Source organism: Salinimonas profundi (assembly GCF_014750655.1).
Classification (GTDB): domain Bacteria; phylum Pseudomonadota; class Gammaproteobacteria; order Enterobacterales; family Alteromonadaceae; genus Alteromonas; species Alteromonas profundi_A.
On record NZ_JABBXD010000012.1, the window covers coordinates 1 to 57671 of the forward strand.

The window sequence follows — 57671 nt, forward strand, 5'->3', positions numbered from 1 at the left end:
TGCGGTGCTATTTTCCCGGGCAGATTGGCACTGCTGTCTTGCGATGGGTTCCGCAGGGAGTGCAGAGGGCGTTGCGCCACGCCCTCTGCTTGCTGGCCGTCAACACGGCCAGGGCTTTTAAGTCATGAAAGGTAGCATTCAAGTATGAGCCTTAATAAAGACTGTCCGACAAAATATCCTTCTGATTGAAGGTCATCAGTGAAAAATGTAGCCGAGGGGCCTTCGCTTAAATACGCCGTGTTCCTATCACCTGACTAACAATTTCACCATCAGTGACCCGTGTTGTAAGCGTCTCATCCCGATGCACCTGCTCTACAGATGTAACCGGGGCCTTGTCGCGAAAGGTAATGCTATATCCCCGCGCCAGGGTCGATAAAGGACTGACTGACTGCAGTAATTGCGCTGTGCTGGCCAACCGTTGTCTTTCGTTACGCAATTGCTTTTGCATCGCGCTGGTCAGCCGGTAATGCAGATTTTCTCGTTTATCGGTCAGCCTATTGAGAATGGTACTTGGATCGTTAAGGTACAGACGGCTGGTTAACTGGTCATGTTGTCTGCGTTTGCCGCTTATGATTGTATCCATGCGATGCGCCAGCGACAGATGCAGGCGGTCGACATGCTGAGATTGTGTCTGTAAACGATTGGACGGGTGGCAGGCTTTTAGCCGCTGCTGGAGCACACTGAGTTTGTTATGTTGCTGTCGGAAATTTGCCAGCCATGCACGATTAAGTGCATTTATTCTCTGGCCAATCGTATCCAGTATCGTGGTGCTGTCCATGCTGAGTAGCTCAGCCCCGGCTGAGGGGGTAGGCGCGCGCAGGTCGGCAACAAAATCAGCAATGGTCACGTCTATTTCATGGCCAACCGCACTCACGACAGGAAGCTTGCTTTGCCAGATTGCATACGCCAGGCGCTCATCGTTAAAACACCACAAATCTTCCAGCGATCCACCGCCGCGGGTTAAGAGTATGACATCAACCTCTTGTCGTGCGTTAGCTTTATCAAGTGCAGTGATCAACTGTGATGCTGCGGTTTCTCCCTGCACCATACTGGGATAAACAATAATCTGTGTCGCTGGACTGCGTCGCTTAAGCACCGTAAGTGCATCGTGCAGGGCCGCGCCGGTTGATGAGGTAATAATACCGATGCGGCGAATAAATGGCGGCAGGGCTTGTTTGGTATCACTGCTGAAGAGCCCTTCTGCACTAAGCTTTTGCTTCAGTGCCTCAAATTGTTGTTTAAGCTGGCCCTCACCATCACTTTCCAGGTGCTCTACGATGAGCTGATAGTCGCCACGAGGTTCGTACAATCCAACTGAGGCGCGAACCAGAACCTTGTCTCCCTCTTTAGGACGTTGGCGAACCGTGCGATTTGTATTTTTAAACATGGCAGCGCGCACCTGCGCTTTATTGTCTTTGAGGGTAAAGTACCAGTGACCGGATGCTGCGCAGACAAAATTTGACACTTCCGCCGAGAGCCATATCAGACCTATTTCGCCTTCCAGGATGGTTCTTGCCAGACGATTGAGCTTCGTCACAGAGAGAATTTGACGGCTTGTAGATGGGGTGGTGAATAGCATGAAAAAAATTTCTTATTGATTGAAGGCAAATACAGTTTACCTGAAAGTGAAAAAACACTACAATTGCGCCGCAATTAACCCTCGACTAAAAGGTGTTGTTGCATGCTCCGAATCGTTCAAGAAGCCCTGACTTTCGATGATGTGTTGCTGGTTCCCGGCCACTCAGAGGTTCTTCCACACACTGCGAACCTGCAGACTAAACTTACGCGCGATATCTCGCTCAATATCCCGATGATTTCTGCTGCCATGGATACGGTAACTGAAGCGCGTCTGGCTATAGCGCTGGCGCAAGAGGGTGGTATGGGGTTCATCCATAAAAATATGCAGGCTGAAGAGCAGGCCCGTCACGTTCGTGAAGTTAAAAAATACGAAAGTGGTGTGGTTTCTGACCCTGTAACTGTTTCTAAAGATACGCCCCTTGGCGAAGTTATTGGCCTGAGTAAGCAACTCGGGTATTCCGGCTTCCCCGTTACAGATGATCAGAACAACCTTATCGGCATCGTTACCGGCCGTGACATTCGTTTTGAAAACCGTCTGGAGCTGCCTGTTCATAAAGTGATGACCGGTAAAGACAAACTCGTCACTGTAAAAGAAGGCGCAAGCTCTGAGCAGGTACTGGAGCTGATGCATCACAACCGCATTGAGAAAATACTGGTCGTCGATGATGCATTTAAACTGACGGGCCTGATCACAGTAAAAGATTTCCAGAAAGCTGAAAGCAAGCCGAACGCCTGTAAAGATTCTTTGGGGCGTTTGCGCGTCGGTGCGGCTGTTGGTGTTGGCCCGGGTACCGATGAGCGTATTTCGCTATTGGTCGAGGCCGGTGTTGACGTGCTGTTGATTGATACCTCTCATGGTCATTCACAGGGCGTTATCGACCAGGTTAAAAAGGTGCGCCAGACCTATCCTGAGCTGCAGATTATTGCTGGTAACGTCGCCACGGCTGCCGGTGCCAAGGCCCTGGTCGAAGCGGGCGTTGATGGTGTGAAAGTGGGTATCGGTCCGGGCTCAATTTGTACCACTCGCATCGTTACCGGTGTGGGCGTGCCACAGATCAGTGCAGTATCTGATGCGGTAGACGCCTTAGAAGGTACAGGTGTTCCTATTATCGCCGATGGCGGTATTCGTTTTTCCGGTGATATTGCCAAAGCACTGGCTGCCGGCGCCAGCTGCGTTATGGTGGGCAGCATGTTGGCGGGGACTGAAGAGGCACCCGGTGAAGTTGAACTTTATCAGGGCCGTTATTTCAAATCCTATCGAGGCATGGGCTCGCTGGGCGCGATGAACCAGAAAAATGGCTCTTCAGATCGTTATTTCCAGGACCCGGCTAACGCTGAAAAATTGGTGCCTGAGGGTATTGAAGGCCGTGTGGCATATAAGGGTCCTATCGCTAACATCATCCATCAGCAAATGGGTGGCTTGCGCTCAGCAATGGGCCTGACTGGTTGTGCAACGATTGATATTTTGCGCAATGAAGCCAAATTCGTGAAAGTCACCTCTGCCGGTATGGGTGAATCACACGTGCATGATGTCAGCATCACTAAAGAAGCGCCTAACTACCGGTTAGGCTAACACTCTCTCGCTGTTTCTCAGGCTGGTTTCACCAGCCTGATTCATTTCTATTACGGGTAAAAATATGAGCAAAAATATTCATGACCAACGCATTCTAATACTGGATTTCGGTTCTCAGTATACGCAGCTGATAGCGCGCAGGGTGCGGGAGATTGGTGTTTATTGTGAGCTCTGGGCGTGGGACGTTACTGAAGAGCAAATTCGTGAATTTAATCCGCAGGGGATCATCCTGTCTGGCGGGCCTGAATCCGTTACCGAACTGGATTCACCCCGCGCACCAGATTATGTGTTTAATGCCGGTGTACCAGTACTTGGCGTATGCTACGGCATGCAGACAATGGCTGCTCAGTTAGGTGGCAGCGTGTTTGGCTCTAACAAACGCGAATTTGGTTACGCCCAGGTAGAAGTGCTTAAACCGTGCCCGCTGCTGGACAAAATTGAAGATCATATTGGTGCAAATGGTAATGCGCTGATGGATGTCTGGATGAGTCACGGCGATAAGGTAGAGTCTATTCCGCCAGGTTTCATCACGACTGCACATACACCTTCGTGTCCGCATGCAGCGATGTATAACGAAGAAAAGCAGTTCTACGGTGTGCAATTCCACCCTGAGGTCACACATACTCGTCAGGGCATGCGTTTGCTGACGCATTTCATCACAGACATCTGTCAGTGCGAAAAATTGTGGACCGCCGAGGCCATTATTGAAGATGCGGTGAGCCGCATCAAAGAAACAGTAGGCAAAGATCGGGTGATCCTGGGTCTGTCAGGTGGCGTTGACTCGTCGGTTGTGGCCATGCTGGTACACCGTGCTGTGGGTGAACAGCTTACCTGTGTATTTGTCGATAATGGTTTACTGCGCCTGAATGAAGGTCAACAGGTTATGGACATGTTTGGTGACCACTTCGGCCTGAATATCATCAAAGTGGATGCCGAAGATCGCTTTTTAGACGCACTGGAAGGCGTTGATGATCCGGAAGCAAAACGTAAGATTATCGGTAACCAGTTTGTTTACGTTTTTGATGAGGAAGCCAGCAAACAGGTAGACGCCAAATGGCTGGCACAGGGAACGATTTATCCGGATGTGATTGAGTCAGCCGGCTCGGCAACCGGTAAAGCGCATGTGATCAAGTCTCATCACAATGTGGGAGGACTGCCAGAAGACATGAAGATGGGGCTGGTTGAGCCGTTGCGTGAACTGTTCAAAGATGAAGTACGCAAAATTGGTCTTGAGCTGGGCTTGCCCTACGATATGCTTTATCGCCACCCGTTCCCTGGTCCGGGTCTGGGCGTGCGTGTTCTGGGTGAAGTGAAAAAGGAATATTGCGATCTGCTGCGTAAAGCAGATGCAATCTTTATTGAGGAGCTTCATGCCGCTGACTTGTATCATAAGGTCAGTCAGGCGTTTACCGTATTTCTACCGGTACGTTCTGTCGGGGTAATGGGCGATGCGCGTAAGTATGACTGGGTGGTATCACTGCGCGCGGTTGAGACCATCGACTTTATGACGGCGCACTGGGCGAACCTGCCTTACGACTTTTTAGGCCGGGTTTCGAACCGTATTATCAACGAGATAGATGGTATTTCACGTGTGGTTTACGATATTTCCGGTAAGCCGCCTGCGACGATTGAGTGGGAATAATCCGCTAACCCAAAGATTAGTAAATTCGGTCAATATGATGTGACCATGAAAAAAAAGCGCCTTATCGGCGCTTTTTTTATGCGATCAAACGTAACTGCACTGCGTAGAACATAGAGTATGTCATGATATTTACGCGTTGTTTTCATCATCTGAATTCCTCTATATCAACAAAGGACCCTATTTATGCTGGCTATTGGATACAAACAGGCTTCTCCTGAACTTCACGACAATGCACTGTCACTGATTAATATCGCTAAACCGACACCCGCCGGGCGCGACTTGCTGGTCAGGGTCTCAGCCGTGTCCGTTAATCCGGTGGATACCAAGATACGCAGTACGGCAGAACCTGAGGCCGATGAGTTTAAAATTCTTGGCTGGGATGCCGTGGGTATCGTAGAGGAAGTGGGGAGCGACTGTGATTTATTTAAACCCGGTGACCGCGTCTATTATGCCGGAGATATATCGCGTCCCGGTAGTAATGCTGAATATCAGTTGGTCGACGAGAGAATTGTTGGCCATGCCCCTTCCACGCTCACTGATGCACAGGCCGCAGCAATCCCCCTTACGGCACTTACCGCATGGGAGCTGTTGTTTAGCCGACTGGAGGTGCCAGCCAAAACCACTGATAAGGTGTTACTCATCGTAGGGGGCGCCGGCGGCGTGGGCTCGATGATGACCCAACTGGCCAAACAGCTGACGTCGCTGACTATTGTCAGTACCGCCTCAAGAGAAGAAACCATCGAGTGGGCGCAAAAAATGGGCGCCGATCATGTCATCAACCACCACAAACCACTTGCTGATGAGCTTAAGCGGATAGGGATTGCGCAGGTGGATTACGTAGCGAGTCTTACCCATACCGATTCACACTTTTCATCGCTCGTCGACATTCTGAAACCGCAAGGCAAGCTTGGATTGATAGATGATCCGCAGAGTCTGGATGTTACGGCGCTGAAGAAAAAAAGCCTCTCTTTGCACTGGGAGTTTATGTACACCCGGTCGTTGTTTAATACTGAGGATATCGCGCAGCAGCATCACATACTTAATCGGGTGGCGCGCCTGCTTGATGATAAAACATTGCAGACCACACTTGGTGAGCACCTGGGAAGTATCAGCGTCGAAAATCTTATTCACGCGCATAAGATACTTGAGTCGCATAAGGCCAGAGGAAAACTGGTACTGGAAGGTTTTGAAGAGGCCAAAGGGTAACAACAAAGCGCACTGGTTGAAGGCGCTCGTTGGCAGCGTCTTCAACATAGAGTGTCATTTTCTCCCACTGTAAAAAAATTGACATAAAAATAGCATTTAATACGGGTCTTGCTGTTTTTTTTACAGGGAAAACGCTGTGCAATATACCAGTATAAGTCGTCTGGTTATGACGCCCGTGTTAATGGCACTGATTATATTGGTGCTGCTAAACGCCGCCTCCATTTATAAATCCTTTTCGCTGCTGTCTCACTTCGACGATTTGGAAAATACGCTGGTCACATCAGAGCGCAGAGTAAATACCGCACTGTCCGCTTTTAAAACACAGGTTCAGGAGTGGAAGAACGTACTTCTGCGTGGTAGTGACGAAAAAGATCGCAAGAAATACTGGATCCGTTTTCAGCAACGTGAAGCGCAAATTACCCAAATACTTAGCGAGCTTCAGCGCAGCGACGCGATCAGTGACAAAGCAAAATCACATATAGCACGCTTTCTTGATGCTCACTCAACCATGGCGCAGAAATATCGCGAAGGGTATGCATTGTTCGTTGAGTCAGACTTCAACCCTCAGATCGGGGACATTGCAGTAAGGGGTATCGACCGTGAGCCGGCCCAGTTATTGGCCGAAATCGCGCAGGATATTGCAGTACAATCCCAATATGCCTACGGCAACCTCAAAACCAGCACCTCGCAAACCCTGTGGATGATTCTCATCGGAACAGTACTACTGAGTCTGGTTTGTGTTTTTTACGTGGTATATCGGTTAAGAAATCAGGTCATAAGGCCGGTTAAAAATATGGCTCAGTGTTTATCAGCCCTGGCCGGAAGTCGCTATGATTATCAGCTTGATTATCACAGTGAACACGAACTGGGCGTACTGGCGGACTCAACGCGCGCGCTGCAACAGAAACTGAGAACTTCCGTAGCCAGCCTTCAGGCTGCAGAGCAACAAATGGATGAGGCATTAGTAACCCTGACTGGCGTTAGTGAAGCGATTAAGCATGGCGCTGATGAGCAGCATGATTCCAGCCGCTCTCTTGAATCCAGCACTGATGCATTGCGCGGTATTGCGCAGAATCTGGTGACCATAACCAGTCAGGTTGCCATAGCCACAGAGCAGTCACAGCAGCTTGTTGGCCAGTGCTATAAAACGTTTGAGAAGGCCAATGAGGGTTTTCATCAACTGGCCCGAACGGTCAGCCACTCTGCCGCTACAGTCAATCAGTTACAAAGCCGCAGTGCTAATATCCTAAAAGTGGTGAATGTGATTAATGAAATCGCTGATCAAACCAACCTGCTAGCGCTCAATGCTGCTATTGAAGCGGCCCGGGCCGGTGAGCATGGCCGGGGGTTTGCCGTTGTGGCTGATGAGGTCCGTGCATTGGCAGCCAAAACGCAACAGTCGACGCGGGAAATTAACGATATTCTTAGCGCATTTGAGAGTGAATCACACAAAGCGGTGAATGTGATGGAGCAGGGTAAGGCGCTTTCAGACGCCAATGCTGAGGAGTCATCTGACGCGCTGCGCACACTCAACGAGGTGGTTGGGCACATCCGCGAAACCGCCAGTGTGGTTGAAGCGCTCAACAGTACTGCTGATGAGCAGGGCAGGGTACTTGCTGATGTCGAACGGGTTATTGCGCAGGTGGTGCGCTCTTCTGAGCATTATCATGCCCTCTCTCAGCGCAATGATATATCGACCAGCATGCAGGCGATGTCAGCGAATGTTGAAAAAGTCGTGGCAGCGTTGACCCGCTAGGCGGTTAGTGTCATCGTGTCAATATTCGTCTGATATGTCATTGGAGAGGATTTGACTGCTACGATCCCACTCATCTTTCATCCGGTTTACAGTCAGCTTTCATTGCCTGCCAGGCACCGGTTTCCTATCGATAAATATCAGGGGATATATGATGCGCTGCGCCTGCGCGGCGTATCGCAACAGGCATTCATTACCCCTGAACCGGTGACACCAGACATCCTCAATGATCATTTTTGTAACGAATACGTTTCGGCCCTCATTCACGGACAGCTTGATGCCAAAGCGATGCGGCGGATTGGCTTTCCCTGGTCACAGCAGCTGATTCGCCGTACGTTGCGAGCTGTGGGAGGCACTTGCGAAACAGCCAGACAAGCACTGCAACATGGCGTTGCGCTGAATTTAACCGGCGGCTATCACCATGCGTTTTTTGATGCAGGCTCGGGGTTTTGTCTATTTAACGATCTGTATGTTGCTGCGCGTCAGATGCAACAAAATCCGCAGGTGGATAATGTGCTTATCATTGATTGCGACGTGCACCAGGGCGATGGCACTGCGGCGCTGGCTGCACACAATCCGTCTATTTTTACCTTATCGCTTCATGGTGAGAAAAACTTTCCTTATCGCAAGCAAATCTCCGATCTGGATATCGGTTTACCCAAACACTGCAAAGACGATGAATATCTGACAACGCTGGAAGAAGCGCTACAGGTCGCTTTTCGCTGCTTTAATCCTGATGCGGTCATTTACGATGCGGGCGTCGATGTGCATATCAATGATGATTTAGGGCTATTGGATATTTCAACCGAAGGGGTGCTGGCCCGCGATTCGTTTGTATTTGAACTGTGTCGCGAAAAGGGGCTACCTGTGGCGGCTGTGATCGGGGGCGGTTATCAGCGCGATATTGCCGCTCTGGTAGATGTTCATCTCCAGTTGTACAAAGCCGCTGGCGTTATCAACCAGCCATCGGCTTACAGGAACATCAGCTGAAAGCCGATACCGACTCTTTCCTGAGAGCGATCGTAATCAATCAGCGAGTCACCGTAGCCGTTAAAGTACTGCACCAGCAATTCGTAGCGATCAGAGAGTGGATAGGTCAGGTTCAGCTCAATACTGCCGCGGTTAGTGTCAAAACTAAGATTATTGCGCAGACGGGCCAGAAGTTTGAAATTGGCAATCTTTGTGCCGTAGCCAAACTCAGCCCGGCCGTAATAGTCTTGGATATTAGGATTGTCATCACCGGAGGGGTCTTCAGGGCTGGCTTTTTCGTCCTCGGGAATTCGATACCAGGTTTTCAGATAATAGATGTCTTCGTAATCGGAAAATAGCATGGTGGCGTAGATGCGATTCCAACTGCGAGAGCGCAGTCCGCTCTGGCCGTTTGACATGTGGTTGAATCCAACCTGAAATGCATTGAAATCATAGCCAAGAAAAGTAATGTCAGCTTCCTGCTGATAAAAAACCTCCGGCTCGTAATTGGTTTCCCTGAACGGTTTAGAGACTTCACTGTTATAAAGTTGCCAAAACGAGGTCAGCGTAAAGCCAACATAAACGCCGTCGACGGATTCTTCCTCCAGATAAACCGGTAACTTAACGCTGACCTGAAATTTCGCTTCCTTATTGTCGACGTTATCAATGGTGAGCTCTTCATTACCCAGCGCGTTTGGATTAGTGACATACGTAAGCGGTAAAACAAAGTTGGGGTGATGCTGTGTTATTACGAACAGGTTATCCAGCGCTTTTCGGTCGGCTTTGAAGCGCGTACTCAGAATGCTGGGCGCATCCTTAGCCACTTCAGTTTCTTCGGTAGTGCCCGAATTTTTTTGTTGGGCGTGAGTCAACGCAGCACTTAAACTCAGTGCAACGCACAACCAGGTGCGCAGAGCAAATTTCACAGTCGTTATCCTTTAGCTTTACAGCGACAGGGCGAGTCCTTCAGCAGAAGCAAAGAGGCGCAGTTCAGATTCGGCCGCTTCAATGTAGGTCTGGCAATGCGAGACGACTTCGTCTATATCATCATCAGTCCGCTCGGGATCATGACTATACAATGCCACACTTTTAGCGTTGCACGCCATAGCAAGCTTCACCGCTTCTTCAGCCACCGAGTGTCCCCACCCCAATTTTCCCGGCATATCGGAAATCATATATTGCGCATCGTGAATGATGAGATCGGCGTTTCGGGAAAACTCCACAAAAGATAAAAAATCCGTCTCTTTTTTGTAAGGGGGATACAGTTCATTATCTGTCATGTAAACCACCTTCGCGCCATCGGCAACGATAGCATAAGCGCTGCCTTTACCTGGGTGATTCATCGGCAGCCGTGAGATAGTGGCTGACCCGATGTTCCAGGTTTCAGTGGTGTCATCCAATATGTTTAGCGAAATACTCGATTTTAGCGCTGCTGCGGGGACCGGAAAAACCGACCCTTCCATCTGACGCAGAATCTGGTCATGTTCAGGCAGGTTAGTTTGTCCGGGCGTAATGATAATCTCACGACCTTCCTGATAAATTGGCGCAAAGAAAGGAAAACCCTGAATGTGGTCCCAGTGATTATGCGTCAGTAAAAGGTGGACCGGTGAGGTTTTGTCAGCAAGCTGATTGCCCAGGGCGCGAATGCCGGTGCCTGCATCCAGCACGATGTCGGTGCCATCAGCCAGTTGCACGTGGACACATGCGGTATTGCCGCCATAGCGAACAAAGTCTTTTCCTGGTGTGGGAATTGAGCCTCGCACACCATAAAAAGTTACCTGCATGTCTCCTCCTGCCTGCGTCAGTGTATGACGCACCTTTGTATTAAGCGCCGGCTATCTGTTACAGCGCCGCAATAAAATCGGCAGCGGCGTCGATATCCAATAGTTGCTTTTCACCGGTACGGCGATGTTTGTATTCGATTTGCTGATTGTCCAGATTTCTCTCACCAATCACAATACTGTGAGGTATGCCAATCAATTCCATGTCATTAAACATCACACCCGGACGCTCCTTACGATCGTCAAACAGCACATCAATACCCATGCCTGTCAGTTTGTCGTAAAGTGCCTCTGCGGTCTCTTTGATGCGCTGAGACTTATGCATATTCATTGGGATAAGAGCAACCTTAAATGGCGCAATAGGATCTGGCCAGATCACACCAAACTTGTCGTGATTCTGTTCAATGGCTGCAGCCACAATACGTGAAACGCCAATGCCGTAACAGCCCATGGTAAGCAACTGATGCTTGCCGCTCTCACTCAGCACACCGCAATTCATCGCCTTTGAATATTTGTCGCCCAATTGGAAAATGTGGCCGACTTCAATGCCTCGTTTAATTTCAAGCACGCCCTGGCCGTCCGGAGAGGGATCGCCGGCTACAACATTTCTGATGTCCGCTTGCTCCGGTACACGTGACCAGTTAGCAAACGTTTTCAGTTTGCCACTTTCGCCCGCGCCGGTAACAAAATCAGCCATGGCCGCAGCGCTGTAATCAACAAATGTAGTGACAGGCAAATTGGTCGCATCAGCAAACTGTGCAGCGCAACCCAGTATTGCTTTCGCTTTTTCATCACTGGCCTTAACCAAAGGCACGGCAACGCCGGGCAGTTTCTCTGCTTTTACATCATTAAGCGCATGATCGGCGCGAAGCACCAAGGCTACCCAGGATTCAGCCGATGATTCTTCTTCCTGATGTCCCTGAACCAATGTCACACGAAGCATCTGTGCTTCTGATAACGCGGCTGAGGCAGCCAGTTCGCTAACTGTTTCTCCCTTCACGGCGAGGGTTTCACCGGTTTCGCCAGACGGGGAAGCTGCTGTTTCGGGTTTTGCAGCAGGCGCCATCTCTACGTTTGCCGCATAATCAGATTCTGTAGAGAACGCGATATCATCTTCACCTGAGGCTGCAAGCACATGGAACTCATGCGATACGCTGCCCCCGATTGCACCGGAGTCCGCGATAACGGCACGAAAATCCAGACCCAGGCGAGTAAAGATCGCAGAGTAAGCGGTATACATTTTCTCATAGGTTGCCGCTAAACTTTCTTCATCCAAATGAAAGCTGTAGGCATCCTTCATCGTAAACTCGCGTCCGCGCATAATGCCGAAGCGGGGGCGAACCTCATCACGGAATTTAGTCTGAATTTGATAAAGGTTGATAGGTAGCTGCTTATAGCTACTGATTTCGTTGCGAACCAGCGCTGTAATAACCTCTTCATGCGTAGGACCAAGCACAAAATCACGGGAGTGACGATCTTTAACCCGCAACAATTCAGGGCCGTACTCTTCCCAGCGGCCTGACTCTTCCCATAAGTCAGCGGGCTGAACGACAGGCATAAGCACTTCCACAGCACCGGCCTTATCCATTTCTTCACGCACAATAGCGGCGACTTTGTTTAATACCTTCAACCCGGACGGCAGCCAGGTATACAGCCCAGAGGCAAGCTTTCTGATCATGCCTGCTCGGATCATAAGCTGGTGGCTGATAACTTCTGCCTCGGCAGGGGTTTCTTTCTGAGTGGAAAGTAGGTATTGGCTTGTGCGCATTGTTAGGCGTTTCATCCTTTGAGATTTTCAAAACGCGCGTAGTTTAGCAGTATAGAAATAAGCAAAAAAGCAAATTCTCCGACGTACCGCCTCAAAGCAGCGACAGAACCTCAATCTGCCCATTTTTCACCTGCCAGGAAACGTCAAAATCGTACAGCTTTACTTTGTAAATTTTATCGTCATTCTCGGTAGATTGCCGGTACGCAGGGCGGGGATCCTGATGCAAGACCGCCTCAATGAGATCAGCGGCATCGGGATGTTTTTTCATTACCGGTATTAACTGGTCGCGTGCAGTAGGGCAAAAACACACCGGTCGACGGGGAATGGGGGCATAGGCATCAAGGTTATCCCGCGCACCGTCAATGCTGTCCGCGTATCGTATATACGGTTTGATATCGATAATCGGGGTACCATCCAGCAAATCTACGCCGCTGACATGTAATTGCAAGTGACCGTCGCTTTGACTAACTCCTCTGTTTTTGACCACAGACATGCCAATTGAATTAGGCCGATGGGTGCTGCGCGACGCAAAAACGCCCAGTGTTGCATTGCCACCCAGACGCGGTGCTTTAACCGCGGGTTTCCAGCCCCGCGCGGCGGTTTCGTGAAAAATAAATAACAGCCACAGGTGACTGTAATTTTCCAACCCCTTGAACGACCGCGGGTCATCAAAGTCGTTGGCAAGTGTAATCTTCCCTTTAGCATCAGCCAGGTTTGGCTGGCGGGGAATTGCGAATTTTTGCTTAAAAGGCGTTGAAATTGTCGCAATCGGAGAGATGCAATAACCGGAATTCATGGCGTACTGTTACTGACTGTCATCAAATTTACATAATTATACAGTACGTTATGCATCGCGGGTGTGCCAGTTAATATCATTGACTGTCCCTGGAATCCCATCACTTGTTTTCGCCTGCCCTGTCCGGGCAGGCATTTTTCCTTTTGAATTCCTCTTTAGCACGTTTGCCTCATCTGTTAATGCACGTAAATAAAATGCTAGGATTGATTTTTTTTGATTAAGCCTTATTAATAGTGCGCCGCATAACTTTGAGGCTGCGCAAAAGTGATGGTAGCAGGACAACCATGATCTCAGTGAAAAATCTCTGTAAGTCGTTTGGCAACTTTGTTGCGGTTAACGATTTATCCTTCGACGTCAATCCGGGTGACATTGTCGGGTTTCTGGGCCCGAATGGTGCGGGTAAGTCGACTACCATGAAGATGCTGACCGGGTTTCTGACACCCACCTCCGGGCACGTTCGCATCGATGGGCGGCGGGTGTCGAAAAATACCACGCAGCTACAAAAACTGATTGGTTATTTGCCAGAAGGAGCGCCGGCATATGATGAAATGACGGTGTATCAGTTTTTGCACTTTATTGCCGATGTGCGCGGCATGACGAAAAAAGAAAAAATGGCGGGGTTAAGCCAGGTCATTGATCAAATTGAATTACATGATGTGCTGGATCAGCCTATAGAAACCTTGTCGAAAGGTTTTAAACGACGGGTAGGTCTGGCGCAGGCAATCATTCATAACCCGCAAATACTGATTCTGGATGAGCCAACAGATGGCTTGGATCCAAACCAGAAACAGCATGTCAGAAACCTGATTACCAGCTTATCGAAAGATAAAATTGTTGTCATTTCCACACATATTCTTGAAGAGGTCAGTGCCGTTTGTAATCGGGTGATGATCATTGCTGCAGGCAGCAAAAGATTCGACGGAACGCCGCTGGAATTGCAGCAGCAGTCACGCTACTACCAGTCGGTCACCATTAAATTCAGTTATGCGGCGGATATTACCGGGTTGCTGGAAATCGACGGTGTTGACGACATGAAGGTCAATAAGCACACCGGTGAAGTGACCCTGTTTCCGGCAAAGGGACAGTTTATTCTGGGACCGGTCACCGAGTATATACATCATTACAAACTGCCGGTTGACAGACTGCACGTTGACCAGGGCCGACTTGATGATGTCTTCATGCAAATAACGTCTTAGGGGGCAGAATGAACGCTATATTCTTTATCGCCCGCCGTGAATTTGCTGCATTTTTTGCAACACCCATTGCATATGTTTTTATTGCAATATTTTTGATTCTCAGCGGTATTTTTACTTTCTTTGTCGGTGACTTTTACGAACGAAGTCAGGCCGACTTAACGCCTTTTTTCAATTACCATCCCTGGTTGTACTTATTTTTAGTACCGGCCATCGCCATGAGAAGCTGGGCCGAAGAGCGTCGCTCCGGCACCATTGAGCTTTTAATGACGTTACCCGTTACTTCTGTGCAAGTCACACTGGGTAAGTTTTTTGCTGCATGGCTGGTGCTCTTACTGGCGCTGTTGCTGACATTTCCAATCTGGTGGACAGTCAATTACCTGGGGGAGCCGGACAACGGCATCATTCTGGCCGCCTACACAGGCAGTTGGTTGATGGCGGGGGCGTTTTTAGCCATCAGCATGTGCATGTCAGCGTTAACAAAGAATCAGGTGATTGCATTTGTACTGGCGATTCTGGTGTGCTTCCTGTTTGTGGTAAGCGGGTCCGGCATCGTGCTGGATGCCTTTGAAAAATGGGCTGCCCCCGGCGTTCTGGATACCATCGCGTCTTTCAGTTTTCTGAATCACTTCGACACCATGGCCAAAGGGGTGCTGGCCTTAAACGATATTCTCTTTTTTATGGTTGTGATTGGTATCTGGCTTTATGCCGGATTACTGATTATTGAGCAAAAAAAGGCGGTGTGAGAATAATGAAAAAAATCACTGCAATATACACATTTGCCTTACTGATGGTTCTGTTTGTCGCGCTGGTTATCATCAATGATAAGCTTTTTGACAGTACCCGCATCGATTTAACTGAACAAAAAGTGTTTACCTTATCTGACGGCAGTCATCAGATTATTGATGAAATAGAGGAGCCGGTAACCCTGTATTATTTCTTCTCAGATGACGCTACGAAGGGGATGACAGCGCTGAGAAATTACGCCGACAGAGTAAAAAGCTTGCTGCGCGAATATGAAAAAGCGGCCAACGGTAAAATTCGTCTGCGCTTTATCGATCCCGAACCGTTTTCTGAAGCAGAAGACAAGGCGGCCCGGTTCGGCCTGACAGGTGCGACGCTGGGAAATAATAATGACACGGTATATTTTGGTCTGGCCGGCACCAACACCCTGGATGATCAGATCACCATTGAGTTTTTTGATCCGCAAAAAGCCAACTTTTTAGAATACGACATCAGCAAAATGCTGCACCAGCTCAGTATTGGCAGTTCACCCAAACTTGCGCTTATTACTGACTTGCCGGTTCAGGGAGGCCAGAATCCGATCACCGGGCAGAATGAATCCTCCATGGTTTTTTATGAACAGCTCAGTCAGCTTTTTGATGTTCATCTGATCTCACCGGATGACACCCAGTTACCTGAAGAAACTGCTGTCGTCATGCTGGCTCATCCGCCCAAAATGAGTGAGGCATTAAAATATGCCGTTGATCAGTACGCCATGGCGCAGGGGCAGGTCATTGCTTTTATTGATCCGCATTATGAGTCAGACATGCTGAGCCTGATGGGCAATCAGCAGGCTAACCGCTCAGATATGAGCTTACTTAAAAGCTGGGGTATAGATATTCCGGCTGACCGCATTGTGCTGGATGGAGTACTGGGGCTTGAGGTGCAAAGTGCTTCTGGTAGTGTCGTTAAGCACCCGGGTTATCTGGGCTTGGGTAAAGGCCAGCTGCATAATGACGATGTTATTACAGCAAATCTCGACTCACTGAATATTGCCTCAGCAGGTGAAATTACATTGCTGCCATCCTCGACGCTGGATATGGATGTGTTAATGCAGACCTCGGATGATGGCTTTGTCACAGACACTGAATATTATTTGAGCCATCCTGACCCTGAGGATTTACAACAAAAGCTTGGCTCGTCAGGACAGGCAAAAGTGCTGGCGGCACATATTACCGGCACAACCATCTCAGCATTCGGTCAGCCGCCGGAGGGCGCCGACAAAACACAGTTTAAAGCCACTACTGATAAACTTAATCTGTTAGTCATCTCCGATGCTGACATGCTGGCCGACCGCTTCTGGGTGCAGCAAAACCAGTTCTTCGGTCAGACACTTTACAGCCCGTTTGCCAATAACGGTGATTTTGTGGTGAATGCTGCAGAGAATCTGGCCGGCAGTAATGCATTAATTGATGTGCGAAGTCGCGGCCAGTTCGCCCGGCCATTCTCTCGCGTGGCCTCGCTGGAGCGCAAAGCACAGAAGCAATATCGTGAACACGAGCAGAAGCTGCGGGATGAGCTGGCTCAAACCGAGTCACAGCTGGCACAGTTACAGAATCAACAGGGGCAGGGCACTTCGCTGGTACTTACTGATGAACAGCAGCGAACCATCGATGCGTTTGTGGAAAAGCGGGTGGCTGTCAGAAAGCAGCTCCGTGATGTGCAATACGAGCTGAGGAGCGATATCGACAAATTGGGTAACTGGCTGAAGTTCGTGAATATTGCCGCAGCGCCCCTGGTATTGGTGATGACCTTGTATTTATTAACCCTGGTACTGCGTAGACGTGCAGGAAGCAGGTTCAACAGGAACTGAAAATGAACATACGTGTTGTATTGCTTAGCGTACTGGTTGCCGCCTCAAGCGCTTCAGCGTGGTATTTAACCCGCAATGAGCAAAGTGTTGTTACAACACCTTCCTCTTCGGTATTAGACGGCCTGTCGCAACACAGTGATGCGATTGAATATGTAAAAATAGAAAATGCCTCCAGCGTGATCTTTGAGGCCAAACGTGATGAAGGTAAGTGGAAAGCCACGCATCTTGATTCGTCACAACGTTTCCCGGTGGACACCAAAGCATTATCAACACTTATTCGAAAACTGTCTCAGGCTGATATTGTTGAGAAGAAAACTGAAAATGAAAAGCTGTATGCACGATTGGGTGTAGAGGACCCGGACAGTGACGGCGCCGAGTCAATGCTACTTACCCTTGAAGGGGCGGACCAACAATGGCAGATTATTGTCGGTAACGCGTCTGAAAGCCGACGGGGGCATTTTATCCGGCATCCTGAGCAACCTGCCAGCTACCTGATAAATCAGGTTATTTCATTGCCACTCTCTTCATCTGAATGGCTGAATAAGACTATTTTGCCTGCAACGTTGCAGGAGCTTAGCGAAGCGCGCTTCTGGCAGCCTGAAAAGCAGGAGTTAGTGATAAGCCAGTCATCAGATAATTCAGCGACCTGGCAGGCGGCGATCATAAACGGTGAACGGACTCAAATGGTCTCAACTGCTTCACTGAGCTATCCAGGAGTCCTGGCACAAGCGTTGGAAGACATTTTTTCATTTAACTATCTGCAGGTCCGCCCCTTTAGTCAGGCAGAGTGGGAGGCGCAGAGACTGGCGGGTAAAGTTGATATGACACTGCTGGATGGTGAGCGAGTACTTGTTGAGGTCAGCGCAGCCAATGATCTTGATCAGTATCAGGTTCGTTTCGATATGCCTGATAATCCTTCCTGGGTCAGTGACTGGATTTTTACTGTATCGGGCTATCAGGGACGGGCGTTTTTACTTTCCCTGGAGTCGATAACCAGTGCTGGTGGGCAATAGCCTGACCAGGGAGTTAGATAAAGCTCAGGCCTTGTCCTGAGCTTTTTTTATGCAGTGGTTTAACTGCGCTTGCAGGTGTTTGCACCCCAGTGCTTCTGCACGTGAAATATTGGCTTCAAATATAGCGTCCGGATTGGCATAGTCTTTCAGTGCCCGGGTAATATCCGCCTCTCGGATTAAGTGGAATGTAGGGTAGGGAGCCCGATTGGTAAAGTGGGAGGGGGAGCTTTCTGCTTCGCCCTCAAATTCATATTCAGGATGAAAACTGGCAAGTTGATAGATGCCCTCGTACTGCCATTGGGCTAACATTGCCTGTGCCAGCGAGAGTGCATCCAGATAGTCATCAAAACGGCGTAACGCAGGCACCATCAATAACGTTGTCGCTATCTCAGCAGTCTCATCCAGTTGAACGCATGCACTGTGTAGTGCAACCATGATGTCTGCCACATTATCATGAGTACAAACCTGATAGTGAATGGTCTCAGGATGGCGCACAAAGCGCGCAAACGGGCAGAAGTTATGGTGAATGACCACATCGTCCACCCAAAAGCGCATGGCGTTAATAACAACCTTTTCGCTCATGAGTGAAACTTTACGTAGGCTTCCAGGGTATTTTCAATCAGGCTGGCAACGGTCATTGGGCCAACACCGCCGGGCACCGGCGTGATCCATCCCGCACGCTCTTTGGCGCTGTCAAACTCCACATCACCGACAAGGGATCCATCAGCATTTCTGTTGATGCCAACATCCACCACAATCGCGCCGGGTTTTACCCAGTCACCGGGAATGAAGTTAGACTTGCCTACCGCCACTACCAGCAAGTCGGCGCGGCTGACATGGGTGCGCAGCTCCTTGGTAAACTTATGACAGGTTGTCACCGTACAGCCAGCCAGTAACAACTCCAGCGCCATTGGTCTGCCCACAATATTTGATGCACCCACAATGACCGCATCCAGGCCTTTGATCCGACGTTTTGTCGACTCAATCATTGTCATAATGCCCTTGGGGGTACAGGGGCGAAGCGCTGGAATACGCTGTGCAAGACGGCCTATATTGTAGGGGTGGAATCCGTCGACGTCTTTGTGCGGACGAATACGCTCAAGAATTTCCTCTGAATTCAGGCCTGCAGGTAAAGGAAGCTGTACCAGTATGCCATCGATCTCATCATCATTATTGAGCTCATCAATCAAGGACTCTAAAGAAGCCTGATCGGTATTTGCCGGTAAATCGAAGGAACGGGAAATGAAGCCTACTTCTTCGCACGCCTTACGCTTATTTGCCACGTACACCTGGGAAGCGGCATCGTTTCCAACAAGTACGACGGCAAGACCTGGCTGCCGCTTTCCTGCCGCTTTCAGCGACTCGACATAAGAAGAAACATGTTGGCGTACTTGCTTGGCAATCAATTTGCCATCAATAATATGCGCGGTCATAAAGGATAATGCTCTTTGTATATAGTGGAGATAAATGTGACGCGCGATATTGTTTCATAAAATCCGCGGCACCAGTAGATCCTTTTTTATTCAGGGTAAGTTATTACTTTTGGTTGCAGTCAGTGACACCGATATCCGATAACGCGTATTTCGTGAAACAAAAGGATGACTTGAGGCGGGTAACTGAATGAAATTCCCGCAAATTGTAGGATTTCTCCTCGCTTTGTTTGCTTTGTGAGCGGTTAGTATTTTTATTTGAAAAAGTGTTTGACGAGGTAGGGGCAAGTCAGTAATATGCGCAACCCGTAACGGCGAGTAACGAAATCGCCGGAACGGTATCGGTGAGTGGCGCAGTTTGGTAGCGCACTTGGTTTGGGTCCAAGGGGTCGCAGGTTCAAATCCTGTCTCACCGACCACTTAGCTAGCGATGATTCGCCGGGCGCCCGTAGCTCAGCTGGATAGAGCAACGGCCTTCTAAGCCGTGGGTCGCAGGTTCGAATCCTGCCGGGCGCGCCATTTTTAACGCGGGTCAGGTAGCAGGCAAAAGTAGATTTAATACTGACATTATTCAGTTTTTAATGATACACTTGCCGCACGTTAGCAAGCACCATCTATGGTGGGCGTAGCTCAGTTGGTAGAGCCCCGGATTGTGATTCCGGTTGTCGTGGGTTCAAGTCCCATCGTCCACCCCACTTTTTCGCGGGAGTGGTGGAATTGGTAGACACGCTGGATTTAGGTTCCAGTGCTTCACGGCGTGAGAGTTCAAGTCTCTCCTTCCGCACCATCGTTTTACATCATATATGCCGGTGAGTGGCGCAGTTTGGTAGCGCACTTGGTTTGGGTCCAAGGGGTCGCAGGTTCAAATCCTGTCTCACCGACCATTATTATCCCATAATGAATCATTCTTTCTTCAGATGTAACGCGTCATCCGCGACGTTATTCCTACATTTATCTAGTAAAATCTATCGAATAATCCAAATTGTAGGCTTTGCCTCTCGACTCAATTCGCCTCTGGCTGTATACTACCGCGTCTTTTTTTAACCAACGTGTTTTACCAGCGGTTTAATCAGCGGTTAAACAATCGTTAGTAGAGAACCTCTGACCCGACGTAATTTTGCCTGCAAAGCAGTCAAGGGAAGGGGGCACGAAAACAAAGCGTCAGACAGACGTACAGTTGAGGTAACATAATGCAAGTTTCAGTCGAGACGACCCAGGGTTTAGAACGCCGTCTTACTATTACCGTACCAGCAGACTCTGTTGATTCTGCGGTAAAGTCACGCCTACAGCAATTAGCGAAAACTCAGCGCATCAATGGCTTCCGTCCAGGTAAAGTGCCGGTCAGCGTAATCCAAAAGCGTTTTGGTCAAGCTGTTCGTCAGGAAGTTGCTGGCGATGTGATGCAACAAAACTTCTATCAGGCCGTTATGCAGGAAAACATTACCCCTGCCGGTATGCCTAAATTTGAACTGACAAAAGACCAGCGTGGCGAAGACCTTGAGTTTGTTGCGTCATTTGAAGTTTATCCTGAAGTAGAAGTTAAAGGCGTTGACGAGATCGAAATTGAGAAGCCAGTGGTTGAAATCACTGACGAAGACCTCGATAACATGATGGAAACGCTGCAAAAGCAACACGCGACGTGGAAAGAAGTAAAGCGTAAAGCGCGTAAAGATGACCGCGTTGTTATCGATTTTGTTGGTAAGATCGATGGTGAAGAGTTTGACGGCGGTAAAGCCGAAGACTTCACGCTGGAGCTTGGCAAAGGCCGTATGATTCCAGGTTTTGAGAAGCCGCTGGTAGGTGCCAAAGCGGGTGAAGATGTGACCGTTGAAGTAACGTTCCCTGAAGATTACCACGCCGAAGCGTTGAAAGGGAAAGATGCGGTATTTGATGTTCACGTGAAAAACGTTGAAGGTCAGCAGCTTCCAGACGTCGATGATGAATTTGCTAAGCTGTTTGGTGTCGAAGAAGGCGGTGTTGACGCGCTAAAGGACGAAGTTCGCAAAAATATGCAGCGTGAGCTAGACCAAACGCTAAAAGCGAATGTAAAAGAAGATGTGATTGCTAAACTTCTTGAGAAAAATGAGATTGACGTGCCACAGGCAATGGTTGATCAGGAAGTAAATGCACTGCGTGAGCAGGCGAAGCAACGCTTCAGTCAGCAAGGTGGTGGTCAGAATATGCCAGAGCTGCCAGCAGAACTTTTCACCGACAATGCAAAGCGTCGTGTGTCTATTGGTCTGATTCTTGGCGAGATCATCAAAAAGAACGAGCTGAAAGCTGACGAAGAAAAAGTAAATGCATTAATCGAAACATCTGCATCTGCATATGAAGATCCGCAGGAAGTTATCGATTACTACAAAAACAACGATGAACTGATGCAGCAAATGCAAAATGTTGCATTAGAAGAGCAGGCAATTGAGTGGGTATTGGACAAAGCCAAAACCCAGGAAGTTACCAAAGCTTTTGATGAGGTTATGAACAAACAGGCGTAAATTTACTCGCACTGTTTGACTTAACCTGTCAGCAACTGCTTAAATGCTCGGAGCCTTCCGAGCATTTTTGTTTTTAACGCTAACAAATCAAGGTAGATATGATTAACCCATTAGAACCACAAAACGCACTGGTGCCTATGGTTGTCGAACAGACATCTAAAGGTGAACGCTCATACGATATTTATTCTCGTCTGCTTAAAGAAAACGTTATTTTTCTGGTGGGTCAGGTAGAAGATCACATGGCTAACCTGATTGTGGCCCAGATGTTATTTCTGGAAGCGGAAAACCCGGAAAAGGACATCTACCTGTATATCAACTCACCCGGTGGCTCAGTCACTGCCGGTATGGCGATTTACGATACAATGAATTTTATTAAACCTGATGTCAGCACAGTGTGTGTTGGTCAGGCAGCCAGCATGGGAGCTTTCCTTCTGTCTGGTGGTGCGAAGGGTAAACGTTATTGTTTGCCAAACTCTCGTGTCATGATTCACCAACCTCTCGGCGGTTTTCAGGGGCAGGCATCTGACTTTGAAATACATGCGAAGGAAATTCTTTCTATTAAAGAAAAGTTAAACCGATTATTGTCACAACACACGGGTCAGGATTATGAGACCGTGGCGCGTGATACTGATCGCGACAATTTCTTAAGCGCAACCGAAGCCAAAGAGTATGGTCTGATCGATCAGGTTTTAACAAATCGATCTGACGCCGCTACGACAAAGTAGTATATTATTAAGTAGCCCGGACTCCCTCGATATTTTATTTTTTTGAGTCCGGCTAAGGCAGAGGCATAACGTAATGAGTGACAAACAGAACTCTGACGGTGACAACAAATTACTTTACTGCTCGTTTTGCGGCAAAAGCCAGCACGAGGTGAGAAAGCTGATTGCCGGGCCGTCCGTTTTTATCTGTGATGAATGTGTCGAATTATGTAACGACATTATTCGTGAAGAAATTAAAGAAATTGCACCTAAGCAAAAGCAGGACGCGCTACCGCGGCCCCATGAGATTCACTCTCATCTTGATGACTATGTCATTGGGCAGGAGCATGCGAAAAAAGTCTTGTCAGTCGCTGTATATAACCACTATAAGCGCTTACGTCACGGAGACGTGCATGAAGGCGTGGAACTGGGCAAAAGCAACATTCTGTTAATCGGTCCTACCGGTAGTGGTAAGACACTGCTTGCTGAGACCCTGGCAAGATTGTTGGATGTACCCTTTACGATGGCCGATGCGACCACCCTGACCGAAGCCGGTTACGTGGGTGAAGATGTTGAAAATATCATACAGAAGCTTTTGCAAAAATGTGATTACGACGTCGAAAAGGCACAGCGCGGTATCGTTTATATCGACGAGATTGATAAGATTTCACGTAAATCTGACAATCCTTCAATTACTCGTGATGTATCCGGTGAAGGTGTTCAACAGGCATTGCTGAAGCTTATTGAGGGTACGGTTGCATCTGTGCCACCTCAGGGCGGAAGAAAGCACCCTCAACAGGAGTTTTTGCAGGTAGATACCTCTAAAATTCTGTTTATCTGTGGTGGTGCGTTCGCAGGCCTGGATAAGGTGATCGAACAGCGTGCAGCAACTGGTAGTGGTATTGGTTTTGGCGCGAAGGTCAAGTCGAAAGAAAATCAGCAGGCGGTAAGTGAGCTGTTCAAACAGGTAGAGCCTGAAGACCTGGTCAAGTACGGGCTGATTCCTGAATTTATCGGTCGCCTGCCTGTTGTTACCAGTTTAGAAGAACTCAACGAAGAAGCCTTGATTCAGATTCTGCGCGAACCTAAAAACGCTATTACTAAACAGTATGGTGCGTTGTTCGCGTTGGAAGATGTTGAGCTTGAATTCAGAGACGACGCGCTTCACGCGATTGCTAAAAAAGCAATGAACCGTAAAACGGGCGCCCGTGGTCTGCGTTCCATCGTCGAAGGTGTTTTACTTGATACGATGTACGATCTGCCATCGACGAACGATGTGAAAAAGGTCGTGATTGACGAGACGGTGATTCGGGGCGAGTCCAAACCGATTCTTATTTATGAGAATTCAGACAATAAGAAAGCTGCATCTGAATAAATGTATGTGATTAAAAAAACCGGCTAAGGCCGGTTTTTTTATGTCCGGTAATAATACAGAGCGCGTTCAGAATAAAGCTGCCAGGCAAGATTGATTAAAGTGAGTATTGTGAATCACTTCTGTTTTTTTATTCGATAAGTAAAGTCTTAAGCAACATTCGGTGTGTTCGTGCTTAAAGTGATAACTTGTGCTGACAAACCGGCAGTGGTCAAAGAGGGGATTAATACGGTAAGTGACCTGAGATTCGCATAGTATCAGCATGTTATGTCATACCTGTTAGCAATTGCTTCTTGTATCGCTGCTCATGGGTTCGTGAGGCAGTTGTCTCACTTCACCACCGCACAATATGCTTTTCTTTATGCAAAGTTACTCCGCTAATTCATTGCGTTGTTTTAATTTTAATCATGCGATATTCATATCTGAACAAATAGGCACAATTGTATTGCCTTTAGGTTTCAAATAGTTAAAAGTGAATATGCAAAGTACGCAAAAGCGTTTTGGCGCTTATAGATTATAAAAATGACAATAAATGATATTTATTGTGCCAATCTCGCCGCCTGGGTTTGAACTTTGCTGTTGTAACCCCATATAAATCGACATTAGTAACCAATAGAGTATTCGTATGACAGCTGAGCGTGAAAATCGCATTGAGATCCCCGTACTGGCGTTACGGGACGTCGTGGTCTATCCACATATGGTCATACCCCTATTTGTTGGTCGTGAAAAATCTATCCGCTGCCTGGAAGCGGCGATGGAAAACGACAAACAAATCTTTCTGGTAGCCCAAAAGGATGCCAGTGTAGATGAGCCTGAAACGGATGACATTTATAGCGTTGGCACCATTGCCACTATTCTGCAACTTTTGAAATTACCCGACGGTACGGTAAAGGTACTGGTTGAGGGTAATGTTCGCGGCGAAATTAACGAGTATACCCAGTCTGAGCCTTACTACACAGCAAGTGTGGATAAGGTAGCTGATGAAGCCATTGCTGAAAATGAGCAGGAAGTATTGATTCGCTCGGCAGTCTCGCAGTTTGAAGGCTACGTAAAACTCAACAAAAAAATCCCGCCTGAAGTATTAACCTCGCTTAACGGTATCGATGATGCTGCGCGCCTGGCCGATACGATGGCAGCGCATATGCCGCTAAAGCTGACCGAAAAACAAAAAGTGCTGGAGATGAAAGGGGTGAACGAACGCCTTGAATATCTGATGGCATTGATGGAAGGCGAAATCGACCTGCTGCAGGTAGAAAAGAAAATTCGTACCCGCGTCAAAAAGCAAATGGAAAAAAGTCAGCGCGAGTATTATCTGAACGAGCAAATGAAAGCGATTCAGAAAGAACTGGGCGAAATGGACGATGCCCCGGACGAATTTGAGGCGCTCAGCAACAAAATTACTGAATCGAAGATGCCCAAAGAGGCCGAAGAAAAAGCCCGGGCAGAACTGCAGAAGCTTAAAATGATGTCGCCGATGTCAGCTGAAGCGACCGTTGTGCGCAGCTACATTGAGTGGCTAACTGGCGTACCGTGGCAAAAACGCAGCCCCGTCAAGCGTGACCTTGAGCGGGCTGAAAAAGTTTTGAATGCAGACCATTATGGGCTTGAAAAGGTCAAAGAGCGCATTATCGAATATCTTGCTGTTCAACAGCGGGTTAAGAAACTCAAAGGTCCGATTCTATGTCTCGTCGGTCCACCCGGGGTGGGCAAAACCTCACTGGGCCAGTCTGTTGCCAAGGCAACCGGCAGAAAATATGTGCGTATGGCTCTGGGCGGCGTGCGCGATGAGGCTGAAATCCGTGGTCACCGCCGTACCTACATTGGCTCAATGCCCGGTAAGCTGATTCAGAATATGACAAAAGTCGGGGTCAAAAACCCGCTGTTTCTGTTAGATGAAATCGACAAAATGTCTGCCGATATGCGCGGTGATCCTGCTTCAGCGTTGCTGGAGGTACTGGATCCTGAACAGAACAATAGTTTTTCAGACCATTATCTGGAAGTCGATTATGATCTGTCTGATGTGATGTTTGTTGCAACGTCAAACAGTATGAACATTCCCGGTCCCCTGTTAGACAGAATGGAGGTTATCCGCCTGTCAGGGTATACCGAAGATGAGAAGCTTAATATTGCAACTGGCCATTTAATTGGCAAACAAATGGAGCGCAACGGGCTTAAAGAAGATGAGCTGGAGATTACTGAGTCAGCCATTATCGGTATTATCCGTTACTACACGCGTGAAGCCGGTGTTCGTAATCTTGAGCGGGAGATATCAAAAGTTTGTCGCAAAGCGGTAAAAGATATTTTGTTATCAAAGAGCAAGGATAAGGTCGTTGTCACACAGGATAACCTTAAAGACTACCTTGGTGTGCAGCGCCATGACTACGGCAAAGCAGACAAAGAAAATCAAATTGGACAGGTGACCGGCCTGGCCTGGACACAGGTGGGTGGAGATTTACTGACAATCGAAACCAGCACCGTGCCCGGTAAGGGAAAGATGACGTCGACCGGTTCGCTTGGCGACGTCATGCAGGAATCAATTAAAGCTGCAATGACCGTCGTCAGAAGTCGTGCTAAAAAACTTCGTATTAATGAAGATTTTTATGAAAAACGGGATATTCACGTTCATGTGCCTGAAGGTGCGACGCCTAAAGATGGGCCAAGTGCAGGTATTGCAATGTGCACTGCGCTGGTTTCATCGTTAACCGGTAACCCGGTCAAGTGCGATGTCGCCATGACGGGGGAGATTACGCTTCGTGGTGAAGTCCTGGCAATTGGTGGTTTAAAAGAGAAGCTACTTGCTGCACATCGCGGCGGTATCAAAACGGTTGTTATCCCACAGGAGAACGAGCGCGACCTGGAAGAGATTCCGGATAATGTTAAAGAAGCCTTATCTATTCACCCGGTTAAATGGATTGATGAGGTACTCGACATTGCGTTACAGGAACCCGTGGAATCTTTCGAAGTGGTAACACAAAATTAAGGTTGCAATGGCTGAAACGCTTGCCAGGCAAGGTGAGGCAGCTATTTCGCTGTAATTTTTGGTTAAAAAGTGAACGATATGGCCAATTTCCTTCACTTTTTTTCAAAATAGGGCTTTCAAGCGCCATAAGTTGTGATACCTTTACTTTGTACTCGCTTGAAGCCTTGTCTCTAAAGGGATGCAGCGACTCACTAAAAATTAACTATCTGTAACACAGTGCTTGATTATCGTTATCAAGCTTGTTTAAACGTTCCGATAATTAATTCGATAATTGTTTCGGACAAACAGTATAATAACAAACGAAGGGGATCATAATTGTGAACAAGTCTCAACTCATCGACCAAATCGCTGCTGGTGCGGACATCTCTAAAGCGGCTGCTGGCCGTGCTCTTGACGCATTCACTGATGCAGTAACTGCAGCGCTTAAAGACGGTGACCAAGTTGCACTAGTCGGTTTCGGTACATTTGCTGTTCGTGAACGTTCAGCGCGCAGTGGCCGTAACCCTCAAACTGGTGAGACTATTCAAATCGCAGCAGCTAAAGTTCCTTCTTTCAAAGCAGGTAAAGCTTTAAAAGACGCGTGTAACTAAGCGCACAAAATTTTAAAAAGGCGATGGTTTTTACCATCGCCTTTTTTATTTCTGCATTTCGAAAGGCAGGCAATAATACAAACGGTATTCGCATGTTACGCAGTCGCATACACATTTTTGTCAAAGGAAAACCATCGCGTTTTTGTGTGTAATCGCGCTATAATCCTGCCTTATTTGTTGGCGTTCTAAACATAATGCTGCGACAAGCGGCTAACGCTGACATAAGTGGTAAGCAACGGAGTTGAAATAAAATCATGCTAGAAAGAATCAGAGAAGGTTCTCAAAGCCCGTGGGCAATGATTATCATCGGCCTGGTGGTATTGAGTTTCGTCTTTGCCGGTGTAGGCAGCTACCTGAGCTCTTCTGGTGGCACGGCAGTCGCTACCGTCAATGGCGATGAAATTGGCCAAAACGAATTAGAGCGTGCCTATCAAAGTCAGCGCGCTCAGATGGAAAGCCAATACGGTGAAGATATTGCGGCGATGTTCGCAGATGAAAATTACCTTAAACAATTTCGCAGTAATGTTTTACAAAGCCTGATCAATAACAAGCTGGTAGAGCAGAAAGCTGAAGAGATGGGGCTGCGTGTAGGTGATGACCAGATACGTCAGACCATCAAAGACATGCAGGGCTTTCAGACAGCCGGGCAGTTTGATAACGAGCGCTATCTTGCTGTGTTACGGCAGAACGGTTTCAGCCCGGCGCAATTTCGGGATTATTTACGCGTAGAATTAACCCGCGAACAGCTTACCCGTGCACTTCAGGCCTCGTCATTTGCCCTGGATGGTGAGACGCAGCGTGCCTGGCAGCTGCAATCACAGATTCGCGGTGGCCGCTACTTTATTGTGGATGCCAAAAACTTTGCTGACAGCGTCACTATCTCAGATGAAGATATCAACAATTTTTACGAGCAGAATATCGCTGCATTTGATACGCAGGAAAAAGTCAATATCGCGTATGTCACGCTTTCTGTTGATGATGTGATGAAAGACGTAGATGTAAGCGATGAAGAAGTTGAAACATTCTACGAAGACAATAAAGACCAGTACCACACAGAAGAAGAACGTCGCGTTTCGCACATTCTCATCGAAGTCGGTGAGGACAAAGAAGCTGCAGAACAACAGGCAGAGAAGCTCAGACAGTCAATCGAAGATGGTGCTGACTTTGCTGAGGTAGCCAAGCAAAGCTCTGCTGATACATTTTCTGCAGAAAATGGTGGCGATTTGGATTACATCACGCGCGATATGATGGAGCCTGCATTTGAAGAAGCAGCTTTCAATCTTGAGGAAGGTGAGGTGTCTGATGTGGTTGAAACAGAGTTTGGCTACCACATCATCAAGCTTACCGATATCAAGCCAGAGCAAGTAACAGAATTGGCAGACGTTGAGGAAAAGGTTCGCGAGACATTGCTTAATGACAAGGCAATGGAGCGTTTCTATGAGTTGCGTAGTCGCATGGACGAAGTAGCCTTCGAGATGCCAGAGACATTGGATGATGTAGCAGGTATCGCTAATCAACCTGTCGAAGAAACAGGCCTGTTTACACGCTCAGATGCACCAGAGGTAATGAGTAATCCTGCGGTGCTGAACGCTGCGTTTTCTGCCGAGCAGATTGAAGATCGTATGAACAGTGAAGTGATCGAACTGGATAACGAAACGGTCATGGTGCTGAGAGTCAAAGCACACGAACCACAGCGTACGCGTGAGCTGGCTGAGGTGAAGGCGCAGATTGAACGCCAGCTGCAGGCAGAACGTTTACAGGAGGCAGCGGCTGCCTGGGCTCAGGATGCTGTGGCGAAACTTAATGCCGGCGAAGATATTTCATCAATGCTGGAGCAATATGGATTATCATGGCAGGACGCTGAGTCTGTTAGCCGAGGACAAAGCGAGCTTCCTCGTAATTTGGTTCAGACGCTATTTTCTTTGTCTGAGCAGGAAGGTGAGAAAGCCGGTTCTGCGAAGCTGGCTTCAGGTAATGTGGGTGTTATAGAGCTACAGAGTATTCAACAGGCTGAAGCACCTGATGAAGAGCTGGCAAGCACCATTCGTCAGCGTCTGGGCGCTGCGTATGGTCAAAGCACTTACCAAAGCTTTATTAATGGATTACGTGAAAACGCTGAAATAGAAGTGCTTACCCAGTAAGCACGATCGGCGAATAAGAAAGGTGTGCTTAGGCACACCTTTTTTTTGCTAGTGTGTGAGAAAAAGCATCAGCGAATAAAAAGCAGCGATCACAGAAGATACTATCAGAATATACAAGAAACCCTGTTTACCCTGTTCAAAGGTAAATTTGTTAAGCCGCAGATATATAATCCACAGTACACAAAGAATAAGTGGCACCAATACAATAATCTTAAGCACAACAAGTATTTCTCTTAAAAGCCATAGACAAATAATGCGTAATTTTTCTGCCTCCGTCCAGTAAATCGATTCGATTGTCCGGTGTTCGGGCTATATCAGACAAGCAGTGGCAACTGACGCAGACCATCAGCCTGATATGCATCAATCTGGTAAATCTACGAAGCGGGGATACAGCATAAAGTACCAGTTTGCCCGTCCGTGTGTGTGGCTTTGGCAACACTTTAATCATGTCACTATGACAGCATTGCTTGTTTGTTCTCCAGGTCATGGCCTTTATAACCGGGGAAGCGGTTTAAAACTTTTGGAAAACAGACAGTTGCCAATTCTCACAGGCTTTTTTATAAAGTAGGTACACTAAATGCTATCTATGGGGTGTGCGTTTCTTTGAGGGCTATGTAGTTATGAAGTTTTCGGCGTTGATTTCCCCAGCCATATTTAGTCTGGTCATTCTAAGTACCTGTTTTACAGCAAATGCTGCTGATCGTGGACATTTCGCTCCCCAAAGCATTGATAAGAACCGATCTGATAAAGCTTTACCTGATGGCTGGCGTAACGAGTTGTCTAAAGGCAACGTACTCGATTACGATGTCTATAAAAAGGGAAAGGTGGTTTACCGGGACCCATCGAAAGGTACCGTCGCTTTGCGCCTGGAAAACAAAGTTGTCCGGCTTGTTGAAAGTACCCGGGAAATTGTGGATGTTCTTCATCCGTTTTAGTTAATTTCATGGTAATGTCGTAAAAGCGTTACCTGCTTGTCATATCTCTGATATCAACTGGAAAGCCTGTTTTATCGTTGCGGATTCAATAGGTATGGAAAAAGTATCAGCCAGTTTTTGTCACTCTCTGAGTAGTCTTAACTACGCTCGTGAGCTTATCGCGTGTAAATCAGTGACACCCGACGACAATGGGTGTCAGTCATTAATCGCCAGGCACCTGTCTCAGGCTGGTTTTCTCTGTCAGCGATACGTTGTTAACGGCGTTTCAAACCTTATCGCACGGTGGGGAACAGGGTCTGAACATTTTGCGTTTTGTGGCCATACCGATGTCGTCGCCCCCGGTCCGCTTGAACAATGGCATACCGAACCATTTACGCCGGTCTGTCGCGATAATATATTATTTGGTCGCGGTGCAGCGGATATGAAAAGCGGTATTGCGGCAATGCTGGCCGCTACCGAACGCGCAATACCTGAAATGAATCCTGACGCGTATTCATTTTGGTGGCTGGTCACCAGTGATGAGGAAGGAGAAGCGTTGTGCGGAACACAATGGATGAAGGCACAGCTTGATAAGCAAAATATACAGCTTTCAGCCTGTCTCATTGGTGAACCTTCTGCATCAAAGGCAAGCGGTGATACAATAAAAGTCGGGCGGCGTGGCGCATTGTCCGGAACTATTGATGTTGCTGGCAAGCAAGGGCATGTTGCTTACCCTCACAGCTGCCATAATGCAATTCATACTGCCAGTGATATTATTCAGGCACTGACCGGCTATACTTGGAGCACCGGATCTGCTGATTTTCCTGGCACTACAGTTCAGATTACCCACCTGGATACTGGCACATTTGTCGATAATCTGGTGCCAGGCACCGCGCGCATAGAATTTAATGTTCGTTACGATGCTACTTTTACCAATGACAGCCTGATTCAGCTTTTGACAAAGCTGATTAAGGGCGTATCGAATAACACTGACATTCACTGGTCCCGACCTTGCTCCCCCTACCTGACAGAACCTAAAAACAACGGGTGCTGGCTTGGGCGTTGTGAACGCGCAATTGTAAATACTACGGGTAAATACCCCCTGCTTAGCACCGCTGGCGGCACATCTGATGGGCGTTTTTTTGACGCGTCAACACAGGTCATCGAGTTGGGAGTCCCCAATCACACCATCCACCAAGCGAATGAAAGCGTCCACGTGTCTGACATTATAACGCTTGAAGATATATATACAGACCTGTTGTTGGCGCTTTAGCAGAACGGACCAATAGCAGACGCATCAGCACGGGGCGCAATGGCCCCGTCTTGATGCGTCGTTAAGCGGACGCTTTCACATCATGTTGCACAAGATAACGTTTACGCTTTTTTTCGGTTAACAACTGCAAGTCCACCACAATGAGTCCGTCAACACAGTCAGCAAAATCCGGATCGATGTTGAAATCAAGAAAACCTACACCTTCAGGCTCACATATTTCTGTATATTGCTTATAAAGGGTAGGGACATTGACGCCCATATTGGCCAGCAGGCTTTTCAGTTCAGCAAATGCAGCCTTATAGGGCAATGCGCTAAACCTTTCCAGCAAATCTGTGCGCACGGGGTAGGGCAAGGTTGATCTGGCCTGTCCAAAGCGAGCTGGAAACCGGGCCTTATAAAAAGCAACCAGCAAGTCGCGGGCGGGTTTCGGATACGCATTGCTGATACTGACAGCACCAAATAAATACCGGTATTGCGGATAGCGCTGCAAAAATGCGCCTATGCCATACCATAAGTAGTCAAGGCTGCGCTTTCCCCAGTACCGTGGCTGCACAAAGCTACGTCCAAGCTCCAGGCCTTCTGAAAATAATGCGCTATTATCGTCCTCATAATCAAACAGGGTGGCTGAATACAAGCCGGTTGGATGAGCTGGTGCCGAGAGTGTTGTGGCATCACCAAAGCGATAGGCGCCGACGATTTCCAGTTCGGCGCTGTCCCACAGAATTAGATGAAAATAATGCGAGTCATACCGATCAATATCTCTGCGCGTGTTCGTGCCTTCACCAACTGCGCGAAAGGTCAGTTCACGTAATCTGCCAATCTCCCGCATAATGGCAGAACAGCCATTGTGTTGATAAAGATAAATAGTCTTACCATCTGCAGTATGCCCGAGGTGCTCACATTCACGCGCTATAGCCCGCGACAATGTCTGTTTTTCTTCGGGAAGGGCAATCGCAGATTGTGTGGGTAAAATGCCTGTTTTATCATTACCAATTCGGTATAAGTGTTGTTTGAATAGTTTTACCTGCTCTTTTACCCCTAATGACAACGACTGGTAAGCAGTATGCGGTATGAGCTCGCCGATGCGAATCGGCAGGTGCTTTTGACGTTGCCGGAACATTTCCTTAACCAGCAAAGTAGTTGCCAGGGGTTTGTACAGCATCGATACGCTATAAAAAACCGGTGAGTTTCGTGCCTCAATATAGGCAGGCAATATGGGTGCCTCTGCTTGTCTGGCGATGCGCAAAAAGCCGCTGTGCCAATGGGTGTCCCTGATCCCTTGCGGACGTAAACGTGATACTTCACCGGCCGGAAATATCAGTAGCGCCCCTTCCGCATTCAGATGTGAGTGGATAGTTTGCAGGCTTTGTCGGGGCGTGCCACCTTGCATGTTATTGACCGGCACCAGCATGTTATTCAGTGGCGCTATCGCCATAAGCATTTGGTTAGCAACGACCTTTACGTCGCGCCTGACTTCACTGAGTAACTTTATCAGCGCCAGCGCATCCAGCGAGCCAATGGGATGGTTGGCGATGATAACCACCCGTCCTTCACTGGGTATGCGCTCTTTTTCGTTATTGCGAGTGGAGTAGCTGACAGTAAAATAGGCCAGGACCTGCTCGACAAAATCGATGTCCTGATAGTGCGGATACATTTCACCAAATTCTTTTATTTCACGTTCATGCAGCAAATGTCGCAAAATGAATGATGCCGGGCGGGATAGCCAGGGCTTATTAGCAATCTGGGGGTAATGTTTATTAATAACTTCATCGACAGTGAACATACCTGTAGCTTCCTATTTTGCTATTTTTTATGCTGCTTTGGAGGAATGGACTTGATTGGCCGGCGTGTTTTGTACACTGTCCGTGGTCAGATAGTGGATGAGTGACAAGTTACCGTGTTCATCTTCAGCAAGGGCTGTGCAGTTTTCTACCCAGTCGCCATCATTAATGTAATGGATACCGTTAAGGTAACGCTGTTCGGGATGATGAATATGGCCGCAAATGATCCCGTCCAGCGCATGTGCTTTTGCATAGTTGCAACACGCCTGCCGGTAGCGTGCAATGGCAAGGTTGGCGCTTCTGATGTGTTGTTTAATATAGCCAGCCAATGACCAGTATTCGCGTTTTCGCCAGACTCGGTAGCGGTTGTACCAGCGATTTACGAATAACAACAGATCGTACGCTTTATCGCCTAACCATGCATGGAACTGACCCAGAGTCACCTCGTCGTCAAACTGATCACCGTGTAACACTACATAGCGCTTGCCGGCAGCGGTGGTATGAATACAGTGCCGGGCAATCTCAATGTCACCCAATGCCATGCCGGTATAACTTTGTACCGGCGCATCGTGGTTACCAGGAAGATAAATCACCCGCGTGCCTGATTCTGAAAGTGATAAGATTTTCTTTACAACCTGATTATGCGCATCGGGCCATCGAAACTGGCGGGTCATTTCCCACATGTCGATGATATCGCCCACCAGGTAAAGGGTGTCCACGGACACATTGTTAAGAAAGTTCAGAAGGTGTTCGGCTTTGCAGTCGCGGTTGCCCAGGTGTAAATCAGACATCCAGAGGGTTTTATAGTGTCTGTGAGACATGACAGCGTCCAATAATTGCCAGCTTTCAAACCGATAATAGAAAGAGGAGGTGACAGATTGGTGACGCTATGTTGACGTTCGTGTGACAGTCAAAGAGGGAAGTATTGGTATTATCGGGTTTAAGCGCTGAATTTAAACAGGCAAAAAAAAAGCGCCTTGCGGCGCTTTTTTACTACACATCACAAAGATGTCTTACATAGCTTTGATTTTAGCAGCAAGACGGCTCTTATGACGAGCAGCTTTGTTCTTGTGAATCAAACCTTTGGTAGCCATTCTGTCAAGAATCGGAGTCGCAGAGGCAAGTGCTGCTTGAGCACCTTCTTTATCGCCTTTAGCGATAGCCGCTACAACTTTTTTGATGCTTGTACGAGTCATGGAGCGGCGGCTGGCATTATGCTGACGACGCTTTTCGGCTTGAATTGCACGTTTCTTAGCAGACTTAATGTTAGCCAAGGTGTAACTCCCAAAATAAATTCATGTCAAAAACGAGGGTGCGGATTGTGCCTAGCAATCGCTTATTTGTCAAACTATTTCGCATAAACAGCAAAACGGCTGAAAATACGGGGCTGACGCGGCTACCTGCACATCCGTAGAAGGGGCGGAGTATACCAGCAGGAACACGCGATTTCACCCATCTATGCCATTTTAATTGTTCAGCGGGGACATTTAATGACGCCCGTATGCAGAAGATTTCTAAAACCGCTGCATTCGGCTATAGTGTGGCCCCTTTATTTGTGCTCAATAACGTATTGGTTGAAGCTCTGTGTCGAGTAAATTATTAAAATCCGGGTTAGTGGTGTCTGTAATGACACTTATTTCACGTATTCTGGGCTTGGCCAGAGATGTTGTTGTCGCGCGGCTAATGGGTGATGGGGCTGCCGCAGATGTGTTCTTCTTTGCCAACAAAATCCCCAATTTTCTGCGACGTTTGTTTGCCGAGGGCGCGTTTGCACAGGCATTTATTCCCGTACTGACAGAAGTGCATCACCTTGACGATAAAAAAGCATTGCGGGAATTTGTTGCCAAAATCTCTGGTACCCTGGGTGCAATCGTGTTTATCGTTTCGCTCATCGGCGTCATTGCTTCGCCGGTGCTGGCCGCACTGTTCGGCACGGGCTGGTTCATTGATTATCTCAATGATGAGCCTGGTGGTGATAAATTTACTTTGGCATCCACCATGCTCAAGATAACGTTTCCGTATCTGGCGTTTATTTCTTTGACCGGTTTATCCGGGGCAATCCTCAATACGCTTAACAAGTTTGCCGTTGCCGCATTTACACCGGTATTACTCAACGTCTGTATTATCGGCTTTGCGGTCTGGCTGGCGCCGTCGATGTCACAACCGGCCTACGCGTTGGCGTGGGGTGTTTTTGTCGGAGGCATTGTGCAACTGGCATTTCAGCTTCCCTTCTTATACCGAGCCGGACTTCTGGTAAAGCCACGGTGGGGCTGGCATGACGAAAACGTGGTCAAAGTAAGAAAGTTGATGATTCCTGCCCTTTTCGGTGTATCAGTGGGCCAATTGAACTTACTGTTTGATACATTTATTGCCAGCTTTCTGGTAACAGGCTCGATTAGCTGGCTCTATTACTCTGATCGATTGCTTGAGTTTCCTTTAGGCTTATTCGGTATTGCTATTGCTACTGTTATTTTGCCGACGTTGTCACGCAATCACGTGACTAAAGATCCCACTTCGTTTTCCAGTAACATGGACTGGGCAGTGAGAATGGTCACTGCGCTGGGGCTGCCCGCCGCTGTTGGCCTGGCCCTGATGGCAGAACCTATTCTTACGGTTATCTTTCAGCGTGGCGAGTTTACCCCGCAAACCGCTGAATTTGCGTCTTACTCGCTGACCGCTTACGCTTTTGGATTGTGGTTTTTCATGTTGGTTAAAGTTTTTGCTCCGGGGTTTTATTCCAGACAGGATACCAAAACACCGGTTAAATTCGGTATCTGGTGTATGGTTGCCAATATGGTTTTTAACCTTATATTTGCGATTCCTTACGGGTATATCGGGCTGGCCATCGCAACCAGCTTGTCTGCGGCGTTGAATGCAGGCTTGTTGTACACCCGGTTGCATTCAACGGATGTTTATAAGTTTTCCGTTCAGACGATGTTGTTTCTTTTACGCACATTTATAGCCTGTGGTGCCATGGGGGCCGTTATCCTGTATTTTGATCTTGGCGACGCGTTTTACTTGCTGGATTTATGGCCACAGATACTGCATGTGAGCAAAACTATTGGGGCAGCCGTGCTCACGTTTGTGGTGGTGATGCTGGTATTAGGCACGCGACCTTCGCACCTGAGTTCATCAGGTAGCTAAAACTGCATGGACAGTCATTGGTATTACGCGTTGTGTCGTTTATAATCGCGTGTTTTGTGTCAAAGAGTTTACTTTAAAAAAGGTACCGGCAAGTTGTGGAATTAATCAGAGGCCTGCACAACCTTAGGGACAGGCACCGTGGCTGCGTGCTCACCATCGGTAAATTCGATGGTGTCCATGAGGGTCACAAAGCGGTATTGAAAAATGTACTGGAGAAAGCCAGAGCGCTTAACTTGCCCGCCACGGTGATGGTTTTTGAACCACAACCCGAAGAAGTTTTCGCGCCCGACAAAGCCCCCGCCAGGTTAAGTACGCTGGCTGAAAAATATCGTTTGCTGAAAGCGCAGGGGGTCGATCGCCTGCTGTGTGTTCGATTTAATGAGGCATTTGCCAGTCAGCATGCCGACACGTTTGTCGAAGAATTGCTGGTTGATAAGCTCGGTGTGAAATTTCTCGTGGTTGGTGATGATTTTCGTTTTGGTAAAGGCCGCCAGGGTGACTTTACCATGCTCAGGGAAGCCGGCCAGAAAAGCGGCTTTGACGTTGTCAGCACACAAAGCTTTCGCGTGGATGACCGACGTATCAGCTCAACCGCTGTCAGACAGGCGCTGGGCGAAGGGGCGTTTGATAAAGCGGCGTCAATGTTGGGCAGGCCGTTTAGTATCCCGGGACGCGTTGTCCACGGTGAAAAAAATGGCCGTACCATCGGGTTTCCTACCGCTAACGTGTTGCTAAAACGCTTCCGTACACCGCTCAGAGGTGTCTTTGCGGTCACTGTTAATTACCGTCAGTCAGTGTGGCAGGGGGTGGCAAATGTCGGGACGCGACCAACCCTCAATGGCGAACAGGTGCAGCTTGAGGTTCACATCTTCAACGTGAATGCGGATTTGTATGGGCAGACGATTGAAGTAATACCACGCTTAAAGATTCGGGATGAACAAAAGTTCGACTCTTTCGATGCGTTAAAACAACAGATACAAGATGATGCGCAGGTTGCGCGTGATTTTTTTAAAGATTAATTCGTAAGTTGTCAATTTGGCAGCAATTATTCGGGTACGCTAAGAGCGCGTACAGTTCAGGTGGATGGAAAAAACAAGTTTATGAGTGATTATAAGGCCACATTAAACCTCCCGGAAACACCGTTTCCGATGCGCGGTAATCTTGCGCAGCGCGAACCTAAGATGCTTAAAACCTGGCAGGAAAAAGGCATTTATAAAAAGATTCGCGAAGCCAAGGCGGGCAAAGCACCGTTTGTATTACACGATGGCCCTCCTTATGCCAACGGTAATATTCATATTGGCCATGCGGTAAATAAAATCCTCAAAGATATTATTGTAAAAGCAAAAACGCTATCTGATTTTGACGCGCCATACGTTCCTGGTTGGGATTGCCACGGTCTGCCTATCGAATTGATGGTAGAGAAGAAAGTCGGAAAGCCGGGTAAAAAAGTCTCTGAGGCCGAGTTTCGCGAAAAATGTCGTCAATATGCGCAAAAGCAAATTGATGGGCAAATGGCAGATTTTATTCGTCTTGGCGTATTTGGCGAGTGGGATAAGCCTTATAAAACCATGGATTTCAGCTCAGAAGCTGACATCATTCGGGCGCTGAGTAAAGTCGTCGACTCCGGCCATCTGGAGAAAGGCTTCAAGCCCGTACACTGGTGTACAGATTGTGGCTCAGCGCTGGCTGAGGCCGAGGTTGAGTACAAAGATAAAGTGTCGCCTGCCATCGATGTCAAGTTTCCGGTAGCAGATACGGCGCAGATTGCCAGCGCATTTGGCGTGGCTGAAGCCGATCTGACAGCGCACAATACTGGCGTTGTCATATGGACAACCACACCCTGGACACTGCCGGCCAACCGGGCGATTACCCTACATCCTGAATACACCTATTCACTGGTAGAAAATAAGTCAACCGACGATTGGTTAATAATCGCTCACGATCTTATCGAAAGCTGTATGCAGCGCTACGGTATTGATGAGTATGAGGAAAAAGCGACGTGTCTGGGAGAAGCACTGGACAAATTAATGGTCCATCATCCCTTTATCGATGATTTGCAGGTTCCTTTGATTAACGGCCTGCATGTCACAACCGATTCCGGTACCGGGTGCGTGCATACTGCACCTGCTCACGGTGTGGATGACTTTAATGTCGGCAAACAATACGGTATTGAAGTTTACAACCCGGTAGGCAGTAACGGCGTGTATAACGAAAATGTGCCGCTGTTTGCCAATCAGTTCGTGTTCAAAGCTAATGACGCCATCATCGAAACGGTAGAGGCGCGCGGTAATCTGGTTCTGAACGTGAAGTACGAGCACAGCTATCCGCATTGCTGGCGCCACAAAACCCCCATTATTTTCCGTGCTACGCCGCAGTGGTTTATCAGCATGGATAAAAAAGGGTTACGAGCGCAGTCAATCGAACAAATTAAAAAAACACAGTGGATCCCGGAATGGGGCGAGAGTCGCATCGAAAAAATGGTCGAGGGCCGTCCTGACTGGTGTATCTCAAGACAACGTACCTGGGGTGTTCCGATTCCTCTGTATGTGCATAAAACCACCGGTGATATTCATCCTCAAAGCACCGCATTGATGGAAAAGGTTGCGCAGCAGGTTGAGCAGAAAGGCATCCAGGCATGGTGGGATATCAATGACGCTGATCTACTGGGTGACGATGTAGAGCATTATGACAAGGTGACCGATACGCTGGATGTATGGTTTGATTCAGGCGTCACGCACCATTTTGTGGTGGATCGTCGTGATGATATCCCAGCCAGTGCAGACCTTTATCTGGAAGGCTCGGATCAGCATCGTGGCTGGTTTATGTCCTCATTGATGACGTCTACCGCGATGTATGGTCATGCGCCTTACAAGCAGGTACTGACACACGGTTTCACGGTAGATGCGCACGGCCGTAAAATGTCAAAATCTGTCGGCAATGTCGTTGCTCCGCAGGAAGTGACCAACAAGCTTGGCGCTGATATTTTGCGTTTGTGGGTGGCTTCGACTGACTATCGCGGTGAGATTGCGGTATCGGATGAAATACTCAAACGCGCTGCTGACAGCTATCGGCGGGTACGCAACACGGCACGCTTCTTATTGGCTAACCTGAATGGCTTTACCCCCGAGACGGACCTGGTACAACCTGACAATATGGTCGCTCTTGATCGGTGGATTGTCAGTCGAACACGCCAGCTGCAGCAGGAACTGGTTGACGCGTATGAGAAATACGATTTGTTGGTAGTCAGTCAGAAACTCATGCACTTCTGCTCTATTGAGCTGGGCAGCTTCTATCTGGATATCATTAAAGATCGTCAGTATACCGCTAAAGCCAACAGCAATGCCCGTCGGTCGTGCCAGAGCGCGCTATACCATATCATTGAAGCGCTGGTTCGCTGGATGGCACCGGTAATGAGCTTTACCGCGCAGGAAATCTGGCAGGAAATTCCCGGCAAGCGCGAAGAATTTGTTTTCACTCAAAGCTGGTACGAAGGTCTAGAAGCATTTACTGATAACGATACGTTAGGTAATAGCTTCTGGCATGAGATCATGGAAGTGAAGGATGCTGCTAACCAGGCTATGGAGCAGGCGCGTAAGGACGGTCAGTTAGGCGGTTCCCTGGAAGCAGAAGTCCACCTGTATGCCGATGCCGCGCTTAAACAGCGACTGGCCCAGCTAGAAGATGAATTACGCTTTGTTCTGATCACTTCAAAGGTGGTGCTGCATGATATGGCAGCGCGCACTGATGAAGCCAAAGATACTGACGTTAATGGGCTTGCCATAGCGGTAACCCGAACGCAGGGCGAGAAATGTGTGCGTTGCTGGCACCATCGTGAAGATGTGGGCAGCAGTGTGCAGCATCCCGAGTTGTGTCAGCGCTGTGTGACTAACGTTGATGGCGAAGGGGAAGCGCGTCAGTATGCTTAAACCTTTTTCGCAAACCGGTCTGCGCTTTTTATGGATAAGCGTAGTAGTGTTTGCGCTGGATCTGTGGAGCAAGTACCAGATACTGGGAAGCATGCGGCTGTTTCAGTCTATTGAAGTGGCCCCGTTTTTCAATCTGACGTATGTTCACAATTACGGCGCAGCGTTTAGTTTTTTAGCAGATGCTGATGGTTGGCAGCGGTGGTTTTTCACCGCTATCGCCCTCGTCGTCAGTATTATTATCCTAAGCTGGCTGTATAAGTCGCCGCGTTCTGAAAAATGTCTGCCTGTTGCCTTTTGTTTTATACTGGGTGGGGCACTTGGCAACGTGTATGATCGCCTGGTGCACGGCTATGTTATCGACTTTCTGGACTTTTACGTTGGACAGTGGCACTGGCCGGCGTTTAACCTTGCAGACAGTGCAATATTTATCGGGGCGGTATTGTTGATTATTGATATGCTGATCTCAGATAAACATAAGTCTGAGTCAAAACCTTCATCCACATCGAAGCAGTAGAGAGTAGAAATGACCGAACCTGTCATAGGCCCCAGCAGCGAAGTGTTAATGCATTTCGACCTTAAACTTGAGGACGGATCCGCAGCAGATAGTACCCGCGTCAACAAAAAGCCCGCTAAACTGGTGATGGGGGACGGCAGTCTTACGCCCAATTTTGAAGCGTGCTTGCTGGGATTGAAAGAGGGCGATAAAAAGTCTTTCACACTGGCACCGGAAGATGCGTTCGGTCAGCCCAACCCGGATAATGTCCATCATATGGACCGCAGTCGGTTTTCTCAGGATATAGAAGAAGGCATGATCATGGCTTTCGCACAACCTGACGGTAGTGAGGTTCCGGGTATCATTCGCAGCACAGCGGGTACCTCTGTGACTGTTGATTTCAATCACCCCCTGGCAGGTCAGACGGTTATCTTTGATGTTGAAATTCTGTCGGTAACCGAGCCGCAGGCGTAAGGAGCGATATATGCAAATTCACTTAGCTAACCCCCGTGGCTTCTGCGCAGGTGTGGACAGAGCAATCACTATTGTGGAACGAGCGCTTGAAATGTTCAAACCGCCTATTTATGTCCGTCACGAGGTTGTGCATAACAAGTTTGTGGTAGACGGCTTGCGCGAACGCGGTGCGCTGTTCGTCGATGAGCTTCACGAGGTGCCGGACGACAGTATTGTGATCTTTTCAGCCCACGGCGTTTCTCAGGCGGTCCGCAATAAAGCAAAAGATCGAGGGTTGAAGGTGTTTGATGCAACCTGTCCATTGGTAACAAAAGTGCATATGGAAGTGACCCGGGCCAGTAAAACCGGTACCGAATGTATTCTTATTGGTCATGCCGGACACCCGGAAGTTGAAGGAACCATGGGACAGTACGATAACGCTGAAGGAGGGATTTATCTGGTTGAGTCAACAGCAGATGTTGAGTCGCTGACTGTGAAGGATCCCTCGCAACTGTATTACTGCAGCCAGACAACGTTATCGGTGGACGATACCGCTGATGTGATTGATGCACTTCGCGCACGATTCCCGGCGATTCAGGGGCCCCGTAAAGATGATATCTGTTACGCCACGCAGAACCGGCAGGATGCTGTCAGAGAGCTTGCAACTGACTGCGAAGTATTGCTGGTAGTGGGTGCCCAAAATAGTTCCAACTCGAACCGCCTGCGGGAGCTGGCTGAGAAAGTCGGTGCCCGGGCTTATCTGATTGCTGATGCTGATTGCATCCAGCAATCGTGGCTGGAAGGCATCGAACACATTGGTGTGACAGCTGGTGCTTCAGCCCCGGAGGTGTTGGTAAAAGGCGTGGTAGACAGATTACTTTCCTGGGGAGCCGTGAAGGCGTCTGAGCGTCAGGGCCGTGAGGAAAATGTTGAATTCGCGGTACCCAAAGAACTGCGTGTTAAACAGGTCGGTTAACGGCTTTTTCACCCAACACTGCCCGAAGCTACTGTGATGTTAACGATGAGCCGCTGTTCCGGTAAGAGGGAACGGCGGCTTTTTTTGTTATGTGTGTCTGCAAAACCGGATGGCTGACTATTCACATTATCTGCAACCTTCACAACACTTTATCCAGCCGACATTTTATTGCTCGTTCAATGAACAGGATGCAGATACCATAGATTATTATGTTACGGCGATACGGGCAGGGGAATCGTATCCGGTAGTGGAAATGAGCGGGGCCTGCTCACTTGCACAGTAATTCTGACAGGCGCTTTCCCGCCGGATTGCACGGACATTTCAATCGTCGAATAATCAGACTCGTCCAGGTCAGTTGTGTGGAAAGAAAATGGTGTCGTGGTTATTTTGCGGGCGCTGACTAAAACGTTTTCCACTGGCTGCCCTAATGTCTGCTCTGACAGCGTTCTGGCTTCGCTGGTCAATGTCAGGTAAACAGGTAAATTGATAGTGTCCAGTTTTGCCGTAAGCCATAACTGTTTGTCGGTCAAATTTTCATACGTTATAGCGCGCTTAACATGAACGTGCCACCGGTATGTCACTGATAACAACGCAGTGGCACAGCTAACAAACAGCAGGGTCGCTATCATACACTCGACCAGACCCAGCCCGCGACTAACCAGCCTCACTGAAAATCCCTCCAGGAACCCGCTACATAATGATGAAGTTGCAGTGACGGCAGAGTGCGTAAGCTGGCAAGTACGCCGGGCGCATAATTGATATTCAATGTGGAACCGGGCGCTAACTTATGATCAATCAGCACCGCACCGGATATTGCGGCAGTGGCAGGAACGTCGATGCGACTCAGGTCGTTCTCACTGGATGCGGTATGATACAAGATGCCCCATAGCTGGCTGTTGTCCTGCATTGAAAAGTGACTTTGACGTACGATAAGCAATACGGGCTGAGTGGGGCTGCCCACAACCTGTTCCTCACTGATAGTACACTCCCCATCAACGATGAACGCGCCCTGAGAAGATGCATCCAATTCTGTACAATCAGCAATTGTCTGAGGCAATGTGTTAAGTGCATCCGGCGCACTCAGCAGCCAGGATTTCAGATTTTGCGGATAAGCGACGGGGGTTGAAGCTACTTGCGATAGTGAATGCGCGTGCATACTGAGGGCCGGGTCTGACTGGCTGGTGCTGACGATTGGCTGGGAGGGAAGCTGCTTAATCCAGGGGTAGCGGACATACTGAGCAGCAACGCTGGTCAGTTGATTATCCTGATGGCCGATAACAACACTGGTCAGAACTATGCTGCCCTGACTGATAGGTAAGATTTGCTGTTCAGTAATATGTGAAACCACATCTGAAGGGAGGATACTGACATCATGGCCGGTTTCTTTGAGCAAACTGCTGACAGACTTCAGGTCATTGTCTGTACTGGTGCGTGATGCAAGGTATGTGCGCAGCCCCAGCGCTTGTTGACTGTTTACTGAAATAAGATGCGTGACATACGCTGTACCACCAGCACAGATAATCATCAGGATCAGAAGCGGAATCAGTACACTGCCTGTGTTACGTTTCACGTTAAAAGTTTCTCACTGTCACGGGCCAGTGCAATTTTGCCGACACTGATGGCGCGCGGACAAGTGTGGCGCTGATTTCAACGGACAACAAGGCACCTGAGCCGCTGATATTTACCGGCGAGATACGGAACGTATCAACCTTTATATAGGTAGGATCGGTAAGGTCTTGCCATCCCGGCTGATCACAGTCTTTGGCATCCATCCTCGATTCAATGGCGCCATCTTTGAGTCTGAACCCCAAATACTCCGAAAGAGGCTCCTTTTCAATTGTACCGTTGTGATTTTTGTCATAGTGAAATACTACGCAGCTCCCCTGAGAGTAGCCGCCTGACACTCCCAGCTCAAAAGCGGGATAAAAGGGAGATGCGTCTCGTGGTATACCACTGATAAAACGTATCCCCGCCATGCCATCATAACCGGCACGGCTAAGTTCGTTCATAATTAGCAGTCCTGTTCGCTTAACATGGTTTTGCAATTCAAGCTTTTGAGATATCACTAGCTGTTGCTGTGACAGGTTCATGGCAAAGGTTGCACCGGCTGCCAATAGTGATACACCAATACCCATTGACATCAGTAAGCCGGTTAACGTGTAGCCGCGACTCAACATAACGGAATACCTGCTATCCCTGCGTCAGGTGTGCATGTTCTGATCCGACCCAAACGACTGACAATTAACTTTATGCGAAAATCATTCGCGCGCAGCGTGAATGTGCCGGCCATCCCATCGGCGAGTCCGGTAGAGGGCGCAAAACGAATATAGGTGTGGGGAAAGCTAATGGCCTCGATTTCTACAGGCTCACTGATCAGAAGTTGTTTGCTTATCTGCGATGTCGGACAGTTTTGCTGGCTGACACAGTCGACAAACGTCGTCAGCGTCATACGGGCGTTATTAACACCGCTGAATATCACATATGCCGGCTGATTTTCAGTTACCGCCGTGCGCTGCGCCTGGTGAAGCAGCAGTGTGAGCTCACTGACAGTGTTTTTTAATTTGGTTTGTTGGTACCACTTGATATAGGATGGCGGAGCATTGATTAACAGTATCGCCAGAATTGCGATGCTGATAAGTAATTCAATCAGTGAAAACCCACCCGGACAAGTAAAACTGTTTTTGTGCACCGCGTACCTGCAATTGATAGTAAACGAGTGCGCATAGTAAATGATTAAAGCTGGTGGGTAAGCTGTACGTTAGATAGGTATTTTAATATGGGTAAGCAAACTGGCCTTACCATCACAGACTCGGTGATCGCGTTAGCGTTAGTCGGCATACTCGCAGCGCTGAGTGTTCCTGCTTATAATTATTTTTCCAATCAGAGCGAGCTAGCCATTATTCAGGCCAGGCTGATGGAACTGCAAAATGAGCAACAGGCATACCGGATAAAACATGACGCCTACCAGATCATTGATGGCGTTTACGAAGTCGAAAACGGCGTCGAATACAAAATCAACACGCAGGATATAACGACAGACTCGTTTCGCTTGGTTGCGACCAGTGAAGATGCACAGACCGGATGTCAGACCTTGTCTATCGATGATAAATTTAACAAACTGCCGGAAAAATGCTGGCGATAATCAGCCTGCTCCGGCGGCTTCCTGATTTTTTTCGTACCATCGAAACAGTATTCCACTGACACACCAATCATTACATCAGGCCATCTATTACCCTCTGGCAAGATATGCTGACAGCGATTTTCGGATAGCGTACACTATTTACCATCGCTACAACCGATCAACGTGGAATACAGATGCATAAACAAGCAGTTATCGACGAAATGAAAGTGTTGCCGCACATTAATGTGGAAGAGGAGATTCGTCGCCGGGTAGACTTTATAAAAGGTCAGTTGAGCGCATCAGGTTTGCGTGCACTCGTACTCGGGATCTCTGGCGGCATTGATTCGTGTACATTGGGAAAGCTTGCACAGATGGCAGTAGATGAGCTTAATCAGGACAACGAGCACTATCAGTTTGTTGCAGTCAGGCTCCCTTATCAGACGCAGGCAGACGAACAGGACGCCCAGCAGGTTATCTCATTTATTTCACCTGATAAAAGTCTTGCTGTTAACGTGCAGCCCGGGGCTGATGCTATCCACAATGAGACGGTCAAAGCGCTCGGTGAAATCGGTTTGCTGCCTGACAGTGCTGCCAAGCAGGACTTCGTTAAAGGTAACGTGAAAGCCCGTACGCGCATGGTTATACAATATGAAATTGCGGGCATGGTCGACGGATTGGTGCTGGGGACGGACCACTCCGCCGAGAACATCACCGGTTTTTATACTAAATACGGCGATGGCGCGTGTGATCTTGCCCCGCTGTTTGGTCTGAATAAAAGACAAGTCAGGCAAATTGCTGAGCATCTTGGAGCACCCGCCGGGATTATTGCTAAGGCGCCTACCGCCGACCTTGAAACGCTCGCGCCTCAAAAGGCGGATGAAGCAGCGCTGGGACTGACATATGATGAAATTGATGATTTTCTGGAAGGAAAGTCAGTGGATGAAAGCGTCAGTGATAAACTCCTGCAGATTTACCAACGTACTCAACACAAACGGGTTCCCATTCCTACTATTTATGATGAAGAGTAAGCGGCATGAAAAAGATTGAAGCAATAATTAAACCTTTCAAGATGGACGATGTGAGAGAGGCCCTTGCAGACGTCGGTATTGCCGGGATGACAGTAACAGAAGTTAAAGGCTTTGGGCGTCAGAAAGGACATACCGAACTCTATCGGGGCGCAGAGTATCAGGTAGACTTTCTGCCTAAGATAAAAATTGACATTATTATCGACGATGACCGGGTAGAGCAGGCGGTTGAAGCCATTGAACAGGCTGCCAAGACTGGAAAAATCGGCGACGGTAAGATATTTGTTTATAACGTGGAAAGTGCGTTACGCATCCGTACCGGTGAAACGGATCAAGATGCAATCTAAATAAAAAAAAGGGCGTTTTAACGCCCTTTTTATTTCACTGCAATATTCTTAGTGGTCGTTGCCGCTACCAGGGCCATGGGCATGACCATGCTCAATCTCTTCCTGCGTCGGCTCGCGAACTTCGATCACTTCGACTTCAAATTTCAGTGGCACGCCAGCAAGTGGATGGTTACCATCTACCACAACGTGATCGTCAGCCACATCAATAATCATTACTGATTGTTCGCCCTGTTCAGTGGTTGCTCTGAAGGACATGCCAACCTCAACGTCCATGCCATCGAACATATCTTTTGGCACTTGCTGTACCAGTTCGTCCATACGCTGACCATATGCCTGTTCTGGCGCAATATCGACTTCAAATTTTTCGCCTTGCTCTTTATTCTGCAAAGCATCTTCTAACCCTTCAATTAAGAAGCGCTTACCTAACATTACCGTCAATGGCTGCTTACCTTCAGAAGAGTCAAGCTGGGTGCCATCTTCTGCTGATACGGTGTAGTGGATAGATACTACGCTCTCGGGTGTAATTGTCATAAATATACCTAATCAATGTTGACAGCCAGGCTGTCGTGAATTTTGCGCGTTCACCCGATTAGGAGCGGCCACGCACGTTATTTGTTTCCTGTTCGACAGAATAGGGCAGAGACTGGCACGAGAATGTTGGCGACGTGGTGTCCTTGATTCTGAACACATCTTCGTCGCGGGTATCGTTATTCAGCACTGCCATTAACCAGGTTTCGTCGCCCAGTACAGCGCGACGTATAATCGAACCGCCGCGGCGCCAGTTTTCACCAAGCTGTTTCTCCACCAATGAATCTGCTTTCACAGACAACGATTCCGGTACGCAAAATACATAGGCAGCCCGTTTGTTCTTGCCCAGGTAGCGTGTCCGAGCAACGACTTCCTGCCCCATGTAACAGCCTTTGCCAAAATCAATCGCATTCAAAGCCTGAACATTCATCATTTGGGGCACAAACTCATTCACATTGTCATCGGATACGTCCGGAATACCGGCGCGAATATGTAATGCCTCGCTGACATTTTCATCGTAGTGATGAATGTCAGCATCCGCTAATGATTTGCTCAGAGACGCTGCGGCCTCATTGGTCAGAATCAGATGATAGACTGCATCGTCAAAATCTGTCGATATCACCGCGCCATCGTCGTTACTTACACAGTTTAACGAAGAAGAAGGTACACTATCAAACCGGCCGGCTATCCACGCCTCTACAGCTTGCCCACGGGCGATAAATTGCCGGAAGCTATCACTGCTATCAACAATATCTGTTTTGGAAAAAACACCGTATTTATTCAGCTGCGCCAGCGTCATTGCCAGCGATGACTTATTGAGTGACAAGCCGATGCCATCCTGTAAACGCAGGACTAGTGGCAAAGACCAGGCTTTCCCCTTGAAATCACAGTGGGCCGCTCGTCTGGCCTGGCTGGATTGTAAGGATGGAATGTCAATGGTCAGTTGCCCCTGTAAAAAGGTATCACTGTCTGGTCCATTGAGGGTAATGAGCCCGGATCGGGTCAGCTCACAGTAAAAATCAGTTTCTATATCGCCGATTGTCGCCGGTAAAGTCATAGCTACCCTGTATTCACTAAATCTGATGAGAATTAAGGTTGGGTCTGAATTGCAATTCCCAAGGGTAAATCTCTTAAAATCAGTAAAAAGGTCAGTGCTTCGGGCTAATTCACCATGTTATGATACGCCGCAGTATTTAATCAGTTACTGGTCGTTTATGTTTTCACCTAAAAGATATGCCCGCCTGAAATGGGCGTGCCGCCGCGGCATGCTAGAACTGGACGTATTGTTTCTGCCTTTCGTTGAAACCGGATTTCATGATCTGAGTGAAGAGGAAAAGGAAACCTTTGAGAAACTGCTTACCTGTGATGACCCTGATTTATTCGCCTGGTTCATGGGACATCAGTCTTGTCCTGAGCCGGAACTGGCAAACATGGTCGAGCACATTCTGGGCCGTGTCAAAGTATAAGGCACAAATCAGACCCGGGCGCTTGCGGCGCCTGCGACCAGTGGGAATTGCACTGGTTGCACTGCTAGTATTGTGCAGTGCCAGTGATATGTTCTGGTCCTATTTCAGCAACACTGCGCCGATTATTTTCACCAGTGTGATTGTGCTAATTGCCGTTTGCTTTTCTCTTTTTAACGGCGGCCGACGAACTGCACAGAAAACGGTGCCTGCGTTTATTTTGTTCGATGATACCGGGAAGTGGTATCAGGGCGAGCAGGAAGCGGAGCTGGCCGACCAGTCTCCCTGGCAATTAACGCGGGAGGCAAGGATAACGCCATGGGGTGTCTACCTGCATTTAATTGATGCTGACGGTCAGCATCACAATCAATGGATTCTTCACGATGAGCTGCCTGAACGAGATTATCGCCGGCTGGTACGTACCATCGGTTTACTCGCGCAGCACCAGCCGGATTTTCAACTATGAGCTTTCTAAAACTTATTTCTTCGGCGATTCTGCAACGCGCTGATCGCGTTCGTCTGACCCAGTTTAAACCGCCAGCATTACCAAGCTGTGAGTATTCTCAGGAACATCAGATTAGTAAACGACATTATCAGCAATACTGTGAGCAAATCGGGTGGGGTGATCAGGGAACCCTTCACCCATGCTACATTCAGATGCTCAGCACCCCATTACAAATAAAATGTCTGACAACACCGAACAGTCCTTTTCCGTTAATGGGGTTGGTACATAAAGCAAACAGCATTGAGCAATCCCGGTTACTTGATGTAGAGAGCCCCTTTACTGCGTATGCCAGTTACGTTGCCATCAGAGCGCATGCCCGCGGGTGGGAATTCGATATCGTTGTCACGGCCAGACAGCAGCGACAGCAGGTGTATAAAGCCGTGGCGACTTACCTTGTCAAAGCCAAAGCGCCTCATGTTGAACCCAGAAAACGAAAGTCCGGGCGTCAGCCATTTGCGCTGCCTGAAACGGCGGCCAAGCAAGCTGATTTTACTGCAGGGGCGGCACAGGGACGTCAGTATGCCCGGCTATCTGGTGACTACAATCCCATCCACCTGAGCCACTCAACAGCCGCCATTTTCGGCTTTAAGCGTGCCATAGCACATGGTATGTGGACGCTGGCCAGGTCAGTAAGCCAGTGCGCGCAGTTGTCTAATGCGGCAACAGGTCTACAGGTAGATGCCTCATTCTTGCGTCCGGTAACGCTCCCGTCAACGGTCAGTTGTTATCTTGCAGACCATGAAAATGACAACAATTTTTATGTGGTCAGTGAAAAAAAGGATACGCCGCATTTAATCGGGCGCATCCGAATTTCAGACGATTAAAGCCCCAGATCGCCCGGTAAGTGTTGGGTCTGACTTTTAGATGGGGCCAATACTGTCGGCGTGGGATGGTCGGCGGTTTCCGGGTAATCGAGGTTAAAATGAAGACCACGACTTTCCTTGCGCTGCATCGCGCAGCGGACGATGAGCTCAGCCACCGTGACCAGATTTCGTAGCTCCAGAAGATTGTTGGATACCCTGAAATGGGCATAGTATTCCTGAATTTCCTGCTCTAGCAGCGTGATGCGGCGCAGCGCGCGCTCCAGCCGTTTGTTAGTGCGCACAATACCCACGTAGTCCCACATGAAAAGCCGCAGCTCGTGCCAGTTGTGCTGGATAATAACTTCTTCATCCGAATTGCTGACCTGACTTTCATCCCAGGGCGCGATAGCTTCCTGTTCGCTGAAGTCGTCCAGCCGGCTTAAAATATGCTCAGCAGCAGATGAGGCATATACCACACATTCAAGTAACGAGTTTGATGCCATGCGATTAGCACCGTGCAGTCCGGTGTAAGCTACCTCGCCGATGGCGTACACGTTGTCCAAATCCGTTTTCGCATTGAAGTCTGTCATTACCCCACCACAACTATAATGTGCAGCAGGAACAACGGGAATTGGCTCACGCGTGATATCGATGCCCAGGGCCCGGCAGCGCCGATAAATATTAGGGAAATGCTTAACAATGAAGTCGGCAGGCTTGTGGCTGATGTCAAGATACATGCAGTCCTCACCCAGGCGCTTCATCTCAAAGTCGATGGCACGTGCCACAATATCTCGTGGTGCTAAATCCCCGCGCTCATCAAAATTGTGCATAAACCGGGTGCCATTGGCATGACACAGTTGCGCACCTTCGCCACGTAACGCTTCGCTGATCAGAAAGTTGCGCGCCTGTGGATGATATAAACAGGTAGGATGAAACTGATTGAATTCCATATTGGCGACACGACAGCCGGCGCGCCATGCCATAGCAATGCCATCGCCACTGGACACATCAGGGTTAGACGTGTACTGATACACTTTACTTCCGCCGCCGGTGGCCAGTGCGATATAGCGGGCGCGAATCACTTCCACGTGTTCACGCTGACGATTCCACACGTAGCACCCTGTACAATGATCATCCTGCTGAGATGACTTTATCAGGTCTATTGCGTTGTATCGTTCAAAAAAATGAATGTTGGGATGATTGGAAACGGCATCATTCAGGGTAATCTGCAGTGCTTCACCCGTCGCATCAGCGGCGTGAAGGATGCGACGATGGCTGTGACCGCCTTCGCGGGTGAGGTGAAAGCGCTCCTCACCTTTGTCATTTTGTTCTTTATCAAACGGTACGCCGTAACCGATAAGCCAGGTCAGCGCGTCTTTCGCGCGGGACGTGGTAAAGCGTACTGCGGCTTCATCGCACAAGCCCGCACCGGCATCTAACGTATCGGCAACATGAGCATCAACTGAATCCTGCTCATCAAAAACGGCCGCAATACCCCCTTGCGCATATCGGGTAGACCCTTCATTGCGATCGCTTTTGCTCAAAACGATAACATTACAGTGGTCCGCAAGGCGCAGGGCGAGGCTTAATCCGGCGGCGCCGCTTCCGATAATAAGTACATCACACTGATGCTCAATAGCCTGAGAATCTGTGGAAGGTAGTGAAGATGTCACTGATTTCATGTATTTTAGCGGGTAATAATAGTGCTAAGGTCCGGCAAGTCTAAAGGATAGGCGGTAAAACACAATGCCCTTATCCGCAATGAAACGGTGAATATCGCAAAAATTCATCGATGAACCGAACTTTTACAGGCAGCCATAGTCTACTTTGTGCTTGTGTGAGCTATGACGTGGTTGAAGTTAAGGAGAAATGGCTCGGATGAGCGAGCAGATAACCGATCAGCAGATTGTGGAAAAAGTACAGAGCGGCGATAAGAACGCTTTTAATCTTTTGGTAACCCGGTATCAGCATAAGGTGATGCACTTAGTGTCGCGCTATGTGAAAAATACCGGAGATGTGGCTGACGTCACGCAGGATGCATTTATTAAAGCATACCGTGCACTTCCCAATTTTCGGGGAGATAGTGCATTTTATACCTGGCTTTACCGAATTGCCGTTAACAGCGCCAAGAATTATTTAGTGGCGCAGGGCAGAAAGCCGCCTGCAAATGATGTCGACGCAGAAGAAGCAGACTATTATGAAGGAAGTGACGCGCTTAAAGAGCAATCCACGCCTGAGCGTAGCCTGCTGTCCAGTGAGATTGAAAGTACCTTATTCAAAGTGGTGGAAAAACTTCCCGATGACTTAAGAATGGCGATTACCCTGCGCGAAATCGAAGGAATGAGCTATGAAGAAATAGCCAATGTGATGGATTGTCCGGTGGGTACGGTTCGTTCCAGAATATTCCGGGCGCGTGAGGCAATAGACAAAGTAATAAAACCCTTGTTAGAAAATTGAACTTTCGTAAAATGAGTCGGACTAACAAGCTGTGGTAGAGTGTTACTCGATCATCAATTGATCAGGATTTTAAATATGACGCAACAGCAAGAAAAAGTGTCAGCCTTTATGGATGGCGAGATAGACAGCAGTGAAATTCTGGATGCGCTGAAAAACGATCCCGAACTTCAGGGTCAGTGGCAGCGTTATCATGTCATTCGCAGTGGACTTCGTAAGGAAGCCTCGGTTGCGCCACAGCTTGATATCACCAGCCAGGTTGCCGCCGCACTAGACAACGAGCCTACGGTGATGGCACCTAAGCGCTCTGGTTGGCGCAAAATGTTTTCCGGCAGTGTTACGCCGTTTGCGCGTCAGTCTGGCCAGTTAGCGGTTGCAGCATCAGTGGCGATGGCAGTAATTTTGGGTGTGCAGCAGTTCAATCAGCCCGATCAGGTTAATTCGCCGACGGGTGGGGCAACGCCGTTAATTGGTACGCCTGGTGGCCTGGCGCCAGTTAGTCTGGAGCAGTCCAGACCGGTATCGCGCACTGACATGGCGACCATGATGGAGAAAAAGCGGAAAATTAACGCGCTAATCTCTGATCATGAACAGCAGGTTAAATTGAAACAGGCTAAGCAGGATGATAATCAGGCGAAGCGTGAGCAACAGTAATTAGAATTAATGATAAAAATGTTGAATAACAGGGTAGCTGTGCAGGATGTGCAGCTACCCTTTGTATTTAAGCGGTGTCTGTTAGCCGGTTTAATCTCCGCTTTCGTTATTTCCTCAGGCGCATATGCTCAGCAGGCCTCCGACGGCACTATTGATCAAGAAGAGTCTGAATCAGCCGCACAATCACTGGAAAGACAAAGCGAAGAAGTCAAACAGGATGAAGAAGCGGCCAGAACAGCCACGCATTGGCTTAAGCAGCTTGCCGAAACGGTTTCTGAGCAGAATTTTCAGGTATCTTTTGTGGTAACCCGAATGGGTCAGGAAACCACTCCCTATTTATGGCGCCATGCTGTGATGGATGATGGCACCAGCATGGAACAACTGAATTTACAAAACGGGCCGGGTCAGGAACAAATTCGGGTGGGTAACACCGTCAGTGTATTTGAACCTGACTCACAGCCTTACAGTGTAAACTCCGGTGCGATTCATGGTCCTATCCCCTCAGCGTTACTGTATAATCCTGAGTCACTAAAAGCGGCTTACAAATTTGTTACGGTGGGGCGTGCCAGGGTGTCAGGGCGCACTGCGCAACAGCTTCGGGTAATCAGCCGGGATAACTCGCGCTTCAGCTATCAGATGTGGCTGGATGAAAGCAGCGGGATGTTACTTAAGTTCAATACACTGGATTTGCAAGGCAGTGTACTGGAGCAAATACAGGTCACGTCACTGACGTTGTCCGAAGCGCCTCACCCGTATTTTGCCAAGGTTAATAAGGCCAGTCTGCCACAACCAATGGCGACCCGCGATGGTGAAACGCCTACCCACAACTGGGAGCTGGGCTATCTGCCACAGGGAATGAAAAAGGTGAAGCAGGATGTTCGTCGCTTGCCCGGTACAGGACAGGTTGTAGAATATAAAATGCTAAGTGATGGCCTCGTGGACGTGTCTGTGTACGTGCAAAGTGCCAGACAGGCGTTGGGCAGCGATGTTGCATTGCGGCACGAGCTGAATACATTTTTAAGCGTAAATAATGGCAATGTGCAGATAACCGTGGTGGGTGAAATTCCGCTACCTACGGCTACCGCCATCGCACAATCGCTAACGGTGACAAATCCATAGTCATGATTACTGAAACTGCAACAGTGCTTGCTGTCGATGGCGATAAAGTGACGCTTGAGGCAGCCATTAAATCAACCTGCTCAACGTGTCAGGCCCAGTCTGATTGCGGTTCGGGTGTGATTTCTCGTGCGCTGGCTCCCAGAATGCAACAGATTACGCTTACCAGCCCCGTGCCGGTGAAAGTGGGTGACCAAGTGAAGGTAGGGATCCCCGAGGCGGGTATTTTGGGGGCATCGCTATGGTTGTATCTCATGCCACTGTTATTGTTTGTGATATCGGCGGGGGTGCTTCACAGTGTCTTTTCATCATCTTCTACCTGGGGTGAGCTGATTACTATTGCAGGCAGTGTTGCTACAACGAGCGTCGGATTTGTGATGATATCAGGGCATTTGAAGCGCGGTGATCAGACCCGTTTTACCCCTGTGTTGCTCTCTGTCATTACACCGGCATCTGTGAAAAACGCCGCCAGCTAACGGTGCCGATGGTATTTTCGTCGGTTCGCTTTCCGACTTATTCGCTTTTCCCCGCAGAAATAGGTAAAATCCGCTCGCTTTGCGTCTTTCCTTGCACTTATCCGTAAAGGCCACGACGCCCGATCCGTTTTGCTCAGGCAAAGTATTTATAACGTTTTGACTTATTGCAGGTAACTTCCAGCATTATGCAACATTCGCACATACGTAATTTCAGTATCATCGCCCACATTGACCATGGTAAATCTACGCTTTCTGACCGTCTTATTCAGGTTTGTGGCGGCCTGACCAACCGTGAAATGGCCGAACAGGTTCTGGACTCAATGGATTTGGAGCGGGAACGGGGCATTACCATAAAGGCACAGAGTGTAACGCTGAACTACACGGCTAAAAACGGCGAAACGTATCAGCTGAATTTCATCGATACGCCCGGACACGTTGATTTTTCCTATGAGGTTTCTCGCTCACTGAAGGCGTGTGAAGGCGCATTATTGGTGGTCGATGCAGGCCAGGGCGTTGAGGCACAGACGCTGGCTAATTGTTACACCGCTTTTGATATGGATCTGGAAGTGGTACCTATCCTGAACAAGATAGATCTGCCACAGGCTGAACCTGACCGCGTCGCTGAAGAGATTGAAGATATTGTTGGCATTGATGCGATTGATGCGGTGCGCTGCTCTGCAAAAACCGGGATTGGCGTTGAGGATGTACTGGAAGAGATTGTCAAACGTATTCCCCCTCCTGTCGGCGATCGCGACAAACCGTTAAAAGCATTGATTGTCGATTCCTGGTTCGATAATTATCAGGGCGTGGTGTCACTGGTAAGAATTATGGAAGGTGAGTTAAACGCCAAAGAAAAAATCCAGATTATGTCTAACGGTCAGACACACCAGGTCGACAAAATTGGCATATTCACGCCCAAGCAGACCGAAACCGGTGTGCTCAGAGCGGGGGAAGTTGGCTATATCATCGCAGGTATTAAAGACATTCAGGGTGCGCCGGTAGGCGATACCATTACCACGGCGAAGAACCCGGCCAAAGAAATGCTGACTGGATTTAAAAAAGTGAAACCACAGGTGTATGCCGGTGTTTTCCCTGTCAGTTCGGATGACTATGAAGATTTTCGCGATGCGTTGAGTAAGCTGAGCCTGAACGATGCGTCACTGTTCTACGAACCAGAAAGCTCTGCCGCTTTAGGATTTGGCTTTCGTATCGGTTTTCTGGGTATGCTCCACATGGAGATTGTCCAGGAGCGACTTGAACGTGAATACGATCTGGATTTGATCACTACCGCACCAACGGTAATCTATGAAGTGCTGACAACAAAAGGTGAAACCATCACCGTTGACAGCCCATCAAAATTGCCGGCGGTTAATGATATTGAAGAGATTCGCGAGCCAATCGTGGAGGCCAATATCCTGGTGCCGCAGGAGTATCTGGGTAACGTAATTACATTATGTGTAGAAAAGCGCGGTACGCAGACCAACATGGGCTATCACGGCAACCAGGTCGCGTTAACCTATGAGCTGCCGATGGCCGAAGTGGTGCTGGATTTCTTTGACAGATTAAAATCCACCAGTCGCGGATTTGCCTCACTGGACTACAACTTTAAGCGATTCCATGGCTCAGATATGGTGCGTGTGGATATCTTAATAAACGGTGAGAAAGTTGACGCCCTGGCGATTATTACGCACCGCGAGAACAGCCAGGGACGTGGGCGAGAGCTGGTTGAGAAGCTGCGCGAACTTATTCCACGCCAGATGTTTGATATTGCGATTCAGGCGGCTATTGGTAATCATGTGATTGCTCGTAGCACGGTGAAGCAAATGCGTAAAAACGTTATTGCAAAATGTTACGGCGGCGACGTAAGTCGTAAGAAGAAGCTGTTGCAGAAGCAAAAAGAAGGTAAGAAAAGGATGAAGCAGGTAGGCAATGTGGAACTGCCTCAGGATGCCTTCCTTGCAGTACTGAAGGTTGGTAAATAATGGCGAACTACTTCTCGATTTTGCTGGTGGTACTGACGATTGTCACCGGTATTGTCTGGCTCCTGGATAAATTAATCTGGGCACCAAAACGAAAGGCGAAAAAAGGCGTTGCTGAAGATGATATTCCCTATTGGGTGGATACCTCTCAGCAGATTTTCCCGGTTATCGCGTTTGTATTGGTGCTTCGCTCGTTAATTTATGAACCATTTCAGATTCCATCCGGATCAATGATGCCAACCTTGCTGGTTGGGGATTTTATCCTTGTCGAGAAGTTTTCCTACGGATTGAAAGACCCGGTCTTACGTCATAAATTCCTGGAAACCGGAAAGCCTGAACGTGGCGATATCGTGGTTTTTAAATATCCACAAAATCCGAATATCGACTATATCAAGCGCGTCATCGGCCTGCCTGGTGATACTGTGGTTTATCAAAATAAGCAACTGTATATCAGGCCCAAATGCACCGGCGAGAATGCGCAGGCATGTGAAAAGTTACAGCCTGTTCCGACAGAATTTGTCAGCCGCGGTGAGTTTGTACAAAACATGGCGCAGCTTCTACGCTATGAAGAGGACCTGGGCACGGTTACGCATGATGTACTGCGTCATCCTACGCGTAATGAATTAGCATCTCGCTTTTATACGCAGCCGGGAACACGAAGTA

General features: G+C 48.5%; 52 protein-coding genes and 5 tRNA genes (1 of these 57 running past the window's edge). 40 read left to right on the forward strand and 17 right to left on the reverse strand.

Translation table 11 applies throughout. The features are described from left to right. Window positions 1-226: 226 nt before the first annotated feature. Window positions 227-1579 carry an exodeoxyribonuclease VII large subunit gene (xseA, locus tag HHX48_RS16065; protein WP_191026358.1) on the reverse strand — a complete coding sequence of 451 codons (1353 nt, stop codon included), beginning with the start codon at window positions 1577-1579 and terminating at the stop codon, window positions 227-229. Window positions 1580-1681: 102 nt separating this feature from the next. On the opposite strand from xseA, the gene guaB reads away from it, so the two are divergent. From guaB to HHX48_RS16090, 5 genes are all read left to right on the forward strand, one after another. After that, entirely contained in the window at window positions 1682-3151 is a 1470-nt protein-coding gene (gene guaB / locus HHX48_RS16070) for an IMP dehydrogenase (protein ID WP_191026359.1), read from the forward strand. A 64-nt stretch (window positions 3152-3215) separates the two neighbouring features. Next, window positions 3216-4793 (forward strand): glutamine-hydrolyzing GMP synthase, encoded by a 1578-nt coding sequence (gene guaA, locus HHX48_RS16075; protein WP_191026360.1) that lies wholly within the window; start codon window positions 3216-3218, stop codon window positions 4791-4793. A 183-nt stretch (window positions 4794-4976) separates the two neighbouring features. Next, complete coding sequence (locus HHX48_RS16080) at window positions 4977-5999, forward strand: zinc-binding alcohol dehydrogenase family protein (protein WP_191026361.1); 1023 nt, start codon at window positions 4977-4979, stop codon at window positions 5997-5999. A 136-nt stretch (window positions 6000-6135) separates the two neighbouring features. Next, window positions 6136-7755 carry a methyl-accepting chemotaxis protein gene (locus HHX48_RS16085; protein WP_317983514.1) on the forward strand — a complete coding sequence of 540 codons (1620 nt, stop codon included), beginning with the start codon at window positions 6136-6138 and terminating at the stop codon, window positions 7753-7755. Window positions 7756-7806: 51 nt separating this feature from the next. Further along, window positions 7807-8742 (forward strand): histone deacetylase family protein, encoded by a 936-nt coding sequence (locus HHX48_RS16090; RefSeq protein ID WP_191026362.1) that lies wholly within the window; start codon window positions 7807-7809, stop codon window positions 8740-8742. Here HHX48_RS16090 and HHX48_RS16095 read toward each other — a convergent pair. The 4 genes from HHX48_RS16095 to tsaA all read right to left on the reverse strand — a co-directional run bounded on the left by HHX48_RS16095 (window position 8724) and on the right by tsaA (window position 13066). Continuing rightward, entirely contained in the window at window positions 8724-9647 is a 924-nt protein-coding gene (locus HHX48_RS16095) for a phospholipase A (RefSeq protein WP_191026363.1), read from the reverse strand. The genes HHX48_RS16090 and HHX48_RS16095 overlap by 19 nt on opposite strands. A gap of 18 nt (window positions 9648-9665) precedes the next feature. Beyond that, window positions 9666-10505: an MBL fold metallo-hydrolase gene (locus HHX48_RS16100; protein WP_191026364.1), complete on the reverse strand. Its 840-nt coding sequence runs from the start codon at window positions 10503-10505 to the stop codon at window positions 9666-9668. A gap of 58 nt (window positions 10506-10563) precedes the next feature. Further along, the gene (locus HHX48_RS16105; RefSeq protein ID WP_191026365.1) at window positions 10564-12270 is read right to left on the reverse strand and encodes a proline--tRNA ligase; all 1707 of its coding nucleotides are present in this window, start codon (window positions 12268-12270) and stop codon (window positions 10564-10566) included. A gap of 91 nt (window positions 12271-12361) precedes the next feature. Then, complete coding sequence (gene tsaA, locus HHX48_RS16110) at window positions 12362-13066, reverse strand: tRNA (N6-threonylcarbamoyladenosine(37)-N6)-methyltransferase TrmO (RefSeq protein WP_191026366.1); 705 nt, start codon at window positions 13064-13066, stop codon at window positions 12362-12364. Between the two features lie 284 nt (window positions 13067-13350). Between tsaA and HHX48_RS16115 the strand changes: the two genes are divergently transcribed. Genes HHX48_RS16115 through HHX48_RS16130 form a run of 4 tightly spaced genes read left to right on the forward strand, consistent with a single transcriptional unit; the run spans window position 13351 to window position 17868 of the window. Next, the gene (locus HHX48_RS16115; RefSeq protein ID WP_191026367.1) at window positions 13351-14262 is read left to right on the forward strand and encodes an ABC transporter ATP-binding protein; all 912 of its coding nucleotides are present in this window, start codon (window positions 13351-13353) and stop codon (window positions 14260-14262) included. An 8-nt stretch (window positions 14263-14270) separates the two neighbouring features. After that, window positions 14271-15005: an ABC transporter permease gene (locus HHX48_RS16120; RefSeq protein WP_191026368.1), complete on the forward strand. Its 735-nt coding sequence runs from the start codon at window positions 14271-14273 to the stop codon at window positions 15003-15005. Window positions 15006-15010: 5 nt separating this feature from the next. After that, on the forward strand, window positions 15011-16855 hold the full coding sequence (locus tag HHX48_RS16125; RefSeq protein WP_191026369.1) for a GldG family protein: 1845 nt from the start codon (window positions 15011-15013) through the stop codon (window positions 16853-16855). Window positions 16856-16857: 2 nt separating this feature from the next. Further along, complete coding sequence (locus tag HHX48_RS16130) at window positions 16858-17868, forward strand: DUF4340 domain-containing protein (protein ID WP_191026370.1); 1011 nt, start codon at window positions 16858-16860, stop codon at window positions 17866-17868. Window positions 17869-17892: 24 nt separating this feature from the next. On the opposite strand, the gene HHX48_RS16135 is transcribed toward HHX48_RS16130, so the two are convergent. Beyond that, the gene (locus HHX48_RS16135) at window positions 17893-18450 is read right to left on the reverse strand and encodes a DUF1415 domain-containing protein (RefSeq protein ID WP_191026371.1); all 558 of its coding nucleotides are present in this window, start codon (window positions 18448-18450) and stop codon (window positions 17893-17895) included. Beyond that, window positions 18447-19301: a bifunctional methylenetetrahydrofolate dehydrogenase/methenyltetrahydrofolate cyclohydrolase FolD gene (folD, locus tag HHX48_RS16140; protein WP_191026372.1), complete on the reverse strand. Its 855-nt coding sequence runs from the start codon at window positions 19299-19301 to the stop codon at window positions 18447-18449. The genes HHX48_RS16135 and folD overlap by 4 nt, the downstream gene beginning before the upstream one ends. Window positions 19302-19640: 339 nt before the next feature. Here folD and HHX48_RS16145 point away from each other — a divergent pair. The 13 genes from HHX48_RS16145 to dapE all read left to right on the forward strand — a co-directional run bounded on the left by HHX48_RS16145 (window position 19641) and on the right by dapE (window position 31764). Next, window positions 19641-19717: transfer RNA gene (locus tag HHX48_RS16145), tRNA-Pro, on the forward strand. 23 nt (window positions 19718-19740) lie between these two features. After that, window positions 19741-19817: transfer RNA gene (locus HHX48_RS16150), tRNA-Arg, on the forward strand. 100 nt (window positions 19818-19917) lie between these two features. Then, a tRNA-His gene (locus HHX48_RS16155) sits at window positions 19918-19993 on the forward strand. 7 nt (window positions 19994-20000) lie between these two features. Beyond that, a tRNA-Leu gene (locus HHX48_RS16160) sits at window positions 20001-20085 on the forward strand. A 20-nt stretch (window positions 20086-20105) separates the two neighbouring features. Then, window positions 20106-20182: transfer RNA gene (locus HHX48_RS16165), tRNA-Pro, on the forward strand. A 306-nt stretch (window positions 20183-20488) separates the two neighbouring features. Further along, window positions 20489-21793, forward strand: coding sequence for a trigger factor (tig, locus tag HHX48_RS16170; protein WP_191026373.1), 1305 nt, complete (start codon window positions 20489-20491; stop codon window positions 21791-21793). A 98-nt stretch (window positions 21794-21891) separates the two neighbouring features. Further along, complete coding sequence (gene clpP, locus HHX48_RS16175) at window positions 21892-22518, forward strand: ATP-dependent Clp endopeptidase proteolytic subunit ClpP (RefSeq protein ID WP_139755745.1); 627 nt, start codon at window positions 21892-21894, stop codon at window positions 22516-22518. 73 nt (window positions 22519-22591) lie between these two features. Beyond that, window positions 22592-23869 carry an ATP-dependent protease ATP-binding subunit ClpX gene (gene clpX, locus HHX48_RS16180; RefSeq protein ID WP_191026374.1) on the forward strand — a complete coding sequence of 426 codons (1278 nt, stop codon included), beginning with the start codon at window positions 22592-22594 and terminating at the stop codon, window positions 23867-23869. Between the two features lie 622 nt (window positions 23870-24491). Further along, window positions 24492-26846 (forward strand): endopeptidase La, encoded by a 2355-nt coding sequence (lon, locus tag HHX48_RS16185; RefSeq protein WP_191026375.1) that lies wholly within the window; start codon window positions 24492-24494, stop codon window positions 26844-26846. A 317-nt stretch (window positions 26847-27163) separates the two neighbouring features. Beyond that, window positions 27164-27436, forward strand: a complete 273-nt coding sequence (hupB, locus tag HHX48_RS16190) for a nucleoid-associated protein HU-beta (RefSeq protein WP_018983015.1) — start codon at window positions 27164-27166, stop codon at window positions 27434-27436. 254 nt (window positions 27437-27690) lie between these two features. Further along, window positions 27691-29577, forward strand: coding sequence for a SurA N-terminal domain-containing protein (locus tag HHX48_RS16195; RefSeq protein ID WP_191026376.1), 1887 nt, complete (start codon window positions 27691-27693; stop codon window positions 29575-29577). Window positions 29578-30197: 620 nt separating this feature from the next. Next, window positions 30198-30512, forward strand: a complete 315-nt coding sequence (locus HHX48_RS16200) for a hypothetical protein (RefSeq protein WP_191026377.1) — start codon at window positions 30198-30200, stop codon at window positions 30510-30512. Between the two features lie 94 nt (window positions 30513-30606). Then, window positions 30607-31764: a succinyl-diaminopimelate desuccinylase gene (dapE, locus tag HHX48_RS16205; protein WP_191026378.1), complete on the forward strand. Its 1158-nt coding sequence runs from the start codon at window positions 30607-30609 to the stop codon at window positions 31762-31764. Between the two features lie 61 nt (window positions 31765-31825). Here the strand turns inward: dapE and HHX48_RS16210 are convergent, their stop codons facing one another. The 3 genes from HHX48_RS16210 to rpsT all read right to left on the reverse strand — a co-directional run bounded on the left by HHX48_RS16210 (window position 31826) and on the right by rpsT (window position 34819). Beyond that, window positions 31826-33547, reverse strand: a complete 1722-nt coding sequence (locus HHX48_RS16210) for a GNAT family N-acyltransferase (RefSeq protein ID WP_191026379.1) — start codon at window positions 33545-33547, stop codon at window positions 31826-31828. Window positions 33548-33574: 27 nt separating this feature from the next. Beyond that, window positions 33575-34366, reverse strand: coding sequence for a UDP-2,3-diacylglucosamine diphosphatase (locus HHX48_RS16215; protein ID WP_191026380.1), 792 nt, complete (start codon window positions 34364-34366; stop codon window positions 33575-33577). Between the two features lie 192 nt (window positions 34367-34558). After that, a complete protein-coding gene (gene rpsT, locus HHX48_RS16220) occupies window positions 34559-34819 on the reverse strand; it encodes a 30S ribosomal protein S20 (RefSeq protein WP_139755753.1) in 261 nt (86 codons plus the stop codon). Window positions 34820-35129: 310 nt separating this feature from the next. Between rpsT and murJ the strand changes: the two genes are divergently transcribed. From murJ to ispH, 6 genes are all read left to right on the forward strand, one after another. Further along, window positions 35130-36689 (forward strand): murein biosynthesis integral membrane protein MurJ, encoded by a 1560-nt coding sequence (gene murJ, locus HHX48_RS16225; RefSeq protein WP_191026381.1) that lies wholly within the window; start codon window positions 35130-35132, stop codon window positions 36687-36689. A 95-nt stretch (window positions 36690-36784) separates the two neighbouring features. Next, window positions 36785-37708, forward strand: coding sequence for a bifunctional riboflavin kinase/FAD synthetase (gene ribF, locus HHX48_RS16230; RefSeq protein ID WP_191026382.1), 924 nt, complete (start codon window positions 36785-36787; stop codon window positions 37706-37708). Between the two features lie 81 nt (window positions 37709-37789). Further along, a complete protein-coding gene (gene ileS, locus HHX48_RS16235) occupies window positions 37790-40615 on the forward strand; it encodes an isoleucine--tRNA ligase (RefSeq protein ID WP_191026383.1) in 2826 nt (941 codons plus the stop codon). Continuing rightward, on the forward strand, window positions 40608-41129 hold the full coding sequence (lspA, locus tag HHX48_RS16240; protein ID WP_191026384.1) for a signal peptidase II: 522 nt from the start codon (window positions 40608-40610) through the stop codon (window positions 41127-41129). The genes ileS and lspA overlap by 8 nt, the downstream gene beginning before the upstream one ends. Window positions 41130-41138: 9 nt before the next feature. Beyond that, window positions 41139-41582: an FKBP-type peptidyl-prolyl cis-trans isomerase gene (gene fkpB / locus HHX48_RS16245; protein WP_191026385.1), complete on the forward strand. Its 444-nt coding sequence runs from the start codon at window positions 41139-41141 to the stop codon at window positions 41580-41582. Window positions 41583-41592: 10 nt separating this feature from the next. Continuing rightward, complete coding sequence (gene ispH, locus HHX48_RS16250; protein ID WP_191026386.1) at window positions 41593-42537, forward strand: 4-hydroxy-3-methylbut-2-enyl diphosphate reductase; 945 nt, start codon at window positions 41593-41595, stop codon at window positions 42535-42537. A gap of 212 nt (window positions 42538-42749) precedes the next feature. Here ispH and HHX48_RS16255 read toward each other — a convergent pair whose 3' ends face one another. From HHX48_RS16255 to HHX48_RS16270, 4 genes are read right to left on the reverse strand one after another with little or no spacing between them, the layout of a single operon-like run. Then, window positions 42750-43166 carry a hypothetical protein gene (locus HHX48_RS16255; RefSeq protein WP_191026387.1) on the reverse strand — a complete coding sequence of 139 codons (417 nt, stop codon included), beginning with the start codon at window positions 43164-43166 and terminating at the stop codon, window positions 42750-42752. Between the two features lie 35 nt (window positions 43167-43201). Further along, complete coding sequence (locus tag HHX48_RS16260; RefSeq protein ID WP_191026388.1) at window positions 43202-44107, reverse strand: hypothetical protein; 906 nt, start codon at window positions 44105-44107, stop codon at window positions 43202-43204. Window position 44108: 1 nt separating this feature from the next. Then, window positions 44109-44714: a hypothetical protein gene (locus HHX48_RS16265; RefSeq protein WP_191026389.1), complete on the reverse strand. Its 606-nt coding sequence runs from the start codon at window positions 44712-44714 to the stop codon at window positions 44109-44111. Beyond that, window positions 44708-45226 (reverse strand): GspH/FimT family pseudopilin, encoded by a 519-nt coding sequence (locus HHX48_RS16270; protein WP_191026390.1) that lies wholly within the window; start codon window positions 45224-45226, stop codon window positions 44708-44710. Before HHX48_RS16270 ends, HHX48_RS16265 begins: the two co-directional genes overlap by 7 nt. An 87-nt stretch (window positions 45227-45313) precedes the next feature. On the opposite strand from HHX48_RS16270, the gene HHX48_RS16275 reads away from it, so the two are divergent. From HHX48_RS16275 to HHX48_RS16285, 3 genes are all read left to right on the forward strand, one after another. Continuing rightward, the gene (locus HHX48_RS16275) at window positions 45314-45679 is read left to right on the forward strand and encodes a type IV pilin protein (RefSeq protein ID WP_191026391.1); all 366 of its coding nucleotides are present in this window, start codon (window positions 45314-45316) and stop codon (window positions 45677-45679) included. 173 nt (window positions 45680-45852) lie between these two features. Continuing rightward, entirely contained in the window at window positions 45853-46686 is an 834-nt protein-coding gene (nadE, locus tag HHX48_RS16280; protein ID WP_191026392.1) for an ammonia-dependent NAD(+) synthetase, read from the forward strand. A gap of 5 nt (window positions 46687-46691) precedes the next feature. Continuing rightward, the gene (locus HHX48_RS16285; RefSeq protein ID WP_191026393.1) at window positions 46692-47030 is read left to right on the forward strand and encodes a P-II family nitrogen regulator; all 339 of its coding nucleotides are present in this window, start codon (window positions 46692-46694) and stop codon (window positions 47028-47030) included. Between the two features lie 48 nt (window positions 47031-47078). Here HHX48_RS16285 and HHX48_RS16290 read toward each other — a convergent pair whose 3' ends face one another. Then, on the reverse strand, window positions 47079-47561 hold the full coding sequence (locus HHX48_RS16290) for an FKBP-type peptidyl-prolyl cis-trans isomerase (RefSeq protein WP_191026394.1): 483 nt from the start codon (window positions 47559-47561) through the stop codon (window positions 47079-47081). A 58-nt stretch (window positions 47562-47619) separates the two neighbouring features. After that, window positions 47620-48615 carry a tRNA-modifying protein YgfZ gene (ygfZ, locus tag HHX48_RS16295; RefSeq protein WP_191026395.1) on the reverse strand — a complete coding sequence of 332 codons (996 nt, stop codon included), beginning with the start codon at window positions 48613-48615 and terminating at the stop codon, window positions 47620-47622. 157 nt (window positions 48616-48772) lie between these two features. On the opposite strand from ygfZ, the gene HHX48_RS16300 reads away from it, so the two are divergent. The 3 genes from HHX48_RS16300 to HHX48_RS16310 are packed head-to-tail and all read left to right on the forward strand — an operon-like array spanning window position 48773 to window position 50350. Then, the gene (locus HHX48_RS16300; protein WP_191026396.1) at window positions 48773-49024 is read left to right on the forward strand and encodes an FAD assembly factor SdhE; all 252 of its coding nucleotides are present in this window, start codon (window positions 48773-48775) and stop codon (window positions 49022-49024) included. Continuing rightward, complete coding sequence (locus HHX48_RS16305) at window positions 49011-49487, forward strand: protein YgfX (protein ID WP_191026397.1); 477 nt, start codon at window positions 49011-49013, stop codon at window positions 49485-49487. The genes HHX48_RS16300 and HHX48_RS16305 overlap by 14 nt, the downstream gene beginning before the upstream one ends. Continuing rightward, window positions 49484-50350, forward strand: a complete 867-nt coding sequence (locus HHX48_RS16310; protein WP_191026398.1) for a MaoC family dehydratase — start codon at window positions 49484-49486, stop codon at window positions 50348-50350. The genes HHX48_RS16305 and HHX48_RS16310 overlap by 4 nt, the downstream gene beginning before the upstream one ends. Here the strand turns inward: HHX48_RS16310 and nadB are convergent. After that, window positions 50347-52011 (reverse strand): L-aspartate oxidase, encoded by a 1665-nt coding sequence (gene nadB / locus HHX48_RS16315; RefSeq protein WP_191026399.1) that lies wholly within the window; start codon window positions 52009-52011, stop codon window positions 50347-50349. The genes HHX48_RS16310 and nadB overlap by 4 nt on opposite strands. A 196-nt stretch (window positions 52012-52207) precedes the next feature. Here nadB and rpoE point away from each other — a divergent pair, with 196 nt between their 5' ends. From rpoE to lepB, 6 genes are all read left to right on the forward strand, one after another. Next, window positions 52208-52786, forward strand: coding sequence for an RNA polymerase sigma factor RpoE (gene rpoE / locus HHX48_RS16320; protein WP_139755773.1), 579 nt, complete (start codon window positions 52208-52210; stop codon window positions 52784-52786). A gap of 75 nt (window positions 52787-52861) precedes the next feature. After that, on the forward strand, window positions 52862-53437 hold the full coding sequence (locus HHX48_RS16325) for a sigma-E factor negative regulatory protein (protein WP_191026400.1): 576 nt from the start codon (window positions 52862-52864) through the stop codon (window positions 53435-53437). A gap of 18 nt (window positions 53438-53455) precedes the next feature. Then, window positions 53456-54556, forward strand: coding sequence for a MucB/RseB C-terminal domain-containing protein (locus HHX48_RS16330; RefSeq protein ID WP_223858479.1), 1101 nt, complete (start codon window positions 53456-53458; stop codon window positions 54554-54556). Between the two features lie 2 nt (window positions 54557-54558). Then, complete coding sequence (locus HHX48_RS16335) at window positions 54559-55029, forward strand: SoxR reducing system RseC family protein (RefSeq protein WP_191026402.1); 471 nt, start codon at window positions 54559-54561, stop codon at window positions 55027-55029. 185 nt (window positions 55030-55214) lie between these two features. Then, window positions 55215-57011: a translation elongation factor 4 gene (gene lepA, locus HHX48_RS16340; RefSeq protein ID WP_191026403.1), complete on the forward strand. Its 1797-nt coding sequence runs from the start codon at window positions 55215-55217 to the stop codon at window positions 57009-57011. Continuing rightward, window positions 57011-57671, forward strand: partial view of a signal peptidase I gene (lepB, locus tag HHX48_RS16345; protein WP_191026404.1) — the 5' portion only. The gene runs 218 nt beyond the window's last position; 661 of the gene's 879 nt are visible here — the first part of the coding sequence; its start codon is at window positions 57011-57013; the stop codon falls past the right edge of the window. Before lepA ends, lepB begins: the two co-directional genes overlap by 1 nt.

Bases quoted from the DNA above. Each gene is read 5' to 3' on its own strand.
- guaA (WP_191026360.1), top strand. From the start codon at position 3,216: ATGAGCAAAAATATTCATGACCAACGCATTCTAATACTGGATTTCGGT.
- HHX48_RS16325 (WP_191026400.1), top strand. From the start codon at position 52,862: ATGACGCAACAGCAAGAAAAAGTGTCAGCCTTTATGGATGGCGAGATA.
- HHX48_RS16105 (WP_191026365.1), bottom strand. From the start codon at position 12,270: ATGCGCACAAGCCAATACCTACTTTCCACTCAGAAAGAAACCCCTGCC.
- HHX48_RS16330 (WP_223858479.1), top strand. From the start codon at position 53,456: ATGTTGAATAACAGGGTAGCTGTGCAGGATGTGCAGCTACCCTTTGTA.
- xseA (WP_191026358.1), bottom strand. From the start codon at position 1,579: ATGCTATTCACCACCCCATCTACAAGCCGTCAAATTCTCTCTGTGACG.
- ileS (WP_191026383.1), top strand. From the start codon at position 37,790: ATGAGTGATTATAAGGCCACATTAAACCTCCCGGAAACACCGTTTCCG.
- HHX48_RS16115 (WP_191026367.1), top strand. From the start codon at position 13,351: ATGATCTCAGTGAAAAATCTCTGTAAGTCGTTTGGCAACTTTGTTGCG.
- nadB (WP_191026399.1), bottom strand. From the start codon at position 52,011: ATGAAATCAGTGACATCTTCACTACCTTCCACAGATTCTCAGGCTATT.
- nadE (WP_191026392.1), top strand. From the start codon at position 45,853: ATGCATAAACAAGCAGTTATCGACGAAATGAAAGTGTTGCCGCACATT.
- clpP (WP_139755745.1), top strand. From the start codon at position 21,892: ATGATTAACCCATTAGAACCACAAAACGCACTGGTGCCTATGGTTGTC.
- rpoE (WP_139755773.1), top strand. From the start codon at position 52,208: ATGAGCGAGCAGATAACCGATCAGCAGATTGTGGAAAAAGTACAGAGC.
- HHX48_RS16100 (WP_191026364.1), bottom strand. From the start codon at position 10,505: ATGCAGGTAACTTTTTATGGTGTGCGAGGCTCAATTCCCACACCAGGA.
- lepA (WP_191026403.1), top strand. From the start codon at position 55,215: ATGCAACATTCGCACATACGTAATTTCAGTATCATCGCCCACATTGAC.
- folD (WP_191026372.1), bottom strand. From the start codon at position 19,301: ATGACCGCGCATATTATTGATGGCAAATTGATTGCCAAGCAAGTACGC.
- guaB (WP_191026359.1), top strand. From the start codon at position 1,682: ATGCTCCGAATCGTTCAAGAAGCCCTGACTTTCGATGATGTGTTGCTG.
- HHX48_RS16310 (WP_191026398.1), top strand. From the start codon at position 49,484: ATGAGCTTTCTAAAACTTATTTCTTCGGCGATTCTGCAACGCGCTGAT.
- HHX48_RS16195 (WP_191026376.1), top strand. From the start codon at position 27,691: ATGCTAGAAAGAATCAGAGAAGGTTCTCAAAGCCCGTGGGCAATGATT.
- HHX48_RS16200 (WP_191026377.1), top strand. From the start codon at position 30,198: ATGAAGTTTTCGGCGTTGATTTCCCCAGCCATATTTAGTCTGGTCATT.
- HHX48_RS16080 (WP_191026361.1), top strand. From the start codon at position 4,977: ATGCTGGCTATTGGATACAAACAGGCTTCTCCTGAACTTCACGACAAT.
- HHX48_RS16210 (WP_191026379.1), bottom strand. From the start codon at position 33,547: ATGTTCACTGTCGATGAAGTTATTAATAAACATTACCCCCAGATTGCT.
- HHX48_RS16125 (WP_191026369.1), top strand. From the start codon at position 15,011: ATGAAAAAAATCACTGCAATATACACATTTGCCTTACTGATGGTTCTG.
- lspA (WP_191026384.1), top strand. From the start codon at position 40,608: ATGCTTAAACCTTTTTCGCAAACCGGTCTGCGCTTTTTATGGATAAGC.
- dapE (WP_191026378.1), top strand. From the start codon at position 30,607: ATGGAAAAAGTATCAGCCAGTTTTTGTCACTCTCTGAGTAGTCTTAAC.
- ygfZ (WP_191026395.1), bottom strand. From the start codon at position 48,615: ATGACTTTACCGGCGACAATCGGCGATATAGAAACTGATTTTTACTGT.
- HHX48_RS16130 (WP_191026370.1), top strand. From the start codon at position 16,858: ATGAACATACGTGTTGTATTGCTTAGCGTACTGGTTGCCGCCTCAAGC.
- tsaA (WP_191026366.1), bottom strand. From the start codon at position 13,066: ATGAATTCCGGTTATTGCATCTCTCCGATTGCGACAATTTCAACGCCT.
- HHX48_RS16265 (WP_191026389.1), bottom strand. From the start codon at position 44,714: ATGTTGAGTCGCGGCTACACGTTAACCGGCTTACTGATGTCAATGGGT.
- HHX48_RS16335 (WP_191026402.1), top strand. From the start codon at position 54,559: ATGATTACTGAAACTGCAACAGTGCTTGCTGTCGATGGCGATAAAGTG.
- HHX48_RS16275 (WP_191026391.1), top strand. From the start codon at position 45,314: ATGGGTAAGCAAACTGGCCTTACCATCACAGACTCGGTGATCGCGTTA.
- ispH (WP_191026386.1), top strand. From the start codon at position 41,593: ATGCAAATTCACTTAGCTAACCCCCGTGGCTTCTGCGCAGGTGTGGAC.
- HHX48_RS16215 (WP_191026380.1), bottom strand. From the start codon at position 34,366: ATGTCTCACAGACACTATAAAACCCTCTGGATGTCTGATTTACACCTG.
- HHX48_RS16120 (WP_191026368.1), top strand. From the start codon at position 14,271: ATGAACGCTATATTCTTTATCGCCCGCCGTGAATTTGCTGCATTTTTT.
- tig (WP_191026373.1), top strand. From the start codon at position 20,489: ATGCAAGTTTCAGTCGAGACGACCCAGGGTTTAGAACGCCGTCTTACT.
- fkpB (WP_191026385.1), top strand. From the start codon at position 41,139: ATGACCGAACCTGTCATAGGCCCCAGCAGCGAAGTGTTAATGCATTTC.
- HHX48_RS16285 (WP_191026393.1), top strand. From the start codon at position 46,692: ATGAAAAAGATTGAAGCAATAATTAAACCTTTCAAGATGGACGATGTG.
- lon (WP_191026375.1), top strand. From the start codon at position 24,492: ATGACAGCTGAGCGTGAAAATCGCATTGAGATCCCCGTACTGGCGTTA.
- HHX48_RS16135 (WP_191026371.1), bottom strand. From the start codon at position 18,450: ATGAGCGAAAAGGTTGTTATTAACGCCATGCGCTTTTGGGTGGACGAT.
- clpX (WP_191026374.1), top strand. From the start codon at position 22,592: ATGAGTGACAAACAGAACTCTGACGGTGACAACAAATTACTTTACTGC.
- HHX48_RS16300 (WP_191026396.1), top strand. From the start codon at position 48,773: ATGTTTTCACCTAAAAGATATGCCCGCCTGAAATGGGCGTGCCGCCGC.
- HHX48_RS16290 (WP_191026394.1), bottom strand. From the start codon at position 47,561: ATGACAATTACACCCGAGAGCGTAGTATCTATCCACTACACCGTATCA.
- HHX48_RS16255 (WP_191026387.1), bottom strand. From the start codon at position 43,166: ATGATAGCGACCCTGCTGTTTGTTAGCTGTGCCACTGCGTTGTTATCA.